54 protein-coding genes and 4 tRNA genes (2 of these 58 only partly in view) are annotated in these 55514 nt (G+C 72.9%); 21 read left to right on the forward strand and 37 right to left on the reverse strand.

The window, feature by feature from the left end:
* The 7 genes from folP to tilS form a co-directional block, all read right to left on the reverse strand.
* Positions 1 to 157: the 5' portion of a dihydropteroate synthase gene (gene folP, locus JSQ78_RS07520; protein WP_211446778.1), read on the reverse strand. It extends 1046 nt beyond the left edge of the window; the window shows 157 of its 1203 coding nt (coding positions 1-157); the start codon lies at positions 155 to 157; the stop codon falls past the left edge of the window.
* 2 nt (positions 158 to 159) lie between these two features.
* Entirely contained in the window at positions 160 to 726 is a 567-nt protein-coding gene (gene folE, locus JSQ78_RS07525; RefSeq protein WP_211446779.1) for a GTP cyclohydrolase I FolE, read from the reverse strand.
* Positions 726 to 2705, reverse strand: coding sequence for an ATP-dependent zinc metalloprotease FtsH (gene ftsH, locus JSQ78_RS07530; protein ID WP_211446780.1), 1980 nt, complete (start codon positions 2703 to 2705; stop codon positions 726 to 728). The genes folE and ftsH overlap by 1 nt, the downstream gene beginning before the upstream one ends.
* Positions 2706 to 2767: 62 nt before the next feature.
* Positions 2768 to 3502 carry a hypothetical protein gene (locus JSQ78_RS07535; protein ID WP_211446781.1) on the reverse strand — a complete coding sequence of 245 codons (735 nt, stop codon included), beginning with the start codon at positions 3500 to 3502 and terminating at the stop codon, positions 2768 to 2770.
* Positions 3503 to 3590: 88 nt separating this feature from the next.
* Entirely contained in the window at positions 3591 to 4148 is a 558-nt protein-coding gene (hpt, locus tag JSQ78_RS07540) for a hypoxanthine phosphoribosyltransferase (protein ID WP_211446782.1), read from the reverse strand.
* Between the two features lie 70 nt (positions 4149 to 4218).
* The gene (locus JSQ78_RS07545) at positions 4219 to 4935 is read right to left on the reverse strand and encodes a hypothetical protein (protein ID WP_211446783.1); all 717 of its coding nucleotides are present in this window, start codon (positions 4933 to 4935) and stop codon (positions 4219 to 4221) included.
* 107 nt (positions 4936 to 5042) lie between these two features.
* Entirely contained in the window at positions 5043 to 6035 is a 993-nt protein-coding gene (tilS, locus tag JSQ78_RS07550) for a tRNA lysidine(34) synthetase TilS (RefSeq protein WP_211446785.1), read from the reverse strand.
* Positions 6036 to 6082: 47 nt separating this feature from the next.
* On the opposite strand from tilS, the gene JSQ78_RS07555 reads away from it, so the two are divergent.
* A complete protein-coding gene (locus JSQ78_RS07555; RefSeq protein ID WP_283245015.1) occupies positions 6083 to 6628 on the forward strand; it encodes an inorganic diphosphatase in 546 nt (181 codons plus the stop codon).
* Between the two features lie 111 nt (positions 6629 to 6739).
* Here JSQ78_RS07555 and JSQ78_RS07560 read toward each other — a convergent pair whose 3' ends face one another.
* Positions 6740 to 8173: a peptidoglycan DD-metalloendopeptidase family protein gene (locus JSQ78_RS07560; RefSeq protein ID WP_211446788.1), complete on the reverse strand. Its 1434-nt coding sequence runs from the start codon at positions 8171 to 8173 to the stop codon at positions 6740 to 6742.
* Positions 8174 to 8395: 222 nt separating this feature from the next.
* Between JSQ78_RS07560 and JSQ78_RS07565 the strand changes: the two genes are divergently transcribed.
* The 3 genes from JSQ78_RS07565 (at position 8396) to JSQ78_RS07575 (ending at position 8737) form a co-directional block, all read left to right on the forward strand.
* Positions 8396 to 8468: transfer RNA gene (locus JSQ78_RS07565), tRNA-Glu, on the forward strand.
* Between the two features lie 41 nt (positions 8469 to 8509).
* Positions 8510 to 8587, forward strand: a tRNA-Asp gene (locus JSQ78_RS07570).
* A gap of 74 nt (positions 8588 to 8661) precedes the next feature.
* Positions 8662 to 8737 (forward strand) — tRNA-Phe (locus tag JSQ78_RS07575).
* 54 nt (positions 8738 to 8791) lie between these two features.
* Here the strand turns inward: JSQ78_RS07575 and JSQ78_RS07580 are convergent.
* Complete coding sequence (locus JSQ78_RS07580; protein WP_211446790.1) at positions 8792 to 9469, reverse strand: NADPH-dependent F420 reductase; 678 nt, start codon at positions 9467 to 9469, stop codon at positions 8792 to 8794.
* Positions 9470 to 9677: 208 nt separating this feature from the next.
* On the opposite strand from JSQ78_RS07580, the gene JSQ78_RS07585 reads away from it, so the two are divergent.
* From JSQ78_RS07585 to JSQ78_RS07595, 3 genes are read left to right on the forward strand one after another with little or no spacing between them, the layout of a single operon-like run.
* Entirely contained in the window at positions 9678 to 10064 is a 387-nt protein-coding gene (locus tag JSQ78_RS07585; protein WP_026373190.1) for a YciI family protein, read from the forward strand.
* A gap of 1 nt (position 10065) precedes the next feature.
* Complete coding sequence (locus JSQ78_RS07590) at positions 10066 to 10452, forward strand: YciI family protein (protein WP_249295526.1); 387 nt, start codon at positions 10066 to 10068, stop codon at positions 10450 to 10452.
* Positions 10449 to 10838, forward strand: a complete 390-nt coding sequence (locus JSQ78_RS07595; protein ID WP_249295529.1) for a sigma factor — start codon at positions 10449 to 10451, stop codon at positions 10836 to 10838. Before JSQ78_RS07590 ends, JSQ78_RS07595 begins: the two co-directional genes overlap by 4 nt.
* Before the next feature lie 13 nt (positions 10839 to 10851).
* On the opposite strand, the gene JSQ78_RS07600 is transcribed toward JSQ78_RS07595, so the two are convergent.
* The 5 genes from JSQ78_RS07600 to JSQ78_RS07620 form a co-directional block, all read right to left on the reverse strand.
* Positions 10852 to 11295: a pyridoxamine 5'-phosphate oxidase family protein gene (locus tag JSQ78_RS07600; RefSeq protein WP_211446792.1), complete on the reverse strand. Its 444-nt coding sequence runs from the start codon at positions 11293 to 11295 to the stop codon at positions 10852 to 10854.
* A 48-nt stretch (positions 11296 to 11343) separates the two neighbouring features.
* The gene (locus JSQ78_RS07605) at positions 11344 to 11982 is read right to left on the reverse strand and encodes a 1-acyl-sn-glycerol-3-phosphate acyltransferase (protein WP_211446793.1); all 639 of its coding nucleotides are present in this window, start codon (positions 11980 to 11982) and stop codon (positions 11344 to 11346) included.
* A complete protein-coding gene (locus tag JSQ78_RS07610; protein WP_249295531.1) occupies positions 11979 to 13064 on the reverse strand; it encodes a fatty acid desaturase family protein in 1086 nt (361 codons plus the stop codon). The genes JSQ78_RS07605 and JSQ78_RS07610 overlap by 4 nt, the downstream gene beginning before the upstream one ends.
* A 224-nt stretch (positions 13065 to 13288) precedes the next feature.
* Entirely contained in the window at positions 13289 to 15478 is a 2190-nt protein-coding gene (locus tag JSQ78_RS07615; RefSeq protein WP_211446795.1) for an acyl-CoA dehydrogenase family protein, read from the reverse strand.
* A gap of 170 nt (positions 15479 to 15648) precedes the next feature.
* The gene (locus tag JSQ78_RS07620) at positions 15649 to 17115 is read right to left on the reverse strand and encodes an amidohydrolase (protein ID WP_211446796.1); all 1467 of its coding nucleotides are present in this window, start codon (positions 17113 to 17115) and stop codon (positions 15649 to 15651) included.
* Positions 17116 to 17307: 192 nt separating this feature from the next.
* On the opposite strand from JSQ78_RS07620, the gene JSQ78_RS07625 reads away from it, so the two are divergent.
* Positions 17308 to 18189 carry a helix-turn-helix domain-containing protein gene (locus JSQ78_RS07625; protein WP_211446797.1) on the forward strand — a complete coding sequence of 294 codons (882 nt, stop codon included), beginning with the start codon at positions 17308 to 17310 and terminating at the stop codon, positions 18187 to 18189.
* Here JSQ78_RS07625 and JSQ78_RS07630 read toward each other — a convergent pair.
* From JSQ78_RS07630 to JSQ78_RS07665, 8 genes are all read right to left on the reverse strand, one after another.
* Positions 18156 to 19172: a hypothetical protein gene (locus JSQ78_RS07630; RefSeq protein ID WP_211446798.1), complete on the reverse strand. Its 1017-nt coding sequence runs from the start codon at positions 19170 to 19172 to the stop codon at positions 18156 to 18158. The two genes, JSQ78_RS07625 and JSQ78_RS07630, sit on opposite strands and share 34 nt — an antisense overlap.
* Positions 19173 to 19319: 147 nt before the next feature.
* Positions 19320 to 21044: a malto-oligosyltrehalose trehalohydrolase gene (gene treZ / locus JSQ78_RS07635; protein ID WP_211446799.1), complete on the reverse strand. Its 1725-nt coding sequence runs from the start codon at positions 21042 to 21044 to the stop codon at positions 19320 to 19322.
* A gap of 68 nt (positions 21045 to 21112) precedes the next feature.
* Positions 21113 to 21688, reverse strand: a complete 576-nt coding sequence (locus JSQ78_RS07640; protein ID WP_211446801.1) for a hypothetical protein — start codon at positions 21686 to 21688, stop codon at positions 21113 to 21115.
* 537 nt (positions 21689 to 22225) lie between these two features.
* Positions 22226 to 24550, reverse strand: a complete 2325-nt coding sequence (treY, locus tag JSQ78_RS07645; protein ID WP_211446803.1) for a malto-oligosyltrehalose synthase — start codon at positions 24548 to 24550, stop codon at positions 22226 to 22228.
* An 8-nt stretch (positions 24551 to 24558) separates the two neighbouring features.
* Positions 24559 to 26802 (reverse strand): glycogen debranching protein GlgX, encoded by a 2244-nt coding sequence (gene glgX / locus JSQ78_RS07650; protein WP_211446805.1) that lies wholly within the window; start codon positions 26800 to 26802, stop codon positions 24559 to 24561.
* 66 nt (positions 26803 to 26868) lie between these two features.
* Complete coding sequence (locus JSQ78_RS07655; RefSeq protein WP_211446807.1) at positions 26869 to 27342, reverse strand: YbaK/EbsC family protein; 474 nt, start codon at positions 27340 to 27342, stop codon at positions 26869 to 26871.
* Positions 27343 to 27361: 19 nt separating this feature from the next.
* Positions 27362 to 28393 carry an ABC transporter permease gene (locus JSQ78_RS07660; RefSeq protein WP_211446808.1) on the reverse strand — a complete coding sequence of 344 codons (1032 nt, stop codon included), beginning with the start codon at positions 28391 to 28393 and terminating at the stop codon, positions 27362 to 27364.
* 71 nt (positions 28394 to 28464) lie between these two features.
* Positions 28465 to 29478, reverse strand: a complete 1014-nt coding sequence (locus tag JSQ78_RS07665; RefSeq protein WP_249295535.1) for an ABC transporter ATP-binding protein — start codon at positions 29476 to 29478, stop codon at positions 28465 to 28467.
* A 146-nt stretch (positions 29479 to 29624) separates the two neighbouring features.
* Here JSQ78_RS07665 and JSQ78_RS07670 point away from each other — a divergent pair, with 146 nt between their 5' ends.
* Both JSQ78_RS07670 and JSQ78_RS07675 read left to right on the forward strand, forming a co-directional pair.
* Positions 29625 to 30566, forward strand: coding sequence for an EamA family transporter (locus JSQ78_RS07670; protein ID WP_211446809.1), 942 nt, complete (start codon positions 29625 to 29627; stop codon positions 30564 to 30566).
* A gap of 43 nt (positions 30567 to 30609) precedes the next feature.
* Positions 30610 to 31119 (forward strand): hypothetical protein, encoded by a 510-nt coding sequence (locus JSQ78_RS07675; RefSeq protein WP_211446810.1) that lies wholly within the window; start codon positions 30610 to 30612, stop codon positions 31117 to 31119.
* Between the two features lie 45 nt (positions 31120 to 31164).
* Here the strand turns inward: JSQ78_RS07675 and JSQ78_RS07680 are convergent.
* The 8 genes from JSQ78_RS07680 to JSQ78_RS07715 all read right to left on the reverse strand — a co-directional run bounded on the left by JSQ78_RS07680 (position 31165) and on the right by JSQ78_RS07715 (position 37611).
* Positions 31165 to 31238 (reverse strand) — tRNA-Gly (locus JSQ78_RS07680).
* 166 nt (positions 31239 to 31404) lie between these two features.
* Positions 31405 to 32889 (reverse strand): cell wall-binding repeat-containing protein, encoded by a 1485-nt coding sequence (locus tag JSQ78_RS07685; protein WP_211446811.1) that lies wholly within the window; start codon positions 32887 to 32889, stop codon positions 31405 to 31407.
* Between the two features lie 178 nt (positions 32890 to 33067).
* Positions 33068 to 33400: a GNAT family N-acetyltransferase gene (locus JSQ78_RS07690; RefSeq protein ID WP_211446812.1), complete on the reverse strand. Its 333-nt coding sequence runs from the start codon at positions 33398 to 33400 to the stop codon at positions 33068 to 33070.
* Positions 33401 to 33439: 39 nt separating this feature from the next.
* Entirely contained in the window at positions 33440 to 34282 is an 843-nt protein-coding gene (locus JSQ78_RS07695) for a TerC family protein (RefSeq protein ID WP_211446813.1), read from the reverse strand.
* 55 nt (positions 34283 to 34337) lie between these two features.
* Positions 34338 to 35387, reverse strand: coding sequence for a lipoate-protein ligase LplAB (gene lplAB, locus JSQ78_RS07700; RefSeq protein ID WP_211446814.1), 1050 nt, complete (start codon positions 35385 to 35387; stop codon positions 34338 to 34340).
* A 9-nt stretch (positions 35388 to 35396) separates the two neighbouring features.
* Positions 35397 to 36422 (reverse strand): alpha/beta hydrolase, encoded by a 1026-nt coding sequence (locus JSQ78_RS07705; RefSeq protein ID WP_211446816.1) that lies wholly within the window; start codon positions 36420 to 36422, stop codon positions 35397 to 35399.
* Between the two features lie 9 nt (positions 36423 to 36431).
* Positions 36432 to 37319, reverse strand: coding sequence for an alpha/beta hydrolase (locus JSQ78_RS07710; RefSeq protein WP_211446818.1), 888 nt, complete (start codon positions 37317 to 37319; stop codon positions 36432 to 36434).
* A 10-nt stretch (positions 37320 to 37329) separates the two neighbouring features.
* Positions 37330 to 37611 carry a hypothetical protein gene (locus tag JSQ78_RS07715; protein WP_211446820.1) on the reverse strand — a complete coding sequence of 94 codons (282 nt, stop codon included), beginning with the start codon at positions 37609 to 37611 and terminating at the stop codon, positions 37330 to 37332.
* Between the two features lie 169 nt (positions 37612 to 37780).
* Between JSQ78_RS07715 and JSQ78_RS07720 the strand changes: the two genes are divergently transcribed.
* The gene (locus JSQ78_RS07720) at positions 37781 to 39457 is read left to right on the forward strand and encodes a thiamine pyrophosphate-dependent enzyme (RefSeq protein ID WP_211450557.1); all 1677 of its coding nucleotides are present in this window, start codon (positions 37781 to 37783) and stop codon (positions 39455 to 39457) included.
* On the opposite strand, the gene JSQ78_RS07725 is transcribed toward JSQ78_RS07720, so the two are convergent.
* Entirely contained in the window at positions 39451 to 39969 is a 519-nt protein-coding gene (locus tag JSQ78_RS07725; RefSeq protein ID WP_211446821.1) for a VanZ family protein, read from the reverse strand. The two genes, JSQ78_RS07720 and JSQ78_RS07725, sit on opposite strands and share 7 nt — an antisense overlap.
* A 107-nt stretch (positions 39970 to 40076) precedes the next feature.
* Here JSQ78_RS07725 and JSQ78_RS07730 point away from each other — a divergent pair, with 107 nt between their 5' ends.
* On the forward strand, positions 40077 to 41393 hold the full coding sequence (locus JSQ78_RS07730; protein WP_211446822.1) for a uracil-xanthine permease family protein: 1317 nt from the start codon (positions 40077 to 40079) through the stop codon (positions 41391 to 41393).
* A 13-nt stretch (positions 41394 to 41406) separates the two neighbouring features.
* Here the strand turns inward: JSQ78_RS07730 and solA are convergent, their stop codons facing one another.
* A complete protein-coding gene (gene solA / locus JSQ78_RS07735) occupies positions 41407 to 42576 on the reverse strand; it encodes an N-methyl-L-tryptophan oxidase (RefSeq protein ID WP_211446823.1) in 1170 nt (389 codons plus the stop codon).
* Between the two features lie 185 nt (positions 42577 to 42761).
* On the opposite strand from solA, the gene JSQ78_RS07740 reads away from it, so the two are divergent.
* The 8 genes from JSQ78_RS07740 to JSQ78_RS07775 all read left to right on the forward strand — a co-directional run bounded on the left by JSQ78_RS07740 (position 42762) and on the right by JSQ78_RS07775 (position 49740).
* On the forward strand, positions 42762 to 43943 hold the full coding sequence (locus JSQ78_RS07740) for an LLM class flavin-dependent oxidoreductase (protein ID WP_211450558.1): 1182 nt from the start codon (positions 42762 to 42764) through the stop codon (positions 43941 to 43943).
* Positions 43940 to 44557, forward strand: coding sequence for a CE1759 family FMN reductase (locus JSQ78_RS07745; protein WP_211446824.1), 618 nt, complete (start codon positions 43940 to 43942; stop codon positions 44555 to 44557). The genes JSQ78_RS07740 and JSQ78_RS07745 overlap by 4 nt, the downstream gene beginning before the upstream one ends.
* Positions 44554 to 45039 carry a MarR family winged helix-turn-helix transcriptional regulator gene (locus tag JSQ78_RS07750; protein ID WP_211446825.1) on the forward strand — a complete coding sequence of 162 codons (486 nt, stop codon included), beginning with the start codon at positions 44554 to 44556 and terminating at the stop codon, positions 45037 to 45039. The genes JSQ78_RS07745 and JSQ78_RS07750 overlap by 4 nt, the downstream gene beginning before the upstream one ends.
* Before the next feature lie 87 nt (positions 45040 to 45126).
* A complete protein-coding gene (locus JSQ78_RS07755) occupies positions 45127 to 46245 on the forward strand; it encodes a phosphotransferase (protein ID WP_211446826.1) in 1119 nt (372 codons plus the stop codon).
* 134 nt (positions 46246 to 46379) lie between these two features.
* A complete protein-coding gene (locus tag JSQ78_RS07760; RefSeq protein ID WP_211446827.1) occupies positions 46380 to 47594 on the forward strand; it encodes a phosphotransferase family protein in 1215 nt (404 codons plus the stop codon).
* 62 nt (positions 47595 to 47656) lie between these two features.
* Positions 47657 to 47986 carry a hypothetical protein gene (locus JSQ78_RS07765; RefSeq protein ID WP_211446828.1) on the forward strand — a complete coding sequence of 110 codons (330 nt, stop codon included), beginning with the start codon at positions 47657 to 47659 and terminating at the stop codon, positions 47984 to 47986.
* A gap of 72 nt (positions 47987 to 48058) precedes the next feature.
* On the forward strand, positions 48059 to 48478 hold the full coding sequence (locus JSQ78_RS07770) for a MarR family winged helix-turn-helix transcriptional regulator (RefSeq protein WP_211446829.1): 420 nt from the start codon (positions 48059 to 48061) through the stop codon (positions 48476 to 48478).
* Positions 48475 to 49740, forward strand: coding sequence for an MFS transporter (locus JSQ78_RS07775; RefSeq protein WP_211446830.1), 1266 nt, complete (start codon positions 48475 to 48477; stop codon positions 49738 to 49740). The genes JSQ78_RS07770 and JSQ78_RS07775 overlap by 4 nt, the downstream gene beginning before the upstream one ends.
* 34 nt (positions 49741 to 49774) lie before the next feature.
* Here the strand turns inward: JSQ78_RS07775 and JSQ78_RS07780 are convergent, their stop codons facing one another.
* The 5 genes from JSQ78_RS07780 to JSQ78_RS07800 all read right to left on the reverse strand — a co-directional run bounded on the left by JSQ78_RS07780 (position 49775) and on the right by JSQ78_RS07800 (position 55055).
* The gene (locus JSQ78_RS07780) at positions 49775 to 50569 is read right to left on the reverse strand and encodes a sulfite exporter TauE/SafE family protein (RefSeq protein WP_249295537.1); all 795 of its coding nucleotides are present in this window, start codon (positions 50567 to 50569) and stop codon (positions 49775 to 49777) included.
* Positions 50570 to 50604: 35 nt separating this feature from the next.
* Positions 50605 to 51435, reverse strand: a complete 831-nt coding sequence (locus tag JSQ78_RS07785; protein ID WP_211446831.1) for a hypothetical protein — start codon at positions 51433 to 51435, stop codon at positions 50605 to 50607.
* A 97-nt stretch (positions 51436 to 51532) separates the two neighbouring features.
* Positions 51533 to 52429 (reverse strand): cytochrome b/b6 domain-containing protein, encoded by an 897-nt coding sequence (locus JSQ78_RS13835; RefSeq protein ID WP_249295538.1) that lies wholly within the window; start codon positions 52427 to 52429, stop codon positions 51533 to 51535.
* Between the two features lie 872 nt (positions 52430 to 53301).
* On the reverse strand, positions 53302 to 54267 hold the full coding sequence (locus JSQ78_RS07795; protein WP_211446833.1) for an electron transfer flavoprotein subunit alpha/FixB family protein: 966 nt from the start codon (positions 54265 to 54267) through the stop codon (positions 53302 to 53304).
* A complete protein-coding gene (locus JSQ78_RS07800; protein WP_211446834.1) occupies positions 54264 to 55055 on the reverse strand; it encodes an electron transfer flavoprotein subunit beta/FixA family protein in 792 nt (263 codons plus the stop codon). Before JSQ78_RS07800 ends, JSQ78_RS07795 begins: the two co-directional genes overlap by 4 nt.
* A 63-nt stretch (positions 55056 to 55118) precedes the next feature.
* Here JSQ78_RS07800 and JSQ78_RS07805 point away from each other — a divergent pair, with 63 nt between their 5' ends.
* A protein-coding gene (locus tag JSQ78_RS07805) for a MarR family winged helix-turn-helix transcriptional regulator (protein ID WP_249295539.1) crosses the window boundary here: on the forward strand, positions 55119 to 55514 show its 5' portion. The gene runs 153 nt beyond the window's last position; 396 of the gene's 549 nt are visible here — the first part of the coding sequence; it begins with the start codon at positions 55119 to 55121; its stop codon lies off the right edge, out of view.

The following is a 55514-nucleotide window of genomic DNA, read 5'->3' on the forward strand; positions in this document are numbered from 1 at the left end:
CGCCGGGCCTGGTCGACTCGCCGCCGATGTCGATGACGTCGGCGCCCTGCGCGCGGAGCCGGCGCGCGTGCGCGATCGCCGCGCCGGGGTCGACGTAGCGGCCGCCGTCGCTGAACGAGTCGGGCGTGACGTTGAGGATGCCCCACACCTCCGTCATCGCTACCTCCGCTCCCCGATGAGGGCCATGATCTCAGCCCGCTCGATCGGCTCGGCGAGCCGGCCGCGGCTCGCGACCGTCACCGTCGACGAGTTGACCTGCCGCGACCCCCGCGCGCCGACGCATCCGTGGACCGCGTCGACGACGACGAGCACCCCCTCGGGCTCGAGGCCCGCGACGAGCGCGTCGGCGATCTCGTCGGTGAGCCGCTCCTGGATCTGCGGCCGCGAGGCGATCGTCTCGACGACGCGCGGGATGCGGCCGAGGCCGACGATGCGGTCGCCGGGCAGGTAGGCGACGTGCGCGATGCCCGTGAACGGCAGCAGGTGGTGCTCGCACATCGAGCGGAACTCGATGTCGCGCAGCAGCACCATCTCGCCCCGCTCGCCCGTCAGGTCTGAGGTGTCGAGGTGCGCCGAGGCATCCTCGCCGACGCCCGCGAAGTACTCGGCGTACGCCTCGGCGACCCGGCGCGGCGTCTCGGCGAGGCCCGGCCTCGCGGGGTCGTCGCCGATCGCCGCGAGCAGCTCGCGCACGGCCGCGGCGACGCGCGCCCGGTCGATGGCCATCAGCCCGCGGGCTCGGTGGCGACGTCGGGCTCGACGACCTCGTCGACGTGCTGCGACACCGGCAGCTCGATCGGCGGTCGATCGCTCACCGGGCGGTCGGGGTGCGAGAGCCACTGCGGCCGCTCCGGCAGCTTCTCGACGTCGTGGAAGATCTCGGCGAGTCGGATGTGGTCGAGCGTCTCGCGCTCGAGCAGCTCGCCCGCGAGCCGGTCGAGCACGTCGCGGTTCTTGTTCAGGACCTGCCACGCCTCGGTGTGCGCCTGCTCGATGAGCGCGCGCACCTCGCGGTCGACGGCCTCCGACAGCGACGGCGAGTAGTCGCGGCCGCCACCCATGTCGCGGCCGAAGAAGGCCTCCGACTGCGCGCTGCCGAGCTTCACGGCGCCGATCGCGGCGGTCATGCCGTACTCGGTCACCATCTTGCGGGCGATGCCGGTCGCCTTCTCGATGTCGTTGCCGGCGCCGGTCGTCGGGTCGTGGAAGACGATCTCCTCGGCGACCCGGCCGCCCATCGCGTAGGTGAGCTGGTCGAGCAGCTCGTTGCGGGTGACGGAGTACTTGTCGTTGACCGGCAGCACCATCGTGTAGCCGAGGGCGCGGCCGCGCGGCAGGATCGTCACCTTCGTGACCGGGTCGGAGTGCCGCATCGCTGCCGCCGCGAGCGCGTGGCCGCCCTCGTGGTAGGCGGTGATGAGCCGCTCCTTGTCGTTCATGACGCGCGTGCGGCGCTGGGGGCCCGCCATCACGCGGTCGACGGCCTCGTCGAGCGCCTCGTCGGTGATCTGCGTGAGGTTGCCGCGCGCGGTGAGCAGCGCCGCCTCGTTGAGCACGTTCGCGAGGTCGGCGCCGGTGAAGCCGGGAGTCTTGCGCGCGAGCACCGACAGGTCGACGCCCTCGGCGATCGGCTTGCCCTTCGCGTGCACCTTCAGGATCGTCTCGCGGCCCTTCATGTCGGGGGCGTCGACGCCGATCTGGCGGTCGAAGCGGCCCGGGCGCAGCAGCGCGGGGTCGAGGATGTCGGGGCGGTTCGTCGCGGCGATGAGGATGACGTTCGTCTTGACGTCGAAGCCGTCCATCTCGACGAGCAGCTGGTTGAGCGTCTGCTCGCGCTCGTCATGCCCGCCGCCCAGGCCCGCGCCGCGCTGGCGGCCGACGGCGTCGATCTCGTCGACGAAGATGATCGCCGGTGCGTTCTCCTTCGCCTGCTCGAAGAGGTCGCGCACGCGGCTCGCGCCGACGCCGACGAACATCTCGACGAAGTCGGAGCCCGAGATCGAGTAGAACGGCACGCCCGCCTCGCCCGCGACGGCTCGCGCGAGGAGCGTCTTGCCGGTGCCGGGAGGGCCGTAGAGCAGCACGCCCTTCGGGATGCGCGCGCCGACCGCCTGGAACTTCGACGGGTCCTGCAGGAACTCCTTGATCTCGCCGAGCTCCTCGACCGCCTCGTCGGCACCCGCGACATCCGCGAACTTCACCTGCGGCATGTCCTTCGAGATGAGCTGGGCCTTCGACTTGCCGAACTGCATCACGCCGCGGTTGCCGCCCGAGAGCCGCGTCATGAAGAAGTAGAAGAGGGCGCCGAGCAGCAGCACCGGCAGCAGGATGCTGAACAGCGACAGCAGCCAGTTGGCCTGCGGCACCTCGTCGATGTAGCCGTTCTCGGGGTTCGCCGCGGTGATCGCGTCGACGAGCTCCTCGCCGCGCGGCTCGACGTAGTAGAACTGCACCCGCTCGCCGTACTCCTCGTGCGGCTCGCTGAGGGTGAGGTCGACGCGCTGCTCGCCGTCGACGATGCGCGCTTGCGCGATGTCGCCGTCGGCGATGAGCTGCATGCCGACGTCGGTCTGCACGGGCCGGTACTGCGGCGTCATGAAGAAGCTGAACGCGATGCCGACGATCAGGAGCGCGAGCACGATCCACGGGATGGGTCCGCGCAAGAACCTCTTGAAGCCCTTGTCCTTGTCCTTCTCAGTCGCCATTCGGACAGGCTATCGCCGCAGTCGGTGCGCCCATCCCGTGTTCGCTGTGGGCGGGCTGGCCGCTATCCCTCGAGCAGCTCGAGCGACATGACGATCGCCCGGAGCGTCGCGTACTCGGGGTCGGCGACGTACTGCTGCGCGGCGTCGAGCGAGGCCACGGCCCACGGCGAGCCGTCGCCCGAGCCGCTCGCGACGACCTCGGAGCCGAAGGACACGATGCCCGCGGACGTCTCGATCGCGTTCACGATCGGGCACTGCGGCCGCTGCGCGGCGTCGGCCGGCAGCAGCCCCATGCTGAAGACCCACTGGTCGCCGAGCTGCAGCGCTGCGGCGCCGTACGCAGCGCCGGCGACGCCGTCGATCGCGACCTCCTGTCGGTCGAGGCCGAGCGTGCGCCACCCGACCGGCGTGCCGGAGCCGTCGACGCACGTGCCGTCGCCCGTGTCGGGGTCCTCGGCGTAGCCGAGCTGCCGCTGCCCCGCGGGGCTGAGGACCTCGAGCCCGCCCGGCGCCTCGGCCACGGTCCACTCGGCCGGGATGCGGAAGGTCGCGCTGCCGCTCGGCACGGGGACCTGCTGCCAACCGGTCGTGTCGACCCCGGCGATCTCGGCCGGCAGCGACGACTCGACCTCTGGCGGCGCCTCGGCCGCGGGCGCCGTCGGCGGCGGCGCGGTGATGCCGGGCGGGATGGAGGGCCCGGCGTCGGGATCCGGCGACGGCGTGCCCGAGCAGCCGACGAGCACGAGCGCCACTCCGAGGAGGGCGAGGGGCGCGAGCGGACGGCGGAGCGGCTTCACGCGACCATCGTCCCAGACGCGCGCGCGAGCGCCGCTGTGAGCGCGCCGCCCTGCGGCGATCGCGCGAGCGCGACCCACGGCATCCGGCCTACTCGCCGGAGTAGACGTGCGGCGCCAGCACCCCGATGCCGCGCAGGTTGCGGTACTTCTCGGCGTAGTCGAGGCCGTAGCCGATGACGAACTCGTTGGGGATGTCGAAGCCGCAGTACTTCACGTCGACCTGCACCTTGAGCGCGTCGGGCTTGCGGAGCATCGTGCAGATCTCGACGGATGCGGCGCCGCGCGACTCGAGGTTGGCGCGCAGCCACGAGAGGGTCAGGCCCGAGTCGATGATGTCCTCGACGATGAGCACGTTGCGGCCGGTGAGGTCGCTGTCGAGGTCCTTCAGGATGCGGACGACGCCCGACGAGACAGTGCCCGAGCCGTAGGACGAGACCGCCATCCAGTCCATCTCGATGTGGCGCCGAAGCGCGCGGGCGAGATCGGCCATCACCATGACCGCGCCGCGCAGCACGCCGACGAGCAGGAGGTCCTTGCCCTCGTAGTCGGCCTCGATCTCGCGCGCGAGCTCCTGGAGCTTCGCGTGGAGCTCCTCCTCGGTGATGAGTGTCTTGGCGAGGTCGGCCTCGACGTGGCTGAAGTCCATCTGCGCTCCTGGCGGTCGGCGTGGGTGAGACAAACCTACCGGCGCGCACCGCTCCTCCGGCCGTCGCGCGTCAGCTCGTCTCGAAGGAGCGCAGGATCTCGATGATGGTCGCGTACTCGTCCGTCTCCATGTAGGCGCGGGCGTCGTCGAGCGAGTCGATCATCCAGAGCGGGTCCTCGCGCGGCATCGAGAAGTGCGTCCCCATGCTGACCGGATGCGCGGACGACATGCCGACGAAGTAGAGCTGGCATCCCGCGCCCTCGGACCGCGTCGTGCTCGTGATGCCGATGCCCATCTCCCATCGCTCGCCGATGGGCACGGCGACGGTCGCGATCACTGCGTCGTCCTCCTGCTCGAAGGGCATCGAAGCGGCAGGCTCGACCGCGAGCACGTCGAACGCGAGCGGCGCCTCGCACGAGCCCCCGATGTCGGGGAACTGCGCCATGCGCAGCAGCTGCTGGCCGTTCGGGGCGGTCAGCGTGGCTGCCTCCCACGGCGGCTCGTCGGGATCCGGGTGCGGCTCGGCGGTCGCCTCGAGCGTCCAGGTCGGCGGGTAGCGGAACGAGACGCTGCCGTCGCTCGAGGCGTGCTCGAGCCAGTCGTCCGTCATGACGAGCGGGTCTGCGCTCGCGCCCGGCTCGGCCGACGGATCTGTCGGGGCACTCGCGGAGGGTGCAGCCGTGAAGGACGGCGCGGGCTCGCTCGGCGCGGGCGCGGCTGCGCCGGCGCAGCCGGTGAGCGCGAGCAGCGCGGCGACGGCGGCGGCGATCGTGACAGCGCGTGTCATGGGGGTCCTCACGGGGTGACGGAAGACATCCTCACCCGTCGTGTCCCACCGTTGCCGTCGGATCGCGCCGAAGAGGTCACGATTCCGCAACGACCGCCGAGGAGTCGTCAAGCGGCGACGAAGACGAGCCTGCGGCCCTCGCGCGAGACGCGGATGCCGGGGAGGTGGATCGGCCCCTGGCCGTGCCAGTCGGTGACGAGGCGCGAGACCTCGAGCGTCTGCTGCCGCGTGAGCGCGGTGTGGAACTCGCTCTGCACCGCGAGCCGGATGATGCGCTGCCGCAGGGCAGGCGGGTTCGCACCGAGGCCGCCGACGTCGAGCGAGAGCCCGCCCTCGGCGTGCTCGACGAGGTCGCCGATCTGCTCCTGCGCGAAGTGCGCGAGCGCCTCGGCGTCCTCCCGCAGCGTGTCTGCCGTGCGGGTGAGGGCGAGCGCCACTCCCCCGCCGAGCACCTCGTCGAGCATCGGCAGCACCCGGTGCCGCACGCGCACGCGCAGGAAGCGCTCGTCGTCGTTGTGCGGGTCGCTCCACGGCTCGAGCCCCTGGTCGCGGCACGCCTGGTGCGTCGTCGCGCGCCGCACCTGCAGCAGCGGCCGCCGCAGGAAGCCGATGCGCGGGTGCATGCCCCACAGGCTCTCGGGACCAGAGCCGCGCGCGAGGCCGATGAGCACCGTCTCGGCCTGGTCGTCGAGCGTGTGCCCGAGGAGGACTGCGGATGCGCCGGTGTCCTTCCGCGCCTTGAGGAGCGCCGCGTAGCGGGCCTGACGGGCGGCCGCCTCAGGGCTCCCGTCGGGCGCGACCTGCACGGGCACGACGCGCACCGGGTCGAGGCCGAGCGCTCGCCCCTGCTCGGCCGCGCGCTCGGCGATCTCGGCGCTGCCCGCCTGCAGCTGGTGGTCGACGACGACGGCGCCGGCGCGCAGGCCGGCGCGCTGCGCCTCGAAGGCCGTCGCCCCGGCGAGCGCGAGCGAGTCGGCGCCGCCCGAGAGTGCGACGAGCACGAGGGCGCCCTCAGGAAGGTCGGCGAGGGCCTCGCGCACCGCCCGACGCACGTCGGCGACGGCAGGCGTCAGCCGCGGTCGACGGTCGCTTTCGGGCATGAAGTAACCTTATGCCGATTCCTCACCCCCACGAGAAGGAGCCGCTCTTGGCCGCCTACGACGTCGTCATCGAGATCCCGAAGGGGAGCCGCAACAAGTACGAGGTCGATCACGAGACGGGCCGCGTCTACCTCGACCGGGTGCTGTTCACGACCTTCGTCTACCCGACCGACTACGGCTTCTTCGAGGGCACGCTCGGCCTCGACGGCGACCCGGTCGACGCGCTCGTGCTGCTCGAGTACCCGGTGCCGCCGGGCGTCTTCGTGCGCGTGCGCCCCGTCGGCCAGCTCAACATGGAGGACGACGGCGGCATCGACACGAAGGTCATCTGCGTGCTCGAGAAGGACCCGCGCTGGGCGCACATCCAGGACATCGCCGACGTGCCGCAGCAGATCCGCGACGAGATCGAGCACTTCTTCCTGCACTACAAGGACCTCGAGCCCGGCAAGTGGGCGAAGCTCGGCGACTGGGAGGGCGCGGAGGCCGCCGAGGCGACCGTGCAGGCCGGCCTCGCCGCCTTCGACGCCGAGCACGGCGACCAGAGCGGCGAGGGCGTCGAGAAGCCCGAGGGCGGCCGCGACGTCACCGACTGACACCGATCGACCGAAGAGGGGCGCACCGCGAGGTGCGCCCCTCTTCGCGTCTGCACGCTCCGATGGCTGAGCCGCTCCGCGCCCGCAGGGCGCTGAGCGTGTCGAAGCCCGTCAGCGCAGGTAGACGCCCCGCGCGTTGAGGAACGGCTCCGGGTTCACGAGCCCGCCGTTCACGCGCACCTGGAAGTGCAGGTGGCATCCGGTCACGTGGCCGGTGCGGCCCTCGTAGCCGACGACCTGGCCCCGGCTCACGCGGGCGCCGTAGCCGACGCTCGCGGGCTGCGACATGTGGGCGTACTCGGTCTGGATGCCGCCGCCGTGGTTGATGTAGAGGATGTTCGCGCCGTAGATGTCACGACCGCGGAAGACGACCGTGCCTGCCGCCGCGGCGTAGATGGGTGCCCCGCAGCCCGCAGCGATGTCGATGCCGGCGTGGAGCTTGCGCCCCAGCACGCCGACCGGGTCGTTGCGCCAGCCGTAGGCGGAGGTGAACCGGCCGTACATCGGGGTCTGCCAACCGCTGCTCGCAGGCGGCGCCACGGGCACCGTGCCACCGCCGCCTGAGCCGCCGCTAGAACCGCCGCCGGAGCCTCCGCCCGATCCGCTGGAACCGGCAGCCGCAGCGGCTCGAGCCGCCTCCTCGGCGAGTCGTCTCGCCTCGGCCTCGGCGGCCGCCCGGGCAGCCGCCGCGCGGCGCTCCTCCTCGATGCGACGGAGTCGCTCCTGCTCTGCCAGCCACGCCCGGTGGCGCTGGCCCGCCTGGTAGTCGGCCTCGGTCGCTGCGCGGTTCTCCTCGAGCACCGCGAGCTGCGCCTCGAGCTGCGCCCGGTGCTCCTGCTCTCGGGCAACCGCCGCCTCAGCGGCGACGGCGGCGTCGGCCGCAGCGGCGAAGGCGGCGTCGGCCGCCTCCTTGAGCTCCTGCAGCGCATCGCGGGCGACGACCGCTTGCGCCTGGAGCGCCGACGCGGTGTTGGCGTCCTGCTGGGCCTGCTCGTAGAGCGAGTCGGCCGTGCCGGCGACGCGGTCCATGAGGTCGAGCCGGTAGAGCCAGGTGTCGGCGGAGCCGGGGTTGGCGAAGAGCTCGGCGCTCATGTCGCCCGTGCCGCCCGTGCGGGCGAGCTGCGCGGCGAGCTGGCCCGCGGCGAGCTCCGACTCATCAGCCCGCGCGAACGCGTCGTCGGCCTGCTGCTGCAGCCGCTCGGCGACCGCGACGGCCTCGTCGTACACGCGCTGCGCCTCGATGGCCTCGGCGGCCTTCTGGTCGGCGAAGGCGCGGGCGCTCGCGAGCTCGCTCTCGAGCTGCCCGATGAGCCCGCGGATGTCGGCGATCTGCTGGTTCTTCGCGACCTCATTGCCGCGCGCCTGCTCGACCTCGGCCCACGTCGGGAAGCCGTACTCGTCGACCGCCTCGGCCGACGGCACGACCGGGACGACGAAGCCGACCACGAGAGCCGCGACCGCGACCGTCGTCGCGAACGCTCGGCGGTAGCCGCGCAGATGGGCGCGGCCCCGTGCGACTCGGGCCGACTGGTCGGGCTCGTGCATCTCGCTCCTGCCGCAGCGCAGGGCTGCTGAAGACTCCATCGTGCACCCCGAATGCGCGTGGGCAACGACACAACGGAAGCAACCCTAGCAACTAGCATGTTCGACCTGAAGGTTGGCATTCGACGGATGCGATGAGGCGTGTCGCCCTGGAGCGGCGTCGGTTTGCACGCACCCCGGGTCTCATGTAACGTTTCCCCTCGGTAGTCATGTGCTCCGGCGCATGGCCCCATCGTTTAGCGGCCTAGGACACCGCCCTTTCACGGCGGCAGCACGGGTTCGAATCCCGTTGGGGTCACTCACTCGCGGATTCGTCTGTACGATGGGGACTACCGGAATGGCCCTGTAGCGCAGTTTGGTTAGCGCGCCGCCCTGTCACGGCGGAGGTCGCGGGTTCAAGTCCCGTCAGGGTCGCCATTGCCCTGGCCCTCTCGAGAGAGAGGGCCTTGTGCAAGGGCGGGCGAGAGCCCGCCTCGGCTCCTCGAGAGCCTGGCTCTGTAGCTCAGTTGGTAGAGCGTTCGACTGAAAATCGAAAGGTCACCGGATCGATGCCGGTCGGAGCCACCATCGACAAGCCCCCGCCTCGGCGGGGGCTTCGTCGTTCGGCGGGCAGCGGAGGCGTCAGTCGCCGATGAGCGCCCGGAGCGTCGGCGCGTCCTCGTTCGCTCCGAATGCCGGGAAGCCCGGCTGCAGCCGCAGGCCTGCTGCGAGCGAGTCGAGCACGACCGGATCGAAGCCGAAGTCGTCGACGAGCTGCGCCACGAGCCGCACATCCTCCGGGCTGTCGCCCGCGACGGCGATCGCGCGCCGCTGCGGGCTCCCGGCCGAGCGCGGCCAGTCGGCGAGGTCGTGGTAGCCCATGTGGTTGAACGCCTTCACGACGCGCGACTCGGGCAGGAACTCCTGCACGATGGTGCTCGTCGGCCGCTCGGGGTCGGTGAACTCGTCGCGGAGGCCGTCGGTCTCCCACCAGTAGTTCATGGCGTCGACGACGACCTTGCCGCGCAGCGCCTCGACCGGCAGCCGGTCGTACTGGCCGAGCGGCAGCGCGAGGATCACGAGGTCGGCCTGTGCCGCGGCATCGGCGGCGAGCATGGGCTCGGCGCCCGGCGCCATGTACTCCGCGATGAGGCGGATGCGCTGGGGCGAGCCCGAGGCGGCGATGAGCGTGCGATGCCCCGCGGCGAGCGAGAGGCGCGCGAGCACCGTACCGATCTTGCCGACCCCGAGGATGCCGATGGTGAGCGTCTCGCGCGGTCGCTCGGCGTCGGCGATGCTCGATGCGACCGTGTGCGTCATGCGGGTGCTCTCCTCGTCGTGCGGATCTCGCGTCGTGTCGACCCGAGTGTGCCAACGCCCCCTGAGGGTTCCCCATTCCGCCCGGACGCGCTCGACGCCTTCCCTGAGCGGCGTCGCCGGCGGATCATGACCGCGGGTGTCGTATCCGGCGCCTCCCGTTCGTAGATCACGTGAGGCGGTCGATGGGGCCGCTCGAGAGGAGACAGTGATGGCGCAGTACTTGATCGCGTTCAACGACGAGTGGGTCCCGGCGCACACCGCCGAGGAGCTGCGTGCGAAGAGCACAGCCTCCGGTGCCGTGATCGCGCAGATGCAGCAGGCAGGCGTCTACGTGTTCGGGGACGGCGGGCTCGACGCATCCACCGTCGTCTGCAGCGTCGAGAGCCGGGACGGCGAGCCCGTCTTCACCGACGGGCCCTACGTCGAGACGAAGGAGCACCTCGGCGGCTTCGCGGTGATCGACGTGCCGGACGACGAGACCGCGCGCTATTGGGCGGGCCGGCTCGCCGTGGCGCTCGACTGGCCGCAGGAGGTGCACCGCTTCCCCTCCGGCATGGCCGAGATCGTGGAGCGGCACGCGCAGGACCGCGACTGAGATGGCGCGCTACCTGCTCTCGGTCTTCGGCCCAGCGGTGCGCGAGCCGTTCGGCGAGTACGGGTCGAGGGAGGCGATGCGGGAGGCGATGGCCGAGACCGGTGCGTTCAACGCGCGGCTCGAGCAGGCGGGCCGCCTCCTCTTCGCCGACGGCCTCGCCGAGGCGACGACCGCGACGACCGTCGACGGCCGTGGCGATCGGCCCATCGTCACCGACGGTCCCTACCTCGAGTCGAAGGAGCACCTCGGTGGCTTCTGGGTCATCGAGGCAGCCCATCTCGACGAGGCGATCGCGATCGCCGCGGAGGGGTCGAGGGCGTGTCGCAACCCCGTCGAGGTGCGCCCGTTCAACTCGGCGGAGTCCGTCCGGGCCGCGCTCGACGCGTGATCGACCAGGCCGGCCTCGCGATCGCCCGCGCCCACCGCTCCGAGTGGTCGCGGGTGGTCGCCGGGCTCGCCCGCCGCTTCGGGGACCTCGACCTCACGGAGGCCGCCGCGGGCGAGGCCTTCCTCGCGGCGGTCGAGCGCTGGCCTCGGGAGGGCGTGCGGCCCAACCCCGGCGGCTGGCTCACGACGACCGCGACCCGGCGCGCGATCGACCGGCTGCGCCGCGATGGGCAGCGGCACGGCAAGCACGAGGCGGCGCTCATGGTCTTCGACGGCTCCCCTCCCGAGCCGACCGGCGCGGTCGCCTACGACCGGGCGCTCGAGCTCACGAGCAATGCCGGCGAGCGTGCCTACCTCGCCCGGCGGCGCGACGAGCTCGACGAGTGATCGCGCGCGCCGGTCAGTCGGTCGAGTCGACGAGCGGCTCCCCAGCCGGGTCGGGCTGACGCCCGCGGTGGAAGCGGCGGCCGCTCACCCGCGAGATCTCGATGCGCACGAACTCGCGCTTCACGCTCGGCACGAGCGAGCGGATCGGCAGCTGCTCGGCCTCCTCGAGCTCCTTGCCCGAGTCGAGCCTGCGCGCCCTGCCGTGCGCGACGACGCTCCACGCCTCGCGCTCGCCGATGTGGTCGATCTCGAAGACCACGTCGTCGGCGAGCAGCACCCCGGCGAGCTTCGTGCCCGGCGCCGTGCGGAACGTCACGTCGCGACCGTCTGCGTGGTAGTTGATCGGGAACACCTCGAGCATGTCGCCGACGCGGAACGCGATGCGCCCGAACTCGAAGGCGCGGAGCAGCTTGAGGCACTCGTCCTCGCTGATCTCGATCATCCCGGCCGTGCTCATGGCCTCATCGTGCCAAAGCCTCGGCGGCCGCGCCAGAGGCGGCGGCGGTCAGCGCTCGCGCTGCGCTCGCTCCGCCCGCAAGCGCGCGGCGAGGCCCGCCTCGTCGGCGAGCCGCGGCTCGGTGCGCAGCTCGGGGCGGACGCCCGCCTTGTCGGCGTAGAAGGCGCGGATGCGGTCCATGTCGGCAGGGACGTCACCCGTGAGCGAGATGGTCGGGCCGAGGCCCGTCGTGCGGGTCGTCGCGTCGACGAAACCCAGCGTGACGGGCAGGCCCGCCTCGAGCGCGATGCGGTAGAAGCCGCTCCGCCACTGCGTCGAGCGGCGGGTGCCGTCGGGCGTGACGACGATCGCGGCGCGCGGGTCGTCGCGCACGAGCGCGATGACGCGGTCGACGAGCCCGGCCGGGTCGTCGCGGTCGACGGGGATGCCGCCGAGGCGGTGCATCACCCAGCCGAGCGGGCCCTGGAACAGCTCTCGCTTGCCGAGCCAGCGCACCGGCAGTCGCGCATCCCACGCGATCGCGAGCATGAGCACGAAGTCGCGGTTGGAGGTGTGGGGGGCGCCGATGAGCAGCCGCGCGCCGTCGACGGGCGGCTGCTCGCGGACGAGCCGCCAAGGGCTGAGCGCCCAGTGCAGCTGCGCGAGCGCGTGGCGGACGGGCTGCCGCTTGGGTGCCCTCCGGTTCATCGCCTCGTCGCCAGCATCGGGCACTCGAACGGGTCGCGGGCGGCGAGGCCCACGCGGTTCAAGTAGCGGATGACGGAGGCGTAGGCGCCGACCATGCTGGTCTCGGTGTAGCTGATGCCGTGCTCGCGGCAGTGGGCGCGCACGATCTCGCTCGCCGCGCGGAGGTGCGGGCGAGCCATGTTGGGGAACAGGTGGTGCTCGACCTGGTAGTTGAGGCCGCCCATGAGCGCGCTCGTGCCCCAGCCGCGGATGTTGCGCGAGGTGCGCACCTGCTTCGTGAAGAAGTCGAGCTTCGCGTCGCGGCTGACGGTCGGCATCCCCTTGTGGTTCGGCGCGAAGGACGCGCCCATGCCGATGCCGAAGACGGCGAGCTGCACGCCGAGGAACGCGAGGGCCATGAGCGGCGGCATGACGAGCAGCAGGAACGTGATGAGCAGGGCGAAGCGGCCGGCGATGAGGCCGAGCTCGAGCCAGCGCCCGACGACCGGACGGCGCTCGAGCAGGGTGATGATCGAGCGCACGTGCAGGTTGGCGCCCTCGAAGGTCAGCAGCGGGAAGAACAGCCAGCCCTGGCGCTGGGTCACCCAGCGCTGGATGCCGCGCGCCTTCTTGGCGTCGCTCGGCAGGAACGAGATCGTGTCGATCTCGATGTCGGGGTCGCGGCCGATCTGATTGGGGTTCGCGTGGTGGCGCGAGTGCTTCGTCATCCACCACTGGTGGCTGATGCCGACGACGCCCGCGGCGAGGATGCGGCCGAGCCGGTCGTTCGCGGGGCCGGACTTCAGCACCTGCCGGTGCGAGGCCTCGTGCGCGATGAACGCGATCTGCGTGAGCACGATGCCGAGGCCAGCCGCGATGAGCAGCTGGAACCACGAGTCGCCCAGCAGCACGGAGCCGACGAGCAGCCCCGCGAGCGCGATGCCGAGACCGGCCATGAGCCACGCGTAGAATCCTACCCGGCGCTCGAGCAGGCCCGCGTCTCGCACGGCCTTCGCGACGACCCGGAAGTCGGCGCGCGCTCCTCGCTCGGAGGGCGGTGTGGTGGCCCGGGGCTCGCCTTGCGAGCTCCTCACGGCGGTCATCGTGGTCATGGTGCCCCTCTCGGGCTCGTCGGCGACTTCCCAGCCGATGCGGGCCTGGCGACCTTCACGATCGCGACCCCGGATGCTCTACAGCGTATGGCGTACGCAATTCCGTAGGCCGCATACGCTCTGTGGATCGCGTCTGCATCCGCAGGCGCGCGCGGCTCGCGACGGCATCGAGGGGACCCGCCCTGCGGCGGATCCCCTCGGTGGACGGCGGCGGCTCAGCGGGTCGCGAGCTCCGCGTCGTGCTCGTCGTCAGCCGCATCCGCCGACGGCGCCGACACCGAGTCGGCCGAGGGCGCCGACATGACGTCGGCCGGCGGCACGGGCGCCGCGCCCGCCGTCGCGATCGGCTGCGCCGACGGGTCGGACGCGCGCCCCCGCTTCTCGGGCACCGGAAGGGTGCCGGCGGCCCGGAGCTGCGCGTAGTGCGCCATCGCCTCGGCCTGGCGCTCGGCCTCGGCGCCGGTCGCGATGTGCGCGCGCAGGTGCTCGTCGCCGAGGCCGAAGGCCGCGGAGAGGTCGAGCGCGTGCGGCCGCAGCTTCTGCAGCAGCACCTCGATCGTCGAGGTCACGGCCTTCGAGCGGGCACCCGAGAGCCGGCCGTTCTCGAGGTGCCACGCGGCATGCTCCTCGATGATCGTGAGCGCGAAGAGGTCGCGCACGTGCGTCATGACCTCCTTGGTCGCCGCGGGCATCCGCTCGACGGCCGCGTCGAGCGCGTCGTACTGCTGCAGCTCGACCCACGCGCGCGCGGCCTCGATGAGCTCGTGCTGCTCGTCGTTGAACGCGGCGGCGGCGCCGGCCTGGTCCTTCGGCGCGTTCCGCAGCCGCCCGGCGATGTCCGCGACCATCTGCTCGACGCGGTCCTCGAGCAGGTCGCGCTGCACGTCGCGGTCGCGGAGCGCGAGCGACGACTTCTTGACGTTGCGGAGGTCGCGCACGTCCTGCGAGAGCGTGCGCAGGCCGACGAACGACGTCGCGCGATCGAAGAGCTGGTCGGCCGCGAAGCGGGCGATGTCGGCCTTCGAGGCGCCCTTGAACTGCTTGGAGAAGTCGCCGAGCAGGCGCTTGCCGACGAGCTGCAGCAGCACCGTGTTGTCGCCCTCGAACGTGACGTAGACGTCGAGGTCGGCGCGCAGCTGCACGATGCGGTTCTCACCGAGGAAGCCCGCGCCGCCGCACGCCTCGCGCGCCTCCTGCAGCGTGTCGAGCGCCTGCCACGTCGAGAGCGCCTTGAGCCCGGCGGCGAGCGTCTCCAGGTCCTCGCGCTCCTCGGGGGTGTCGGTGCGGCCCGAGAAGACGCCGTCGAACTTCGTCAGCAGGATCTCGTGCGCGTACGACTGCGCGTAGGCCTTCGCGAGCCGCGTGAACAGCCGGCGCTGGTGCCGGCGGTAGTCGAGCAGCACCTCCTCCTCGGCGTTGCTCGAGGCGTTGAACTGGCGCCGCTCGGTGCCGTAGCGGATCGCGATCGCAAGCGCAGCCTTCTGCGCGACGACGGCGGCGCCGTCGAGCGAGACGCGGCCCTGCACGAGCGTGCCGAGCATCGTGAAGAAGCGCCGGCCGGGGCTGGCGATCGGGCTCGAGTAGGTGCCGTCGGGCGCGACGTCGCCGTAGCGGTTGAGCAGGTTCGTGCGCGGCACGCGCACGTGCGTGAAGTGGAGGCGGCCGTTGTCGATGCCGTTGAGCCCGCCCTTGTAGCCGTCGTCCTCGCCCCCGACGCCCGGCAGGAATGCACCGTCGTCGTCGCGGAGCGGCACGTAGAACGCGTGCACGCCGTGGTCGACGCCCTTCGTGATGAGCTTCGCGAAGACGACCGCGTGCTTGCCGTGGAGCGCGGCGTTGCCCAGGTAGTCCTTCCACGCACCGCGGAACGGCGTGTGGATGACGAACTCCTCGGAGGCCTCGTCGTAGGTCGCGGTCGTGCCGATCGAGGCGACGTCCGAGCCGTGGCCCGTCTCGGTCATCGCGAAGGCGCCCGGCACGTCGAGGCTGATGATGGCCGGCAGCAGCTCATCGTGGTGGCGCCGCGTGCCGAGGTGCAGCACCGCCGCACCGAACAGCCCGTACTGCACGCCTGACTTGATCTGCAGGCTCGGGTCGGCGAGCACGAGCTCCTCGAACCCGGCGATGTTGCCGCCGTGGTCGTCGGCGCCGCCGAAGCGCTCCGGGAAGGCGGCGTGGACGGCGCCGTCGGCGACCAGCATGTGCATCTGCTCGAGCACGCGCTCGCGGTGGTCGGCCATCGTCAGGTCGTCGACGCGCTGGTAGCGGGGGTCGGCGACCTTGGCTCGCGCGGCGAGGCGGCGCTCGACCCACGTGCCGAGCAGGTCGCGGCCGAGCCAGTCGACGTCGACCCGGCCCTGCGGGCGCGGGCTCGTCGAGCGCTGGCGGTCGGTGCGGTCGGCCATGGTTCCTCCTTCAGGACAGGACGGATGCGTCCTCACGGTAGGCACGACCCTCGAGTCCGCGCGAGGCCGTTGGTCGCGACCGCAATCGCAGCCAGGGACGCCTCACGGCCTGTTGTGCCGGATCCACAACGGTCCAACACATCCGCTGTCTGGGTCCGCAGGGTCCCGAGTCAGCCCATCCCGTCGAAGATCGGCTCGCCCGCGACGAGCGTGAGCGCGACCGGCATGGCGCGCAGCGCCGCGGCGGCCTCGTGCGGGTCGCCGGTCGCGGGGAGCGGCGCACCGAGCACGACGAGGTCGGCGAGCTCGCCCACGGCGATGCGCGTGCGGCTCGATGCGGCGATCGCCTGCTCGAGCGAGAGCGCCTCCTCAGGCTGCCACGGGGCCTCGTCACCGCGCGTGCGGGTGACGGCGGTCGCGATGCCGAGCCAGGGGTCGAGCGGCGTGACGGGAGCGTCGGAGCCGAGCACGACGCGCACGCCCGCGTCGACGAGGGAGCGCAAGCGATAGGCATCGCGCGAGCGGTCCGACCACAGCGAGGCCATGAGCTCGCGGTCGTCGAGCGCGTGCTCCGGCTGCACCGAGGCGACGATGCCGAGCCTCGCCATCCGCGGGATGTCGACGCCCGCGACGAGCTGCGCGTGCTCGATGCGCCCGCCGACGCCCGCGCGCTCGAAGGCGTCGATCGCCGCGGTGACGGCCGCATCGCCGATCGCGTGGACCATGGCATCGAGCCCGAGCTCGGCGGCCCGAGCGAGCAGCCGATCGAGCGCCTCGTCGTCGACGTTGCGCACGCCCCGGCCGAAGTCGCCGCCGTCGACCTTGGCGCTCGAGGTGCCGTACGGATGCGCGGTCCACGCCGTGCGCGTGCCGAGCGAGCCGTCGGAGATCACCTTGAGCCCGCCCACGCGGGCGCGGCCCGCGATGACGTCGCCCGAGCGCAGCCCGCGCTCGGCGGCGAGCTCGAGCTCGCCGGCGTAGATGCCGACGTCGACGCGCGTCGGCGTCGCCCGGCCGGGGCGCAGCCACTGCCCGACGGCGTCGCCGAACTCGAGGTCGACGACCCCGACGACGCCGCGCGCCGCAGCGGCGGCCAGGGCGTCGACGACGTGGCGGTCGAGCGCGTCGGGGTCGAGCATCGCCTGGACGTCGCCGAGCGCGGCGAATGCGGCGTCCTCGCGCAGCAGCGCACCGTCGAGCTCGAGCCCGAGGCGCGCGAGCATCGCGGTGTTCGGCCACGAGCAGTGGACGTCGCTCGAGACGACGAGCGTCGGCACCGAGCCGGTCGCCTCGTCGAGCAGCGCACGGGTCGGGGCGGCGGGCCAGAGGCCGTCGCGCATGCCGACGAGCACGAGCGGGTCGGGGCCCGAGTGGCGCACGACTGCCGCCGTCGCGATCGCGGCGGCCTCCTCGGCCGACTCCGCGGCGAGCACGCTCTGGCGCGTGCGATGCCGCGCCCACTGGCTCATGTGCGTGTGCTCGTCCCACAGCCCGGGGATGACGACCGCGCCCTCGAGGTCTCGGCGCTCCCCCGTCGACGGCGTCGATCCCGCCGGGCTGACGCGCTCGATCTCACCGTCGACGATGTCGATGTCGGTCAGGGAGCCGTCGAGGAGCCGGGCGTTCGCGAGTCGCATGGCTCCATTGTGGGGCCGCGGCCGAGCCCGCCGTGCGCGCCGCGTCAGTGCGCGGGTCGCGGCTCGCGGCGGCGCGCGATGCGCTCGAGATCGGGCTTCCGGCGCGGCGCCTGCTGGCACAGGAGCACGACGACGGTCGCGAGGGATCCGACGGCGCCGATCGCGGCGATGATGGCGAGCCACGTGGGGTCCGTGGCGACGCTGCTGGCCCAGGTCGCCGGCGGGCTCGACCTGCCGATGATGGTCGAGTACGGGCTCGGCTTCGCCGACGAGGCCGACGTGCTCATCCTCACGCGGTACGCGCAGTGCGAGCACGACGGCGAGTGCTCGCTCGAGGTCTCGCGGGTGCTGCAGCGCGCCGTCGAGCGCGGCGGCCGCGTGCTCGCGCTGTGCTCGGGGGCGTTCGTCGCCGCGAAGGCCGGCATCCTCGACGGCCGGCGAGCGACGACGCACTGGCGGCACATCGACGGCCTCGCCGCGCAGTTCCCGCACATCGCGCTCGAGCGCGACGCGCTGTGGGTCGACGACGGACCCGTCACGACGAGCGCCGGCACGGCCGCGGCGATCGTCGCGTCGCTGCACGTCGTGCGCCAGCTGCACGGCGCGCAGGCCGCCGCGGTCATCGCCCGCTCGATGGTCGTGCCGCCGCTGCGCGACGGCGGCCAGTCGCAGTTCGCGGTCGGGCCGGTCGCCGAGCAGCGCGCCGAGACGCTCGCGCAGCTCATCGACTGGATGGTCGCGCACCTCGACGAGGAGCACACCGTCGCCTCACTCGCGCGGCGGGCGAACCTCTCGGAGCGAACGTTCGCGCGCCGGTTCCGCGAGGAGCTCGGCACAACGCCGGCCGCGTGGCTCACGTCGCAGCGCGTGCAGCGCGCGCAAGCGCTGCTCGAGGCGACCGACCTCGGCCTCGACGTCGTCGCGCAGCAGGCGGGGTTCGGCACGGCTGCGCTGCTGCGGCACCACTTCACGCGGCAGCTGCGCGTCTCGCCCTCGGCCTACCGGCGCCGCTTCGCGGTGCCGAAGACGGCCGCCGCGGCTCAGCCGAGCGCGCTCCAGCCCGGCGGCATGTAGCCCTCCGCCTCGAGCACGAACCGGCCGAGCGGCGTCGGCGGGCGCTTCTGGATCTTCGGCACCGACGAGCGCAGCTCCTTGAACGGCTTGCCGTACACCGTCACCTCGCGGCGATCCTCGAACTCGATGCCGGGCCTCGGCATCGGGATCGTCAGCACGCGACCGGTCGCCCACTCCGGCTCCACCGGCATGACGGGCTGCAGCTCGATGACGCGATCCCCGGGGAACATGAAGCCGCCGAAGGCGACGGGGTTGCCGCCGTCCACGGGAGTGAGCCACCGCATCCAGACCCCCGGGTCGAAGTCGGGGAGCGGCTGCGTCGCCGACCGCTCGATCGCTCGCCGCGCACCGAGCTGCCACAGCTCGTACACCCGCTCGGTCGACCCGTCGAAGTCGTAGAGCTGCACCTCGACGAGCGCGTCGACATCGTCGAGCGCGGTCTCGTCGATCGCGAGCCCGTCCGGCATCGCTGCTCGGTACGTCCAGGGATGGAGCGACTTGCCGAAGCGGGTCGCGGGCTCGATCACCAACCCACCGGCGTCGTCGAGCTCGGCGTCGACGAGGAATGCCTCGCCCTGCGGGTCGAGCGCCCAGAGTCCATAGGGATTGACCGGCTGCTCGCCCTCCCGCTCGAGGGGCGGCTCCTGCGGGAGGAAGTCCTGCATGCTGCTCGACACGTAGAGGCCACGCTCCTCGGAGCGCCATTCGTCGTCGCGCGTCGCGTCCGTGCGCACCGTGCCGTCGGGCCGCTCGCGCTCGAGCTCGATCTCGGCGAACCAGCCGTCCTCGTCGACCCCGTCGATGCGCTTGACCGCCGTGCTGTAGACGCCCGCGGGGATCTCGCCCGCGCCCTCGGGCACGCGGAGGTAGGTGCGGCGCTGGCCGATGGGGTGGTGCGAGAGGCGGATCTCGACGATCGGGCCGCGACGCGACTCGAGGTAGCCGACGTGCGGGAAGGAGAGGTCGCCGACGAGCTGGGTCACGCGTCAACGGTAGCCGTCGCGGCCCGCGTCTTGCCCTTCCCTCCGTGCCGATACCGCTGGTCGCAGCTATAGGGCGAGTCGCTCGACTGGACCGCCCATTCGCACGACACGCCCTCTACCTGTCGTGGCGTGCACTTCGACGCGGGGTCAAGCGAGCAGGGCGCCGGAGCCGGGCGGGAGCGTCAGCTCGCCGTCGAGCGCGACGTCGGGGTGGGTCGCGAAGCACAGCTCGGCGCGCTCGACCGCGACCGTCTGCGGCTCGCGACCGACGTTGATGACGATCTCCACAGCATCCGCCATGCCCGCCCGACGCACGAGCCGCAGCACGCGCCGCTCCTCGTCGACCTCGACGCGATTGCGCGCGTAGTGCGGGTCGGTGAGCGCCTCGAGCTCGCGCCGCAGCTGCGCGAGCTGCCGGTAGCCCTCGAGCACGCGGGCGTGGCGCCCGCCCTCGGCCTCCGTCCAGTCGAGCTTCGAGCGCTCGAACGTCGCGGGGTCCTGCGGGTCGGGCACGACGGCCGGGTCCCAGCCCATCTGCTCGAACTCCTCGAGCCGCCCCTCGGCGGTCGCCTTGCCGAGCTCGGGCTCGGGGTGCGACGTGAAGAACTGGAACGGCGTCGACGCCGCCCACTCCTCGCCCATGAAGAGCATCGGCGTGAACGGGCCCGCGTAGAGCAGCAGCGCCGCGCACAGCAGCTGCGACTCGTCGAGCACCTCGGTGATGCGATCGCCGCGAGCGCGGTTGCCGATCTGGTCGTGGTTCTGCGCCGCGACGACGAGCCGCCACGACATCGAGCGCTCGACGTCGATCGGATGCCCGTGGTCACGGCCGCGGAACGACGAGTAGGTGCCGTCGTGGAAGAAGCCGCGCTCGAGCGCCTTGCCGAGCGCCGCGAGCGGCTCGAAGTCGGCGTAGTAGCCCGCCGTCTCGCCCGTGAGGGCGACGTGCACGCCGTGGTGGAAGTCATCCGACCACTGCCCGTCGAGCCCGTAGCCGCCGCCCTCGCGCGGCGTGATGAGCTTCGGGTCGTTCAGGTCGCTCTCGGCGATGAGCTCGAGCGGCCGACCGAGGTGCGCGGCCAGCGCCGCCGTCTCGATCGCCATCTCCTCGAGGATGTGCGTCTCGGCCTCGTCGTGGAGCGCGTGCACCGCGTCGAGCCGCAGCGCATCCACGTGCATGTCCTCGAACCAGAAGCGCACGTTGTCGAGGATGTAACGGCGCACCGCCGGCTCGGCGAGGTTGACGTGCTCGCCCCACGTCGAGCGGCCCGCGCTCGAGAGGTAGGGCCCGTAGAGCGGCAGGTAGTTGCCCGACGGCCCGAGGTGGTTGTAGACGACGTCCTGCACGACCGCGAGCCCCGCGCCGTGCGCGGCGTCGACGAAGCGCTGGTAGGCGTCGGGGCCGCCGTAGCCCTCGTGCACCGCGAACCAGGCGACGCCGTCGTAGCCCCAGTTGTGCGTGCCGTTGAACGCGTTCATCGGCAGCAGCTCGACGTGCGTGACGCCGATCTCGCGCAAGTGGTCGAGCCGGCCCGCGGCCGCCTCGAGCGTGCCCTCGGGCGTGAACGTGCCGACGTGCAGCTCGTAGATCACACCGCCGGCGATCGGCTTGCCCGTCCATCCCGCGTCCTGCCAGGCGTGGGCGGATGCGTCCCACACGCGGGAGCGCTCGTGGACGCCGCCGGGCTGGCGCATGCTGCGCGGGTCGGGCCGCACGGCGTCGTCGTCGTCGATCTGGAAGCCGTAGTCGCCCGCCGGGGCGAGCGCGTGCCACCAGCCGCCCTCGGCGCTCGTCATCTCGACGGACTCGTCGGCGGCGACGACGCGCATCCGCTCGGCGTTCGGCGCCCAGACCCGGTACTCGTGCAGCATGATCCGAGGCTAGGACGGCCGCGCCGCGCGAGCCTGCCCGTTGCCTGGGAGCCGGCCGGGGCGCCTCGCTACCGCTGCGCGGATCGCGGGCGATACCACTCGTTGGCCGCGGGCAGGAAGAGCAGCACGACGCTGAGGATCGAGATGAGCGAGCCGAAGTTGAGGCCCTGGCCAGAGGAGAGCGACGTGACGATGCCGAGCGCGGCGAGCACCGCGAGCACGATGCGCGCCCAGTTCCGGCCCTTCGTGGCGAACAGCAGCACGATGACCTGCGCGACGACGAGCACGGCCGCCACGGCGATCAGCATCCCGACCGCGCCGAGCATCCCCGCGTCGCCCGCGCCCGCGAACGCGAGCAGGCCGAGCCCGGCGATCCCGATGCCGATGACCCCGAGCGCGACGCCGGCCCACTGGATGCCGAGGCCCCACTTGACGACTGCAGGCATCGGCACGGCCGCGCCGTAGGCGGGCTGGCCGTGCTGCGCACCGTGGCCGTACTCGGCGCCCTGGCCGTACGGCGCGTAGCTCACCGGCTGATCGCCGTAGGGCTGGCTGGACGGCTGACCGCCGTAGGACTGGCCCTGCTGCGGCTGGCCGTAGCGCGGCTGCTGGTGGTCGTCGGGCGCCTGCGCGTCGTGCTGCATGAGGGCAGGCTATGCCTCCCCTGTGCCCGAGCGCATCAGACGCGCGCGCGGCGCGCCGCGGCGGAGGGGCCGAGCACACCCACCAGCAGCCCGACCCCTCCGGCGGCGGCGCGACCGGCTCGGCGTCGCAGTCGATGCGACGCGAACCGAGTCGCGAGCTCCAGCACGCGAGACCCGCCCATCGTAGTAACAGCGTCTGCGAACGCGCCGAGAGCATCTTCATCCTGAGCGGTCACTTCCGCCCGTGACCGGTCACTTCCGCCCGTGAGCGGTCACTTCCGCCCGTGACCGGTCACTTCCGCCCGTGAGCGGTCAGTTCGGTCCGTGCGCGGTCGATGCCGCGCGTCCGAGCCGCCGATCGAGCGTTGCGGCGGACGCTGCGTCGGCACGGCGGCGGGCGGGCGCAACTGACCGCTCGAAGACGGAAGCGACCTCTCGAAGACGGAAGTGACCGCTCGAAGACGGAAGTGACCGCTCGAAGACGGAAGTGACCGCTCGACGACGGAAGTGACCGCTCGAGCGCGCGGACGTGAGCGGTCAGGCGTCGGCGCGCGTGAGGAGCGCGACCGGCAGCGTCGAGAGGAGGTCGGCGAGCCTCGTCTCCCCGCCGCGCAGCTCCTTCGTCGTCAGCAGCTCGCGCCAGCGGCCCTCGGGCAGCTGGATGGTCGTGTCGCCCCAGCCGCCGCGCTCGGCGAGCCCGATCGGCATGCGCGTCGCGACTGCGATCGCCCCGCCGCGGTCGAACGCGATCGCGTGCGCCGCCGCCTCGCCGTGCGGCAGGATCGGCGCGTAGTCCGCGAAGCGCTCGGGGTGATCGCGGCGCAAGCGCAGCGCCTCGCGCACGAGCCGCGTCTTGGCGACCTCGAGGTCCCACCTGCCCGACAGGGGCGAGCGCGCGGACTCGCGCAGCGCATCCATCCGCTCCCAATCGATCGGGCGGCGGTTGTCGGGGTCGACGAGCGACTGCTCGAGCGCCTCGGAGCCCTGGTAGACGTCGGGAAAGCCGGGGATCGTGAGGCTCAGCAGCTTCGCGCTCAGCACGTTCGCGCGGAAGCCCGCGTCGGTCGCCTCGAGGAACGCCTCGACGTCGCGGCTCGCGGGCTCCTGCAGCACCTGCCGCACGAGCTCGGTGAGGTTGGCCTCGAACTCCGCGTCGGGGGCCGTCCAGTGCGTGATGTCGTCGGCCTCGCGCGACGCCTTCTCCATGTAGGCGAGGAGCCGCTCCTCGCTCGCCGGCCACGCGCCGACGATCGCCTGCAGCAGCAGGTTGACGAAGGGCCGGCCCTGCTTGGGCGCGAAGACGAGCAGCTTGTCGAGCAGCGCCTCCCACTCGCCCGGCACCTCGGAGATGGTCGTGATGCGCGCACGCACGTCCTCGCCGCGCTTCGTGTCGTGGGTCGAGAGGGCGTTCATCGCGAGCGGCCACTCCTGCTGGCGCTGCGCCATCGAGGTGTGGAACTCCCCGACATCGACGGAGAAGACCTCGGGAGCGCCGCCCACCTCATTGAGGCTCGTGAGCCTCGAGTAGCGGTAGAACGCGGTGTCCTCGACGCCCTTCGCCATCACCATGCCGCTCGTCTGCTGGAAGCGCAGCGCGGCGGGCTGCTCGGGGTTGCCGAGCACCGGGAGCAGCGCGTCGATCGTGTCGGCGAGGTCGGGCCGGTGCTGCTTGGCGAGCTCGGCCGCGCGGCCGAGGTGGTCGCGCCCCTCGGGCAGGTAGGAGCGGTAGACGGGGAAGCACGCGAGCAGCTCGGCGATCGCGTCGGCGGCGTCGACCGGCGCGCCCCGCTCGCCCCACGCATCCGCCGCGCGCACCTCGCGTTCGAGCCGCAGCACCTCGGCGCGCAGGATGCCGTCGGCGATGCCGCGCTTCGTGCCGTGGATCATCTCGGCCCAGTCGACGCGCTCGCCGCCGCGCAGCCGCGCGTCGAGCGCGTCGAGCGGCTCGGCCGCGGCGGGGTCGGTGAGCACGCGGTCGATGAGCCCGAGCGTGTCGTAGCCGGTCGTGCCGGCGGTCGCCCAGCGCGGCAGCTCCTCCCCCGGCTCGAGGATCTTCTCGACGAGCACGAACGCGCCGCCGGTGAGCCGGTCGAGGTCGTCGAGGTAGCCCGCGGGGTCGCGCAAGCCGTCCGGGTGGTCGACGCGCAGGCCCTGCACGAGCCGCTCGTCGAACCAGCGCGCGATCTCGGCGTGCGTCGCCTCGAAGACCTCGGGCAGCTCGACCCGCACGGCGGCGAGCGTCGAGACGGCGAAGAAGCGACGGTAGTTCAGCTGGTCGTCGCCCTGCTTCCAGTGCCCGAGCCGGTAGTGCTGCCGCTCGAGCACCTCGTGCGGCGTGCCCTCGCCGGTGCCGGGTGCGATCGGCAGCCGCGTGTCCCAGTACCGGAGCGCCTCGCCGCCGTCCTCGATGGCGAGGTGGCCGACGGTGCCGTCCTCCGACCAGTCGTCGTCGCCGACGATCGGCAGCAGCAGCTTGCCGCCGCCCGCGTCCCAGTCGACGTCGAAGTACGGTGCTATCGCGCTCTCGCGCCCCTCTCGCAGCAGCTGCCACCACCACGCGTTGTGCTCGGGCACCGCGACGCCCATGTGGTTCGGCACGATGTCGACGAGCACGCCCATGCCGAGCCTGCGCGCCTCCTGCGCCACCGCATCCAGCCCCTCGGAGCCGCCGCGCGACGCGTCGATCCGCGCGTGCGAGACGACGTCGTAGCCGTGGTTCGAGCCGGGCTCGGCGTCGAGGATCGGCGAGAGGTACACCCAGTCGACCCCGAGGTCGGCGAGCGCCTCGAGCCGGGCGGCCGCGTCGAGGAGCGTGAACTCCTCGCTGATCTGCAGTCGGTACGTGCTCTGCGGCGCGCGCACGGGTCTCCTCAGTCCTGGGGTTCGGATGCGTCGGCGGCGACCGTGGGGATCGCACCGGTCGCGAGACCGTTCGTCGCCGCGATCGAGGCCGCCACCGAGAAGTCCTGCTCGACCGGCGGCCGGTGCTCGCGGAGCACGAGCAGCGCGCGCGGCGCGATGCGGAGCGCGGTGCCGGCATCGACGCGGCCGTCGTGCGGCTCGTGCGCGCCGGTGTCGATGAGCACGTCCCACGCCTCCGAGTACTCGCTCGGCGGCAGCGTGAGCTCGCGCTCCTCGTCGGAGGCGCTGCAGTAGATGAGGAAGTGGTCGTCGACGATCCGCTCGCCGCGCTCGCCGCGGCCGGCGATGCCGTGGCCGTTCAGGTACATGCCGACGGTCTTCTCGCTCGCCGCGGCATCCCAGTCGCCGTCCTCCATCGGGGTGCCGTCGCCGCGCAGCCACACGATGTCGTTGAGCCGCTCGCCGTTGCCCGTGCGCACCGTCGTGCCGGTGAAGAAGCGCTTCCGGCGGAAGGTCGGGTGGTCGTGGCGCAGCTGCGCGATCGCGGCCGTGAACTCGATGAGCGGCTGGTCGATCGCCGACCAGTCGATCCAGCTGAGCTCGGAGTCCTGCGCGTAGGTGTTGTTGTTGCCCTGCTGCGTGCGGCCGAGCTCGTCGCCGTGCAGGATCATCGGCACGCCCTGGCTCAGCAGCAGCGTCGCGAGGAAGTTGCGCTGCTGGCGGGCGCGGATCGCGAGGATCTCGGGGTCGTCGGTCGGCCCCTCGACGCCGTAGTTGTAGGAGCGGTTGTGGCTCTCGCCGTCGTTGCCGTCCTCGCCGTTGGCCTCGTTGTGCTTCTCGTTGTAGCTGACCAGGTCGCGGAGCGTGAAGCCGTCGTGCGCGGTGACGAAGTTGATGGATGCGACGGGCCGGCGACCGGAGTGCTCGTACAGGTCGGCGGAGCCGGCCAGGCGGCTCGCGAACTCCCCGAGCGCGGTCGGCTCCCCGCGCCAGAAGTCGCGCACCTGGTCGCGGTACTTGCCGTTCCACTCCGTCCACTGCGGCGGGAAGTTGCCCACCTGGTAGCCGCCCGGGCCGATGTCCCACGGCTCGGCGATGAGCTTGACCTGGCTGATCACCGGGTCCTGCTGCACGAGCTCGAAGAAGGTCGACAGCCGGTCGACGTCGTAGAACTCGCGCGCGAGCGTGGAGGCGAGGTCGAAGCGGAAGCCGTCGACGTGCATCTCGGTCACCCAGTAGCGCAGGCTGTCCATGATCATCTGCAGCGCGTGCGGGTGGGCGACGTTGAGGCTGTTGCCCGTGCCGGTGTAGTCCATGTAGAACTGCTCGTCGCCCTCGACGAGCCGGTAGTAGGCCTGGTTGTCGATGCCGCGCCACGAGAGCGTCGGGCCCATGTGGTTGCCCTCGGCGGTGTGGTTGTAGACGACGTCGAGGATGACCTCGATGCCGGCGGCGTGCAGCGCCTTCACCATCGCCTTGAACTCCTGCACCTGCTGGCCGCGCTCGCCCGTTCCCGCGTACTCCGCGTGCGGGGCGAAGAAGCTCAGGGTGTTGTAGCCCCAGTAGTTGCGCAGGCCCTTCTCGAGCAGCACCGCGTCGTGCACGAACTGGTGCACGGGCATGAGCTCGATCGCCGTCACGCCGATCTTCTGCAGGTGGGCGATGATCGACGGATGCGCGAGGCCCGCGTAGGTGCCCCGGAGCGCCTCGGGCAGGTCGGGGTGGGTCTGCGTGAGCCCCTTGACGTGCGCCTCGTAGATGACCGTCTCGTTGTAGGGCGTGCGCGGGTAGCGGTCGCCCGTCCAGTCGAAGAACGGGTTGATGACGACGCCCTTGACCATGTGCGGCGCGGAGTCGTCGTCGTTGCGGCTCAGCGGATCGCCGAAGTTGTAGCTGTGGAGCGGCTGGCCCCACTCGATCGTGCCGCTCGTCGCCTTCGCGTAGGGGTCGAGGAGGAGCTTCGCGGGATTGTGCCGCAGCCCCTGCTCGGGCTCGTAGGGGCCGTGCACGCGGTAGCCGTAGCGCTGCCCGGGCTGCACGCTCGGGAGGTAGGCGTGCCAGACGAAGGCGTCGACCTCGGTCAGCTCGACACGGGTCTCGACGTCGTCGTCATCGAAGAGGCACAGCTCGACGCGCTCGGCCGACTCGGTGAAGATGGCGAAGTTCGTGCCGGTGCCGTCGAAGGTCGCACCCAGCGGGTACGGCTCGCCGGGCCAGACCTGGAGCTCAGGGGCGGAAGCGGTGTCAGTCATCGGGCTGAGTGTATGGCGGGCCTCCTGTGGTGGGGCTGGAGGTCCGGCACCGCTGCTCCCACCGCACTAGTCGCCGACGACGCGCTCCTCGCCGCCCGTGATGCGCAGCAGCTCCTCGTAGCTCAGCATGAAGACGGTGTCGGCGGTGCCGGCCGCCGCCGAGAGCTGCTCGTAGTCGGCGAGCGCGACGTCGACGATCGTGCGGATGGGCTCGGGATGCCCGAGCGGGGCGACGCCGCCGATCACCTGCCCGGTCGCGGCCCGCACCTGCTCCGGCGTCGCGCGCTCGATCGGGCCGGCGCCGAGCTGCTCGGCGAGCGCTGCCGTGTCGACGCGGTGGCGACCCGACGTCATGACGAGCAGGGGCGCATCCGCCATCCAGAAGATGAGCGAGTTGGCGATGGCGCCGACGTCGATGCCGAGCGCCGCCGCCGCGGCCTTCGCCGTGTGCGTGCCCTCGGGGAAGCGGATGATCTCGCGGTCGATGCCGAGCGCGGCGAGCTCTCGCCGGATCGCCTCGGCTCTGGGAGGCAGCGTCATGCCCTCATCATCGCGGAGATCAGGCGATGCGGCTGCCGGGTGCGAGCGTGCCGGCCGGTGCCCGCACCGCGGCGATCGCGCCCCACACCGCGAGCGCCGCGAGCGCGAGGTGGATCGCGAGGCCGACGAACCAGCTGGGCACCGTGCGCTCGTAGACCTCCTCGGCCGTCTCGCCCTCCCACGTGCCGTCCGGCAGGATCTCCGGGCACTCCTCCATGACCGGCGGCAGCTGCGCGTAGCGCACGCCGAGCGCGAGATGGCCGAGCAGGTCGTCGGGGTAGCCGCTCGCGTCGAAGTACGGCGGCACAGCGTCGGCGAGGATCACGTAGGGATTCGCGGCGAGCAGCGGCCACACCCGGTCGGGACGCGGCACGGTCGTCTCGAACGTGCGATCGGTGACGCGGCACGTCGTCGCATCGGTCGTCTCGTCCCAGTCCCACTCGACCTCGTGGTAGGTCTCCTGGCTCTGGAAGGCGATCGTCGCGACGCCGAAGCCGATGAGCGTGCCGACGCTGAAGAACGCGACCACGAGGTAGGTGACGACGGTCGAGAGCACGGGGCGGCGGATGAGCCCGGAGAGTCCGACGCCGATCGCCGAGACGACGCCGATCTCGACCACGACGACCGGGATCGCGATCGCGACCGCCTCGATGCGCAGTCCGCCGAGCAGCGCGGAGCCGAGCATGAACGGCGTGCAGACGGCGAGGAAGCCGAGCGACGCGACCCACGCGCCGAGCACCTTGCCGAGCACGAGCTGCGCGGCCGTCACCTGCGTCACCTGCGTCGCGGCGAGCGTGCCGCCGTCGCGGTCGCCGTTGATGGCGTTGCCGCTCAGCGCGGGCGTCACGAGCGAGGTGACGAGCATGACGAGGAAGATCGTGGTCGAGAAGATCGCGCCGCCGAGGTCGCGCTGGTAGCCGGCGAGCGACAGGAACAGCACGACGATGACGCCGCCGACGACGAGTCCGACGACGACGAGCAGCATGTACCATGCGACGCTCCGCACGCGCTGCGCGAGCTCGAGCCGCACGACCACGCCGAGCATGCGCATCCATGCCCCGACCCCCCGGACGGGAGGGGGCGCAGGCGTCGGCGCCTCGGGCGAGGCGGTCGCTGTCTGGCTCATCGGCGGCCTCCCGCGAGTCCGAGGTAGGTGCGCTCGATGTCGCCGACGGCGGGCGCGAAGTGGACGATCGGCACGCCGGCGGCGACGAGGCGCTGCAGCAGGTCGGCGGCGTGCTCCTCCCGGTCGAGCGCGATGAGGGCGACGTCGCCCTCGAGCCGCACGCGGTCGAAGGCGACGCCGATGCTCGCGAGCTGATAGCTGAGCGCGCGCGGGTCGAGCGCGCGCACGCGCCACTCGCGCGCCGCTTGCCGGGCGAGCACGAGCCGCTCGCCGCCGACGACCTCGCCGCGGTCGACGAAGACGGCGTCCTGCGCGATCTCGTCGAGCTCGGAGAGGTCGTGGCTCGAGATGAGCACGGTGCCGCCCGCGGCCGCGAAGCCGCGCAGCAGCTCGCGCAGCTCGAGCCGCGACGTCGGGTCGAGCCCGGCCGCCGGCTCGTCGAGGAGCAGCACGCGCGGATCGTGCACGAGCGCGCGGGCGAGGCCGAGCCGCTGCTGCTGGCCGCGCGAGAGCACGCGGCTCGGCCGGTTCGCGAGCTCCTCGAGCCGCGCTTGCACGATGAGCTCGTCGGCGCGATCCCGCGCGGCGCCCTCCGGCAGCCCGTGCAGGCGCCCGACGGTGACGAGGATCTGCCGCGGCGAGAGCGTGCGCCAGGTGCCGAGCACGTCGGGCATCCATCCCATCACGCGCCGCACGGCGCGCGGGTCGCGCACCGGGTCGGCACCGGCGACGCGGATCGCGCCCGCGTCGGGGGCGAGCAGCGACGCGAGCATGAGCATGAGCGTCGTCTTGCCGGCGCCGTTCGGACCGATGAGCCCCGTGACGCGCCCCGGCTTCGCGTGGAAGGTCATCTCGCGCACCGCGTGCACGCCGCCGAAGCTGCGGCGCAGCCCGTCGACGACGATGCCGTCGGCGGCGAGGTCGACGCCGTCGTCCGGGCGGACCGGGTCGACGAAGACGGGGGTTGCGGGCAGCGGCTCGGGCGCGCCGGGGCTCGCGGGCGCGCTCAAGACAGCCGCCGGCGGCAGGAGGGACGATCCATAGCCACATCCTGGGGCTCGCGCCCGAGCAGCGGAACAGGCTCGCCCGAAGATCATCCTCTGGCGTGACCCGTGCGCGGCCGCTCGGGGCCGCCGCGCCGTCCTACGCTGGAGGGGTGCCTGCCTCCGCCCGCTCCTTCCTGCGCGGCATCCCGACCGGCGGGCTGCTCGTGGGCGTGCTGCTCGTGCTCGGCTCGATCGCGTCGGTGCAGCTCGGCGCGTCGATCGCGAAGACGGTCTTCGACCGCATCGACCCCGCCGCGCTCACGCTGCTGCGGCTCGTCTTCGCGGCGCTCGTCGTCCTCGCCATCGCGCGCCCGCGCATCCGCTCGTGGAACGCCGCGGCGTGGCGATCGATCGTCTTCCTCGGCCTGACGCTCGCGGGCATGAACCTGCTGTTCTACCTCGCGCTGCCGCGCATCCCGATCGCGGTCGCGGTCACGGTCGAGCTGCTCGGCCCGCTCGTGCTCGCGCTCGTGCAGTCGCGGCGAGCGGTCGACTTCGCGTGGGTCGGCGTCGCGGCGCTCGGCGTCGGCGTCATCGGCGTGCAGTCGCTCGGCGGCGACCTCGACCCGGTCGGCGTGCTGCTCGCGCTCGCGGCCGGCGGCTGCTGGGCCGCCTACATCCTCGCCTCGGCGCAGGTCGGGCAGCGCGTGCCGGGCGTCGGCGGGCTCGCGGGCGCGCTCGTCATCGCGGCGGTCGCGGTGCTGCCGTTCGGCCTCCTCGGCGCGATCGACGCGGTCGCCGCCGACCCGAGCGTGCTGATCCCGGCGTTCGGGATCGCGATGCTCTCGAGCGCGATCGCCTACGGGCTCGAGCTGCTCGCGCTGCGCCGCGTGCCGACGCGCGTGTTCGGCATCCTCATGGCGCTCGAGCCCGCGTCGGCCGCGCTGTTCGGCTTCCTCGTCATCGGCGAGCTGCTGACGGGCTGGGACCTGCTCGCGATCGCGCTCGTCATCGTCGCCTCGGCGGGCGTCGCGCTCACCGCCGCGCGCGCGAGGCGCGAGCCGCCGCCGCTCACCGGCCCGAGCGGGATGCAGCTGCCGCCGCTCCCCTGACCCGGTCGGCGACGACGACGGCGCGGCCTGCCACGATGGATGCGTGGACGGGCACGACGACGACGTGGCGCGCTGGGCGCCGCCCGAGCGCCGCGCCGCAGCGGGCGGCGGCCGCGACGGTCGCGCCGAGCCGGCCGCCCCGTCGGCGGCGGCGCCGTGGACGCGCGGAGCCCGCCAGCCTCGGGAGCGCGCCGACGCAACGGGCGCGCCGGGCACGGGACCTGTGCCGCTGCCGGAGCTGCCGTGGGAGCCGCCGCCTGAAGCCCGGCTGCCGCAAGCGCGTGAGCCGCGCATGTGGCCGATCGCGGTGGGCGTCGCGGCGCTCGCCGTGCTCGCGTGCATCCCCCACTGGGTCGCGCCGACGGTCGCCGTCATGGTGGCGCTCGTCGGCATCCCGATCGCGTGGGGCTTCCGCCGCATCTCGCACGGGCGGCGGCGCGTGCAGTACGTCGTGGTCGTGCTGACGCTGCTGCTCACGGTCGCGCTCTCGGTCGTCGCGCCGCTCGCGTGGCTGCGGCTGGGCGTGCTGCAGCCGCTGCAGCTGCCGAGCTGACGCGAGCCCCGACACGACGAAGGCCCGGTCATCGACCGGGCCTCGTGGAGCGGATGACGGGAATCGAACCCGCGCTATCAGCTTGGGAAGCTGAAGTTCTGCCATTGAACTACATCCGCAGCGCCGCTCTCGCGGCGTCTCCCATCGTACGGCACCTCGACCGGTCGCGCATCGGTGGCCGCTCGCATCCCCGACCGGGTGGGTGGTCGAGCGAGGGCGGCAGGGGCTCCCGGCAGCGCCGAACCGGTCGGGCGGGCCTCAGGTCGGCGCGACGGCGCGCACCGGTCAGTCGCAGTGCTCGAGCGTGGCGACTCGCGCGCCGAGCGTCCCCTCGGTGCCGAGCAGCAACACCTCGCTCGGCCGGTAGGTGCTCTCGAGCATCGCGAGCGTGCCGGCCGGCACGCACGTGGGGGTCGAGAGCAGCAGCGGTCCCACCCGGTTCGCGACCGCGACGGCCGCGAGCGCGTCGGCGAAGTCGTAGCCCGAGGCGAGCAGCACCGTCTCCTGCTCGGCGACCGAGCCGCGCCGCGCCGCGAGCGCATTGGTCGCGAAGCGGTCGATGCCCGAGAGCCGCGAGGCTCGGACGCCGGTGACGTCGGCGATCGAGCGCTCGGCGGCGACCGACACCGACGGCGTGCCGCCAACGACGGTGACCGAGACGAGGCTGCGCTCGTCGAGGTAGTCGTGCAGCGCCGGCGCGAGCTCGCCGGGCGGCGTGAGCAGCACCGGCGCGCCGCGCAGGGCAGCGATCGGCGCGGCGCTCAGCGCATCGGCGAAGCGGAGCCCCGAGGCGATGAATGCCTCGGCCGAGCCGGGGAACGCGTCGCGGGCGATCGCCGCGCTCGTCGCGTACCGGTCGGCGCCCGCGACGCGATCGACCTGCGCGAGCGGCATCAGCTCGCGGACGGCTGCCTCGACGCCCGCGGAGATCGCCCCGTAGCCGCCGACGACGACGACCCTCGCGGGAGCGAGCCGGGCGAGCTCCTCGCCGACCGACGGCGGCAGCTGCTCGCGTCGGGTCAGCAGCAGGGCACCACCGGGCTGAGCCGCGGCCGGGGCCGCGCTCAGCGCGTCGGCGAATGCCTCGCCCGAGACGAGGTAGGCGGTCTGCGTGACCGCTGGGTCGTTGCAGCGGCGCGAGAGCAGCACCGCAGACTCGAAGCGGTCGGCGCCCGCGACCCGCGACACCGTCGGTCCGGTCGGGGCGGGCGGCGCGGCCGGCTCGAGGCTCGCCGCACCCTCGGCGCCGATCGCGTCGAGCCACGAGCGCACGTCGACGAACGCGTCGATCGCATCCGCATCCCGGTAGCGCCCGAAGTGCACGGTGCCGTACATCTTCCCGTCGTCGCCGATCGCGATGCCGACGCCCATGACGGTGAAGTCGCGCGTCAGCGCGGCCTCGTGCGGCGGCGACGCGATCCACTGGTCGACGAGGCCGAGGGCGTCGCGATCCCAGCGCGGCGCGATGATCTCGCCCTCGCGAGACGAGCCGCGAGGGAGGTGCGACCCCGGGTCGGGACTGTGGGCGAAGACGCCCGTCTCGGCCATCTCGAGGCTCCACTCGAGCGACCCGTCCGAGATCTCGGGCGAGAACAGCAGCGGCTCGAGGTCCTTCGCCGCGCGGCAGGCGTTGATGCCGTCGAAGACGGCGGCGACGCGCTCGACCTGCGCGGGCACCTCGGGCGGCACGGGCGCCGGCGTCGGGGCGGCGGCGATGACGCCGATGCCTACCATCGCGGCGGTCACGACCGCCAGCAGCTGCTGCTTCATTGGGAGCCCGCGGCCCGTTCGGCCGTCCCCGTCGACGGCGCGCAGGGGCAACGTAACACCGTCCGCACTGTCCCCCAGCGCTCTCGGCGACTCTTGAGCCAAGCCTGCACGAAGACGGCGACGCCCCGCATCGGCTCATCGCGCGATCAATCGCCCGCGCCTCCCGCGCGGCACGCGACTACGGCGCGGAGGGCTTGGAGCGGTGCGCGATCACGTCGGCCTGATCGGGGTGCTTCTCGAGCCAGCGCTGCACGAACGTGCACTGCGGCACGATCCGTCGACCTGCCTCCCGCGCCTCCCCGATCGCGAACGCGGCGAGCGCGCTGCCGACGCCGTGGCCGCCGAACGCCTCCCCGACGACGGTGTGCTGGAGCGTGCGCTCCCCCGTCTCCTCGTCATCGGCGTACGAGAGCACCCCGGCGAGCTGGCTGCCGATGTGCGCCTCGAAGCGCGAGCGGTCGGAGTCGTCGCCGACGACCACGTGGGTGCCTGACGCTGCGGGATCGGTCATGCCGCCCATCCAACCCCGAAGGCGGATGGGCGGCAAGGCTCACGCGGAGCTATCGCGCTGCGGGTGGCTGTGCCCCGTCACCGCGTCGTCGGCGCTGCCGCGCACGGGGGTCGCGTAGGTGCGCACATGGAGCCGCACCGCCTCCTCCTCCTCGGCCTTGCCCTGGCGCTTGCGGCGGCGGGCCGCCGCGAGGTTGAGGCTCTCGACGAGCACCGCGAACACCATCGGGCCGTAGATGAACGCCTTGTCGATGTGGAAGCCGAAGCCCTCGGCGATGAGGAACACGCCGATGAGCAGCAGGAACGACAGCGCGAGCATCTTGACCGTCGGGTGGCGGTTGACGAACTCGAAGATGTAACGAGCGGCGAACAGCAGGATGCCGAACGAGATGACGACCGCGCTGATGATGACGATCATGTTGCTCGTCATGCCGACCGCGGTGATGACCGAGTCGAGCGAGAACACGAGGTCCATCGCGAGGATCTGGGCGAGCACGGCGCCGAAGGTCGCCTTCGCGGCGGTCGAGACGTGCGAGTCCTCCTCGCCCTCGAGCTTGAGGTGGATCTCGTGGATCGCCTTGTAGAGCAGGAACCCGCCGCCGCCGATGAGGATGAGCTCTCGACCCGAGAACCCCATCCCGAAGACGGTGAAGAGGTCGTCGTTGAGGGTGATGATCCAGCCGGCCAGCAGCACGAGGCCGACGCGCATGACCATCGCGAGCGTGAGCCCGAGGGTGCGCGCCTTCGCCTGCTGCGACTCGGGGAGCTTCGCGGCGAGGATCGAGATGAAGATGACGTTGTCGACGCCGAGCACGATCTCGAGCACGAACAGTGTGAGGAAGATCGCGACGAGGTCGGGCGTGAGCTCTAGTGAGAAGTCCATGTCGAGTGGATCGTAGGGCGCGGATCCTGCGAATCCCTCCTCGGGCCCGCCCCGCTCACGGCACCCGGTGGAGCCACTCCTCGGTCGCGAACTTCGAGCGGATGCGCTCCTCGGCCTCGGCGAGCTCGGCCCCGGTGAGCGAGCCCTCGGTGCCGCCGTGGAGCCTCCGGAACGTGCCCTTGAGCGCCTCCTGCACCTCGGCCTTCGCCATGCCGGTCTGCGACTTGAGCGGGTCGACGCGCTTCTTCGCGCTCGTGGTGCCCTTGTCGCTCAGCTTCTCGCGGCCGATGCGCAGCACCTGCGTCATCTTGTCGGCGTCGATGTCGTAGGACATCGTCGCGTGGTGCAGCACCGCGCCGGAGGCGAGCCGCTTCTGGGCTGCGCCGCCGATCTTGCCCTGCGACGAGGTGATGTCGTTGAGCGGCGCGTAGAACGCGTCGATGCCGAGCCCCTTGAGCGCCCCGATGACCCACGCATCCAGGAACGCGTACGAGTCCTGGAAGCTCATGCCCTGCACGAGGTCGCCCGGCACGTAGAGGGAGTAGGTGATTGCGTTGTCGGGCTCGGAGAACATCGCGCCGCCGCCGGTGATGCGGCGGATGACGGGGATGCCGTAGCGCTGCGCGTTCTCGGGGTCGACCTCGTTGCGGTACGACTGGAACGAGCCGAGGTAGACGGCGGGCCCCGCGAGGTTCCAGAAGCGCAGGGTCGGTCCGCGCGAGCCGGCGCCGACGGCCTCGGTGAGCACCTCGTCGAGCGCGACGTGCACGATCGGCAATCGCGGCTCGTCGTCGATGATCGTCCACTCGTAGTCGCTGAACGAGCTCGCGTGCTGCAGCGCGCGCCGGGTCGCGACGCCGACCGACTCGGGCGTGAAGCCGAGCAGCACCGCCTCCTGCGGCAGTGCGCGCTTGATCGCCTCTCCGATCTCGGCGGCGGTCGCGGTGACGGGGAGGCCGTTGACGGCCGCGTCGATCGTGCCGAGCGCGTCGTCGGGCTCGAGGAAGAAGTCGCCCGCGAGGCGGAAGCCGGCGATGCGGCCGTCCTGCTCCTCGAGGTCGACCACCACGAGCTTGCCGCCGGGGACCTTGTACTCGCCGTGCATGGCCCCAGCCTAAGAGGCGGTGGCAGCGACCGCGCGCGGGCGGGCGAGCCGCGGACCGCGCAGCGTCGCGGTCGACCACGCGCGCATGACGCGATGCGCGTCGGCCCGCGGCTGCGGCCACGAGAGGAAGACGTCGTGGATGGCGTCCTCGATCCGCGCGATCGTGACGAGCGATCCGATCCTCGTCGCCGCGCGGGCGATGTCGTCGACCGTGAGCACCGAGTCGGATCTCGTCAGCCCGTCGACCCACCGGAACGGCGGCATCGAGCGCGCCGAGAGCAGCACGAGCGCGGGACAGCCGACGTCGACGCCGGCCCCGATCTGCTGGTGACCGGCGAGGACGGCGTTGAGCCAGCCGGGGTGGATCGCGAACGCCTCGGAGGGACGCCAGCGCTCTCGCCCCTCGGCGGCGGGGAGCGAGCCGATCTCGCGCTGCGCCCGCGCGTAGGTGCTCAGCTCGATCGCGGGCGGAGCGCTGAGCGGCGCGACCCGCGCGTGGGCCCGCAGCAGCGGCGCGATCGCCTGCCGCGCGACCGCACCCGTCTGCAGCTCGAGCCACGGGCTGTTGAGGATGAGCGCAGCGGCGACGCCCGGGTGCCGCGCGGCCCAGAGCGTGAGCGTGAGGCCGCCGGTCGAGTGGCCGAGCAGCACGAGCCGCCGCGAGCGCTCCGCACCGGCATGGCCCATCGCCTCGAGGGCCGCGGCGATGTCGTCGTCGTAGGCGTCGAGCGAGTCGACGTAGCCGGGCGTCTGCCCGTCGCGCAGCGAGCGGCCGTACTTGCGCAGGTCGAGCGCGTAGAAGCGGGCGCCGAGATCGTTCCACGCCCGCGCGAGCCCTGCTTGGAAGAAGTAGTCCGACCAGCCGTGCACGTACAGGACATCGACGTCGGCGAGCGGCGCGAGCATCCGCTGCCCCAGGCTCGGCAGGCTGCGCACTAGCGTCGCGACGACCTCCCCCTCGGCGTCGTCGCCGAGCGGGAGCGTGCGCTGCTCGAACGGGGCGCCGAGCACGTCGGGGATCCACGGCTCGGCCATCGAGCCAGCCTAAGCGCCGGGCGTCTCGACCCGGGGCTCGAACAGGCGCTCGTCGAGCCACGCGGCCAGGTCGTCGAGCACCTTGGCGCGATTGATCTCGTTGAAGATCTCGTGCCGCGCGCCGGGGTAGATCGTCAGCGTCACGTCGTCGAGGCCGCCGCGACGGCGGTAGGCCTCCGCGAGCCGTCGCAGCGACTTCGCGCCGCCGAGCGAGTCGTCGGAGCCGCCCGCGATGAGCAGCGGGATGGGCGGCTGGATGCGCTTCGGCACGCCGTACAGGCGACGCCCGTCGACGACGCCCAAGGATCGGCGCGCGTCGGCGGGGAAGGTGAGCGGGTCGTCGACGAACGCGGTGATGACGGCAGGATCTCGGGAGAGCCACTCGAAGCCGGTCGTGCCGAGGTGGGCGTGGCGCGCGTTGAGGTCGCCGGCATTCATCCAGCCCGGCACGCGATAGGCGGTACCGCTCAGGACCGCCGCATCGACGAGATCGCTGTGGCTGTTGAGCAGGATCTGGGTGGAGAGCGAGCCCCACGAGTGACCCAGGATCGCGATCGGGATCGCGGGGTGCTCTGCCCGCATCCGCTTGAGCGCGTTCACGAGGTCGCCCACGACGGCGCGCACGCCCCCGGGACCGACCCGGCCGAGCTTCGTGAGGTCGCCGCCATGCTGCTCGACGCCCGTCGCGCCGTGCCCGCGCTGGTCGATCGCCCAGACGGCGTAGCCGGCCTGCACGAGGCGTTGTGCGACGTGCTCGTAGCGCAGCGCGTGCTCGCCGAGACCGTGCGCGATGAGCACCGCTCCCTTGGGCTTCCCCGGCTGCCACTTGTAGAGGTGGATCGTGACCCCCTGGAGGTCGACGAACGTCGACTCGTCGCGGAGGGCGGTGATCTGCATGTCGCGGAGTCTACGTCGACTGCTCGGGAGCCGCCGTCAGCGCGGCCGGGTGAGTGTCGGGAGCCGCGAGCGCGCCGCGCACGACGGCCTCGAGCAGCGGCCGCGGGTCGCGCTCGTCGTGATGTGCGATGCGGTGCAGGACGATGCCCTCGCTCGCGGAGCGCAGGCGCTCGTCGCGAGACGCTTCGAGGAAGAGCGCGAGCCGCGCTGCGGGCCGGGAAGCAGCGCTCGTCTTGGCACGGAGCGAAGATGCGGCGATCTTTCGCGCGTTGCGCCCGATCGCGTCGGCCACCGCGGCGCATAGCCTCGGGAGCGGTTCGGCACCTTCGATCCCTCGGCCACGCTCGCCACCCGCGAGCAGCACGGCCCCGTGAGCGCCCGCTCGGCGACCCGTCCGACGCGATGGCGACGCATCCCTCGCACCACTCCTGCCGAAACTTGGAGCACTCTTGACCCAGCTCATGCCCGCGCCGACGCGCCAGGCCGACCCGACGCATCCCCACCCCACGACCGAGACGGCAGGGCACGCGATCGTGCGCGTGCTCGAGGAGCACGGCATCCGGCGCGCATTCGTCGTGCCGGGCGAGAGCTACCTCGAGGTGCTCGACGGCCTGCACGACTCCAGCATCGAGACGGTCGTGTGCCGCCACGAGGGCGGCGCGGCGTACATGGCGGAGGCGGAGGGCAAGCTCGGGCCGCTGCCCGGCATCGCGATGGTGACGCGCGGACCGGGAGCGGCGAACGCGCTCGTCGGCGTGCACACCGCGTGGCAGGACTCGACGCCGATGGTGCTCTTCATCGGCCTGATCCCGCTCGCGCACCGCCACAAGGAGGCGTTCCAGGAGTTCGACGTCGACGGCTGGTTCGCCGCCGGCGCGAAGAGCGTCGTCACGCTCGACGTCGCCGAGCGCGCACAGGAGGTCGTCGCCGACGCGCTGTTCCTCGCGCGCGCGGGGCGCCCCGGGCCGGTCGTGGTCGGGCTGCCGGAGGACGTCATCCGCGAGTCGATCGAGCGCCACCCGCAGCCGCAGCTGCCGGTCGCCGACGGCGGCATGACCGCGCACGACCTCGACGCCTTGCGGGAAGCGCTCGCGAGCGCCGAGAAGCCGCTGTTCGTCACCGGCGGCAGCGATTGGGACGCCGACGCATCCGACCGCCTCACGCGCTGGCTCGAGCGGCACCGCCTGCCCGCGGTCGCCGAGTGGCGCACCGAGGGGATCGTGCCGTTCGGCTCCCCCTCCTACGCCGGCCCGATCGGCTACGGCCGGCCGAAGCCGACGCTCGACGTGCTCGAGGAGTGCGACCTGCTCGTCTTCGTCGGCACGCTCCCCGGCGACGTCGTCACGAACGGCTTCCTCGTGCGGCAGGGCTGGCAGCGGCGGAACTTCCTCGTCTCGATCGACCCGACGCTGCGCGGCCGCTCGGGCGCCGTGAGCCACCACATCCTCGCTCGCCCGAGCGCCTTCGCCCGCGACCTCGAGCGCATCGAGCTCGCTCCCGACGAGCGCCGCGCCGAGTGGACCGCGAGGCTCCGCGACCAGCAGGTCGCCTTCAGCGCGCTCCCGGGCCTCGAGCCCGGCGCGGGCCGCGCCTCGATGGCGACCGTCATGGCGCACCTCGTGCCGCAGCTCGAGCACGACGCGCTCGTCACCTTCGGCGCCGGCGAGCACACGAACTGGGCGCACCGCTACTTCCCCACGCGCGCCTACCCCTCGATGGTGAGCTGCGGCAACGGGTCGATGGGCTACTCGATCCCCTCGGCGGTCGCCGCCTCGCTGCACTTCCCCGAGCGGCAGGTCGTCTCGATCGCGGGCGACGGGGAGTTCCTCATGAACGGGCAGGAGCTCGCGACCGCCGCGCAGGTCGGCGCGACGCCGCTCGTCGTGCTCGTCGACAACCGGGAGTACGGCACCATCCGCACGCACCAGGAGCGCCGCCACCCCGGCCGCGTCTCGGGCACGCAGCTCGAGAACCCCGACTTCGCGATGCTCGCGCGCGCCTACGGCGGGCACGGCATCGCGGTCGAGCGCGACGCCGACGTGCCGGCCGCGGTCGCGGAGGCGGTGCGGCTCTGGCGCGAGGGCGAGCGGTTCGTGCTGCTCCACGTCGTCACGGAGCAGCGCGAGCAGGCCTACTGAGCGGTGCGGATGCGCGGTGTGGCCGGGCGGCCGGCCGCCGGCCGCGCTCGGCGCGCGATCGCGAGGGCCGCGAGCGCGAGCAGGGCGCCGAGCACGCCGCCGACGCCGTTCGCGAGCGCATCGTCGGCCGCGCACGAGCGGCCGAGCGCCGGCGCGAGCGCCTGCACCGCCTCGATCGCGACGGCGAGCGCGACCACGACCGCGGCGCCGAGCGCCGGCTTGCGCGTCGCGACGCCGACGAGCAGCGCGAGCGGCACCGTGAGCACGACGTTCGCGAGCGGCTCCGGCGCCGTGAGCCGAGCCTCGAGCTCGAGCACGCAGCCGGCCTCGAGCTCGCGACCGGTCGGGCTCAGGGTCAGGACGAGGACCGCGAGCGCCGCGAGAGCGGCGAGGATCCACGCCGCGCGCGGTCGGCCCACGAGCAGCGCGCCGATGAGCGGGCACACGAGCACGAGCGCGGCAAGGGCCGCGGGCGCGAGCCACGGGTAGGCGGCGAGGATCGTCGAGAGCACCTCGAGACGGTAGCCGGGATCGCCGCTCGCGCGCGTCGCCCGAGCGGATGACGGCGGACTACGATCCGAGAGGCGGTCGCCGCCGCCCGGACCACCGAAGGAACCGCATGTTCACCTGGCGCCTCCGCGACGCGTCGCGACTCACCGCATCCGACCTCGTGCTCCCCGAGGAGCGGCTCGCCTGGCCACGCACGATCGGCCTCGGCATGCAGCACGTCGTGGCGATGTTCGGCGCGACCTTCCTCGTGCCGATCATCACCGGCTTCCCACCGTCGACGACGCTGCTGTTCTCAGGGCTCGGCACGATGCTGTTCCTCCTCATCACGAAGAACCGGCTCCCGAGCTACCTCGGCTCGTCGTTCGCCTTCCTCGCGCCGATCGGCGCGGCGACCGAGATCGGCGGCCCCGGCTTCGCCCTCTCGGGCGTCATCCTCGTCGGGCTGCTGCTCGCGCTCGTCGGCGTCGTCGTGCACTTCTCGGGCACCCGCTGGATCGGCGCGGTCATGCCGCCGGTCGTCTCGGGCACGATCGTCGCGCTCATCGGCTTCAACCTCGCCCCGGCCGCGCGCGACAACTTCGTGAAGGACCCGCTGCTCGCGGCCATCACGCTGCTCGCGATCGTCGTGACGTCGGTGCTCTTCCGCGGCATGGTCGCGCGCCTCGCCATCCTGCTGGGCGTCGTCCTCGGCTACGTCATCGCGCTGCTGACGGGCCGCGTCGACCCCGACAAGCTCGAGGCGATCGAGGATGCCGCGTGGATCGGGCTCCCGACCTTCACGTCGCCGACCTTCGATCCCGCGCTGCTGCCGGCGATCCTCATGTTCGTGCCGGTCGTGCTGCCGCTCGTGGCCGAGAACCTCGGGCACGTCAAGGGCGTCGGCCAGCTGCTCGACCGCGACCTCGACCCGCTCGCGGGCCGCGCGCTCTTCGCCGATGGCATCGCCACCACCATCGCGGGCACGTTCGGCGGCTCGCCGACGACCACGTACGGCGAGAACATCGGCGTCATGAGCGCGACGCGCGTGTTCTCGACGGCCGCCTACTGGATCGCCGCGATCACCGCGGTGCTGCTGGGCCTGAGCCCCAAGGTGGGCGCCGTCATCTTCGCGACCCCCGACGGCGTGCTCGGCGGTGTCACGACGGCGCTCTACGGCCTCATCGGCATCATCGGCGTGCGCATCTGGGTCGAGAACAAGGTCGACTTCTCGATCCCGCGCAACCAGTTCGCCGCCGGTGTCGGCCTCATCGTGGCGATCGCCGACTTCACGCTCGCCTCGGGGCAGATCTCGTTCGGCGGCATCGTGCTCGGCACGGTCGCGACCCTCGTGATCTACCACCTCATGGCCGCGCTCGAGCGGCTCCGCGGCCGCCCCGAGGCGGCGCGCGACGACCACGCGCCGCCCGCGACGACGACGACCGACTGAGGCCCCGCGCCGCTCAGCCGGCGAGGGCGAAGCGGCGCGGGTCGAGGAAGCCGATGTCGGCGAAGGGTTCCTCGCCGACCGCGAGCTGCGCCGCGAGCTCGCCGAGCGCGGCGGCGTGCTTGAACGAGTGCCCCGAGCAGCCGCCCGCGACGACGACCCGGCCCGTCGCATCCGTCGGCCCGACGAGGAACTGCCCGTCGGGCGTGTGCGCCATGGTGCACGTCGTCGACTCGGCCGGCTCGGGCTCGAGGTCGGGGAAGGTCGCCGCGACGAGCGCCGCGATGCCGTCGGTCTCGCCAGCGTGCACCTCGCGGTCGATCGCGTCGGGATCGTCGGGCGCGAACGGTCCGTCGAACTCGGGCCCGACCTTCGCGAGATCGCCCTCGAGCGCCCCGTGGCCCCAGATCCACTGCCCGGTGCCCGGCGCGGTGCGGATGAAGACCGGCAGTCGGTCGATGGATGCGTCGTGGCCGTCGCTCGCGCGGAACCACGTCATGACCACGCGGTGCGGGACGAGCGGCACCTCGGCCAGCTGCCCGAGCCACGGGCCTGCGGCCACGACGACCCGGCGGGCGCGCACGTCGCCGCCGGCGAGCCGGACCGTCACGCCACCGTCATCCGACTCGATGGCGAGCACCCGCTCGCCCGTGCGGATGCGCGCACCGGCGGCGCGAGCGGCGTCGACGGCCGCGACGATCGCAGCCTCGGGCCGCAGGATCCCCGCCTCCGGGTCCCACAGCCCGATGTCGCCGGGCTCGAGCCGCGCGTGCCCTGGGAGCCTCCGCACGATCTCGTCGGCGGTGAGCCGCTCGACCGGCAGGTCGTGCTCCCGTGCCGCGGCGAGCGTGCCCTCGATGATGCGCGATCCCGGCCGACCGATCATGACCGCGCCGGTCTCGAGCAGCAGCTCCTCCCCGCTCGAGGCCTCGAGCTCGCGCCACAGCTCGCGCGCGCGGCGCGCGATGGGCGTGAGCCCCGGGTGCTCGAGGCACGCGACGCGGAACAGCCGCGAGCGGCCGTGCGAGCCGCCCCACGCGTGGCCCGGCTTGTGCTGGTCGATCCCGACGACGTCGAGGCCGCGAGCGGCGAGCCGCCACGCGGCGCTCGAGCCGATCGCGCCGAGCCCGACGACCGCGACGTCCGCGACCTCCCCGCTGTCCGTGACGTCCCTCTGCGCACCCATGCTCGAACGGTACCGACGCGCCTGGCTGCCCGACGCATCCGCCCGCAACAGGAGGACACGCTCGCGATATCCGACGGATTTGAACGATCGGGGCCGCGGAGGAATACCCTGTCGGCACGACCCGTTGCACTGACTGTTCGATTTTGAAAGACGTGCTCGCGACGGAAGGACACCCCATGAGCAGCATGCAGTTCGGCATCTTCTCGGTGAGCGACATCACCGAGGACCCGACGACCGGTCGCACGCCGACCGAGCACGAACGCATCCGCGCGTGGGTCGCGATGGCGAAGAAGGCCGAGGACGTCGGCCTCGACGTCTTCGCCGCCGGCGAGCACCACAACCCGCCGTTCTTCTCCTCGTCGCCCACGACGATCCTCGGCTACATCGCCGCCCAGACCGAGCGGCTCATCCTCTCGACCGCGACCACGCTCATCACGACGAACGACCCGGTAAAGATCGCCGAGGACTTCGCGATGCTGCAGCACCTCGCCGACGGCCGCGTCGACCTCACCCTCGGCCGCGGCAACACCGGCCCGGTCTACCCCTGGTTCGGCAAGGACATCCGCGACGGCATCGAGCTCGCGATCGAGAACTACGCGCTGCTGCACAAGCTGTGGCGCGAGCCGGTCGTCAACTGGCAGGGCAAGCACCGCACGCCGCTCACCGGCTACACCTCGACGCCCGCGCCGCTCGACGGCGTCGCGCCCTTCGTGTGGCACGGCTCGATCCGCTCGCCGCAGATCGCCGAGCAGGCCGCGTACTACGGCGACGGCTTCTTCCACAACAACATCTTCTGGAACAAGGAGCACACCGAGCGGATGGTGCAGCTCTACCGCTCGCGCTTCGCGCACTACGGCCACGGCGAGCCCGAGCAGGCGATCGTCGGCCTCGGCGGCCAGATCTTCATGAAGCCGACTGAGCGCGAGGCGAAGGAGCGGTTCCGCCCGTTCTTCGACGTCGCGCCGGTCTACGGCCACGGCCCGTCGCTCGAGGAGTTCACCGAGGCGACGCCCCTGACCGTCGGCACGCCCGAGCAGGTCATCGAGAAGACCCTCTCGTTCCGCGACTTCGCGGGCGACTACCAGCGCCAGCTCTTCCTCATCGACCACGCCGGACTCCCCCTCGAGGAGGTGCTCGAGCAGATCGAGATCCTCGGCACCGAGGTCGTGCCGGTGCTGCGGCAGGAGTTCGACCGCGTGCGCCAGCCCGGCGTGCCGGATGCGCCCACGCACGCCGCGCGCGTCGCCGCGGCGCGCGAGGCGGGCACGCAGCTCGGCGAGCAGGGCCGCGCGTGGCAGGAGCAGGGCGCGCGCAGCGACCTCGACACCGGCGCGGCGATCGCGCAGCAGTCGGCGGACGCGCGATGAGCTCGCCCCGGATCGCGGTCGTCTCGGCCGGCCTCGGCGAGCCCTCGAGCACGAAGCTGCTCGCCGACCGGCTGCGCGACGCGACGCTCTCGGCGCTCACCGCGCACGGCCAGACCGCCGAGGCGGTCGACGTCGTGCTGCGGCCGCTCGCGCAGGACATCGCCTCGCACATGCTCACGCACAACCCGTCCGAGGCGCTGAGCGCCGCCATCGAGGAGGTCGTCGACGCGGAGGCGATCATCGCGGTGACGCCGACGTTCAACATGTCCTACTCGGGGCTGTTCAAGTCGTTCTTCGACGTCATCGAGGAGGGGCAGCTCGCCTCGATCCCGACGGCGCTCGGCGCGACGGGCGGCTCGGCCCGCCACTCGATGGTGATGGACACCGCGATGCGGCCGATGTTCGCCTACCTCAAGGCGCAGGTCGTGCCCACCGGCGTCTTCGCGGCGAGCGAGGACTGGGGCACCGCCTCCGGGCTCGACCGCCGCATCGCCCGCGAGGGGCAGGAGCTCGCCGACCTCATGGTGGCGCTCCCGCGCCGCCGCGGCGCCGACCCCTTCGACGTCGAGAGCGAGGCGTTCGTCTCGTTCGAGCAGATGCTGGGGCACGCGTGAGCGCGGCTCGCGGCCGCCCGTCGGCCTCGCAGGCGTGGCGCGAGTACTTCGAGGGCTCGAGCCTGCTCGAGAACGAGCTCGAGCGGCGCCTCAAGGACGCCGCCGACATGGACCTCGGCGAGTTCAACATCCTGCTCGTGCTGCACGAGGCCGAGGGCTCGCGGATGCGCATGGGCGACCTCGCGCGCGCGATCGCGTTCGCGCCCGGCCGGCTGACGTACCGCGTCGCCGCGCTCGAGCGCTCGGGGCTCGTGCGGCGCGAGCAGAGCCCGACCGACCGCCGCGGCACCGAGGCGGTGCTGACGGATGCGGGGCGGCAGCGCCTGCGGAAGGCGCGTCCCCTGCACGCCCGGCACGTCGAGGAGCTCTTCCTCGGCGGCCTCGACGACGAGGCGATCGCGGTGCTGCACCGCGTGTTCGGCCCCTTGCGCTCCAGCCTGCTCGGTCGCGGCGCGGCGGACGCGAGCGACGCGGCCGAGTAGCCGCCGCGAGCGCGCGCCGCGCTTCCCGCCCGGCGCTCGCAGCGCATCCGTACTCCGATCGTCGCGTGCGCCTGCGACGATGGGTGCATGCGTGAGCAGGCGCTGCTGGAGAAGGCGATCGGTCGCACCGGTCGCCTGATCGCCGTCGAGCCCTTCGGGCACGGCAGCATCGCGCGCTTCACGATCGACGACGGCGAGTGGGCCGGCGAGTGGTTCGTCGACACCTCGAGGCTGCCGGTGGCCGCCGAGACGGGCTTCGTCGTCCGCACGGGCGACGGCGCCCCGGTCGCGCGCATCTGGAAGCATCCGCTCGACCCGCGCCTGCCGGCGCTCCGCACGGCCGTCGACCCCGAGCGGCTCGCGCGCATCTCGGCCGCTGCCGGCAGCAGCGGCGCGATCGAGGCGCGCGTGCTCGCCTACCGGCCCGGCCGCCGCGCCGTCGTGCGCATCACGCAGCACGGCGTGCACCTGTTCGTGAAGGTCGTGCGGCCCGCCGAGGCGGAGGACCTCGTGGCGATCCACGAGGCGTGCCGCGCGGTGGGCGTGCCCGCGCCCGAAGTCGTGCACTGGTCGCCGTCGGGGGTCGTCGTCGTGCGCGACGCGATCGGCACGCCCGGCCCCGTCACGGCCGCGACGATGCCGGCCGACGCCGTCGTCGACGCGGTCGACGCGCTGCGCGAGCGGCTGCTGACCGTGCGCACGCGCCGCATCGCGCGCGCCTCGGTCGCGACGCGCATCGACTGGCACATCGCCCGCCTCGGCGACGCGCTCCCCGACCGCGTCGCCGACGTGCGCTCGCTCGCGCCGCTCATCACCGCGAACGCGCGCCGCGTCGGGCCGCCGCAGGTCATCCACGGCGACCTGCACATCGGCCAGCTCTTCTTCCACGGCAGCGCGGTCTCGTCGATCATCGACGTCGACACCGCGGGGCTCGGCGACCCGGCCGACGACTGCGCGGCCTTCGTCGGGCACGCGACCGCGAGCGCCGTGCGCAACGACGTGGCGGGCCGCGCGGCCGACGCGGAGCTGCTGCAGGATCTCGCCGACGCCGCGGAGGAGCGCTGGCTCCACTCCGCCCACACCAGGGCCCTCACCGCGCTGCACCTGCTCGGCCACGGCATCCGCGCCGCCGAGCGCTCGCCCGAGGCGGCGGGCCTGCTGCTCGACCGCGCGCTCGAGGTCACGGGGCTGCGGCCCCGCCGCTGAGCCCGCGCGGCCGCGACTCCCAGCGGGTGCGCTCCCGCCGCCGGGGTGCGGGCATGCCGCCACCCCGGCGGCGGGAGCGCACCCGTCGCCGCGGACTCGGCTCACCGAGCGCGGCGATCTGGTCGAATGGCCGTGTGGACGCAGCGATCGACGGGCCCGCGATGAGCGCCGAGGAGCGCATGCTGCGCGACGCCCTCGGCGAGCAGCTGGAGGGCGAGCTGCGCATCATCAGCCGCGAGCCGTTCGGCGGCGGCGCGCTCACGGGCTTCGAGGAGCGCTCGCCCCAGTCCCGCTACTGGTACGTCGACACCTCCGGGAAGCGCGTCGAGGCCGAGACGGGCTTCGTGCTCGGCGAGCCCGAGCGCCCCGACGCGCGCATCTGGCTCCACCCCGCCGACCCCCGCCTGCCCGCGCTCGCGCCCGCATCCTTCCCCGGCGCCGCCGCGACGCTCATGGGCCGGCTCGGCGTCTCGATCGACCGCCCGCCCGAGCTGCTCGTCTACCGGCCCGGCAAGCGCGCGATGTTCCGGATGCGCGCGGGCGCGCGGGAGACGTACCTCAAGATCGTGCGGCCCACCGCCTCGGGCTCGATCGTCGAGCTGCAGGAGTCGCTGCGCGCCGGCGGCGTGCCCGTGCCGCACATCACCGGCTGGTCGGAGCTCGGCATCGTGCTCACCGAGACCGCGGAGGGACTGCCGCTCACCTCGCGGCTCGCCGAGCTCGAGCCGGAGCGGCTGCTCGACTCGATCGACGCGCTGCGCGAGCGGATCGCCGCGGTCGACGCCGGCCGCGACGCGCGCGCCTCGCTCGGCCTGCGGCACGACTGGTACCTCGGGCGCATCGCCGCCGCGCTGGCGCGGGCGGAGGACGGCCCGGCGGGCGGCCCGTCGGCGGCGCTCCGCGACCACCTCGCCGCCGTGACGGAGGTCGTGACGGGCGCCGACGCATCCGCCCTCGTGGTCGACGAGACCGAGCGGCGCACGATCCACGGCGACCTGCACGTCGGGCAGCTCTTCGTCGAGGCCGACGACGCGAGCGCGGTCGCGAGCGTCATCGACATCGACACCGCGGGGCTCGGCGACCCGGCCGACGATGAGGCGGCGCTCATCGCGCACCTCGTCGCGTCGATCGCGCTCGCGCGGCGCGGCGATGGCCGCGCGGCGGGCTTCCGGCGGCTGCTCGACGCGGCGGCCGTGCGCTGGCTCGCGCCGGGTCGACCGGGCGTGGCACGCGTCGCCCACCGCACGGCCGTGCACGTGCTCGCGCACGCGCTCGCCCCGATCGAGCGCGGCGACCTCGAGACCGCCGAGGTAGAGCTCGCGCTCGGCCGCGAGATCCTGCGGGGGTGAAGATGAGAGACCTCTCATCTGAGCGTCCTCCTGCCCTCACCGGGGCCGTCGAGGCTGGAGGCATGCAGCGGAAGCAGTGGGTGCTCGTCGGCACCGCGGGAGCCTTGACCCTCGCGGGCCTCAGCGTCGGCGCGATGGGGATCGCGAGCGCGATGCAGGTGCAGGATGCGGCCGGCTCGCCGGTCTCGGGCGTCGAGCTGCGCGGCGACCGGGCGAGCACCGGCGCGGGATCGTCCCTCGAGGGGAAGGCTGCCGTGGGCACGATCCTCGCGCCGTCGCCGACGGAGCCTGCCTCGGCGACGGAGGCTCCCGCCCCGGAGCCCGTACCGGCCCCCGCCCCCGTCGCGCCGGCCGACTCGGCGAGCGCCGACTCGGCCGCGTCAAACGGCTGAACTCGCTCCCCCGCGCGCCGATCGGCGCGATCGCGGTCGACCGCTCGGCGGGTCGTTTGGTAGACTAACGAAATGCCGACCACTGCCCTCGCCGACGCCTTCCGGGTCGCTCTCGTGCGCATGGGCAGGCGGATGCGCGCCGAGCGGGTCGACGAGGCGCTCTCGCTCCACCACCTCTCGGCGCTCGGTGCCCTGCAGGTCGTCGAGGAGCCCACCCTCGCGCGCATCGCCGCTTGCGAGGGCGTGAAGCCGCCGAGCATGGTCAAGACGCTCCAGTACCTCGAGTCGCTCGGCTACGTCGAGCGCCGCGACCATCCGAGCGACGGCCGCATGGTGCTCTTCGCCATCAGCGACAAGGGCGAGCAGATGATCGCCGAGACGCGCGAGCGCCGCAACCGGGCGCTCGCCGAGGCGATCGACGCGCTGAGCCCCGAGGATCGCGAGGCGCTCGTCCGCGCGATCCCCATCATCCAGAGGCTCGCAGAACGATGATGTTCCGCTCCTTGCGCCTGTTCAACTACCGCACCTGGTTCACCGGCGCCCTCATCTCGAACATCGGTGCGTGGATGCAGTCCACCGCGCTGTCGTGGACCGTGCTCACGGTGCTCACGAACAACGACGCGACCGCGGTCGGCATCAACATGGCGCTGCAGTTCGGGCCCCAGCTGCTGCTCGTGCCGGTCTCGGGCCTCATCGCCGACAAGTACGACCGGCGCAAGGTGCTGCTCGTGACCCAATCGGCGATGGGCGTGCTCGCGCTCATCCTCGGCATCGTCGTCACCGCGGGCGTCGTCGAGCTGTGGCACGTGCAGCTGTTCGCGCTCGCGTTCGGCATCGTGCAGTCGTTCGACAACCCCGCGCGCCAGGCGTTCGTGTCGCAGATCGTCGGGCAGGACGACATCGCCAACGCGGTCGCCCTCAACTCCGCCTCGTTCCACGGCGCGCGCCTCGTCGGCCCGGCCGTCGCGGGCCTCCTCATCGCGCTCGTCGCGCCCGGCCCGGTGTTCCTCATCAACGCCGTGACGTTCGTCGCGATGATCGTCGCGCTGCTGCGGCTGCGCACGGACGAGCTGCGGCCGAGCCCGCGCGGCGCGAAGGGCCTCGGCGACATCGTCGCGGGCTTCCGCTACGTGAAGAAGCGCGGCGACCTGATGATCGTCTTCACGATGGCGTTCATCCTCGGCACGTTCGGGCTCAACTTCCCCATCTACATCTCGACCATGACGAGCGTCGAGTACGAGGCGCAGGCCGACACCTTCGGCATCCTCTCGAGCGCGATGGCGATCGGCTCGGTCGCGGGCGCGCTGCTCGCCGCCCGTGCGGCGCGGCCGCGATGGACGCTCATCATCGGCGGCCTCGGCCTGTTCGTCTTCGGCTGCCTCGCCGCAGCGGTCGCGCCCCACATCGTGCTGTTCGGGGTCGCGCTCGTCGTCGCCGGCTTCACCGCGCAGCTGTTCATGACGAACGCCAACTCGATGGTGCAGCTCACGAGCGCCCCCGAGATGCGCGGCCGCGTGATGGCGCTCTACGGCGCGGTCTTCATGGGCGGCACCCCGATCGGCGCGCCGATCGTCGGCTGGGTCGCGGATGCGTGGGGTCCCCGCGCGGGCCTGTTCGTCGCCGCGGGCACGTGCCTCGTCGCGTTCGCGGTCGGCGCCGTCTGGTGGATGCGCGTGCGCCGCTCCGACCGCATGAGCCGCACGGGCACGCTCACACTGCCGCCGCCCACCGAGCAGATCGACATCGCGAAGTAGCGCGCTGGAGCTGAGGGAGCCGCTCGCTGCCCGTCTACGCCTTCCGGCTCGACTTCACGGCCTCGATCGCCAGCCGCACGATGAGCACCGCGAGGAAGACGGCGAAGACGATGGATGCGGTGCGCGGGTCGAGCAGGTTGGCGACGGCCGCGCCGAGCGCGGTGGTGACGCAGGCGGAGAGCCCGACGACGAGCGCGGAGCGCAGGTCGACGTTCTTCCGCCGCAGGTTGCCGATCGTGCCCGAGATCGCGGTCGGGATCATCATCGCGAGCGACGTCCCCTTCGCGACGAGGTCGCTCTGGCCGAACACCAGGATGAGCATCGGGACGATGATGATCCCGCCGCCGACGCCGAGGATCCCGGAGAGCACGCCCGTGCAGAAGCCGAGCACGATGAGCCCGATGATCGGCAGCACCGTGAGCTCGAGCTCCGCCTCGCGCGACGGCACGACGAGGAACAGGCTCACCGCGACGGCGGCGAGGAAGACGATGAACGCCCAGCGGATCGCGAGCAGCGGCAGCCGGTGGAGCAGGTGGGCGCCGACCTGCGCGCCGGTCACCGAGCCGATCACCAGGATGAGCGCGACGAGCCAGGCGACCTGCTCGAGCGCCGCGTAGCTCGCGACCCCGACGAGCGCGGCCGGCACGATCGCGGCGAGCGACGTGCCGGCGGCGAGGCGGCGCTCGAAGCCGGCGGCGAGCACGAGCAGCGGCACGATGACGATGCCGCCGCCGATCCCGAACATGCCCGAGAGGAACCCGGCGAAGAGCCCGATCCCGATGAGCGACCACAGCGGGCGACGGCGGGTGGCCTCGAGATCGTCTGTCACCCATCCATCCTGCCGTGACCGGCCGCATCCGTCGTTCAGGTCATGGCGTCGACCTCCAGCCGAGCGGGAGCGCGGAGTGCGTGCGCCATCCACCACCAGGCGAAGATGCTCAGGATGATCGGCACGATGAGCGAGGCGAGCGAGCCGAGCGCGACCCACGGGCCGGCCAGGGCGACGAGCTGGCCGGGGTCGGCGATGCGCTCGAGGAGGCCGGGGTCGATCGCGCCCGGATCGAAGTCGCCCGGGTCGCCGCTCCAGCCCTGCGCGCCCCAGTCGGCGTCGCTCGGGTCGAAGTCGAGGTTCGGCCCGCCGGCGAAGGGGAGGCCGCCGAACGCGGGGCCGATCGTGATCGAGCCGAGGCTGCCGAGCAGGATGTTCGCGGCGGCGGCGGTGCCGAAGCCGGCCCACGTGACGCCGACCGGGCGGTGGACGCCGCCGCGGCGGAGCATGCGGGCGCTGATCCAGAGGCCGACGAGCCAGACGACGATGCCGAGCGGGATCGCGGCGATCACCGCGATGCCGCCCGCGGAGCCGAGCCAGTCGGCGAGCTGCGGCCAGACGCCACCGGTCGCGCTCGGACCGCCCTCGCTGAGGGCGAAGCCGATGCCGAAGATGACGGCGCTGACGATGAACGGGAGCGCGAGGAGGACGATCGCGGCTTGCGAGATGCCGAGGCCGAGCCACGCGATGCCGCCGCCGATGCCGCCGGCGAGGCGGGCGCGGTGGGCGTCGGCCTTGGGCAGCGGCGGGCGCGGGGTGGTCGCCCGCGTCGGGGCGACGGGCGGGACGGAGGGCTGCTGCGCCGTGTGCTGCGTCGGCTGCCCTTGCGGCGCGGCCGGCCAGGGTGCGGGATTGGGGACGCTCATGCCAGCAACGCTAGGCGCGCCCGGGTGACCGGGCCACCCGGCCGCCCCGGGTTCCGCCTGGGGGATGACCCCCGGTGGATCCCGCTCGTCGCGGCGGTCAGCGCGAGGAGACGGTGCCGAAGCGCTGCGCGATCGGCACGAGCAGCGAGGGCCGCGCGGCGAACCACGCCGCGGCGATGACGAGCAGCGAGCCGGCGAAGAACGCGAAGCCGAGCCAGTCGTCGGCCTCGCGCGCCGCGTACATGTGGTTGAGGTTGCGCAGCGCCCCGGTCGTGAGCACGAGCAGCACGTGCGTGACGATGAACACCACGAAGTAGAGCATCACGGGGAAGTGCACGGCGCGCGCCCACTCGACGGGGAAGGCGCGGTCGAGGCCCGCCTTGCCCAGCGGCCACCAGCGGCTCATGCGGATGCCCGTGATGATCGCGAGCGGCGCGGCGACGAACACGGTGGTGAAGTACGCGAGCTGCTGGAGCGCGTTGTAGTTCACCCAGCCGTGCTCGGTGGGCCAGTCGAGCGAGACGTACTGCAGGCCGGCGGAGATCGCGTGCGGGAAGACCTCGAAGCTCGTGGGCACGATGCGCATCCACTGCCCGGTCGCGAGCAGCAGCACGACGAAGACGAGCCCGTTCACGACCCACAGCACGTCGAGGCTCGTGTGGAGCCAGACCGAGAGCGAGGTCTTCTTGCCGCCGCGCTTCGGGGTCCAGTAGGCGTCGGGCTTCCGCTCGTACCGCACCTGCAGGCCCGAGCGGATGATGAGCACGATCAGCAGCGAGTTGAAGAAGTGCGACCAGTTCAGCCACGGCGGCAGGCCGACGGGGGCGCCTTCGGGCAGGTCGTAGGTGCCGGAGTACTGCTGCATGAACGCCGCGACCGGCTCGAGTCCGACGAACCAGCGGGCGATCGCGACGACGATCGTCGCCAGGCCGATGATCGCGAGCGTGACGATGACGGCCGTCGCGAGCCACTGACGCGCGGTGACGGGGCGCATGGACGGCGCGGCGGCGGCCGCAGCCGCAGCCGGCTTGGCAGCGGCCGGTCTCACCGCAGGGGCGGGCTTGACGACCGGCGCGTCAGCCTTCGCTACGACCGGCGCGGGCTCGGGCTCGGCGGCGGGCGCCGAAGCGGCGTTCTCCGCTTCTGCTGCCCGATCGGCCGCCAGGGCAGGTGCCGCCGCGGGCACCTCCACCTCCGCTGGTCGAGTAGCCGCCGCAGGCGGCGTATCGAGACCCGCCGACTCCGTCTCGATACGCGCGCTCTGCGCGCTACTCGACGAACGGGCGGCCGCCGGCGCGGCACTGGCGGGCGGCCACGGCTCGCCGCCGCGCACGCGCGGCAGACCGCGACGGACCGCGCTGCCGCCGTCGTGGGTGGTACCGATCGGTCGCTCGACAGGAGCGGCAGCCGACGATTCGGTACCACCCGACGCGGTCTCCGGAGCGGGGGTGGTACCGATGTGTCGCTCGACGGGGGCAGCAGGCGACGAATCGGTACCACCCAGCTGCTCGGGCTCGCCGGCCGGCTGCTCGATCGGGGCGGCAGCGACCGCCGGAGCGCCGGTGGCGGGCGGCCATGGCTCGCCGCCGGCGAAGCGGGGCAAGCCGCGGCGGATCGAGCCGGCCGGGGCCGGCCGCACGGCAGCCGGAGCGGGAGCGGGAGTCGCAGCCACGGGCTGCTCGACCGGCATCGCGTCGACGACGGTCGCCGCGTCGTCGCGCGGCTGCGGCGGCGGATCGGCCGGGATCGGCGTAGCGGCCGTCGCGCTGGTCGGGAGGTCGGCGGCGACGGCCGACGCCGGCGGCCACGGCTCGCCGCCGGGCACGCGCGGGAGGCCCCGACGCAGCGCCACCGCTTGCTCCATCGTCAGCCCTTCCGCGACTCGAGCGCCGCGGTGAGCTGCGGCACGATCGTGAACAGGTCGCCCACGACGCCGAGGTCGGCGATCTCGAAGATGGGGGCCGACGCATCCCGGTCGATCGCGACGATCGTCTTCGCCGTCTGCATGCCCGCGCGGTGCTGAATCGCGCCCGAGATGCCGACCGCGAGGTAGAGGTCGGGCGAGACCGACGTGCCGGTCTGCCCCACTTGCGCGCTCGGCTCGACGTAGCCGGCGTCGACCGCGGCGCGCGAGGCGCCGACCGCGGCGCCGAGCGCGTCGGCGAGCTGCTCGATGAGCGCGAACTGCTCCTTCGAGCCGAGTCCGCGGCCGCCCGAGACGATGCGCTTCGCCGTGCGCAGGTCGGGCCGGGTCGAGACCTGCGCGATCGGCTCGAAGCGCTCGATCGTCGCGGTGCGACGGCCGGATGCCGTGACCTCGAGCGGCTGGACCTCCGGCGTCACGGCCTCGGCGCGGGCGTCGATCGAGCCGAGCCGCAACGTCGCGATGAGTGGCCCGTAGGTCGCGGCCGACTCGACGCCGTACGCACCGCCGTAGACGGAGTGGCGCACGACGACGCCCTGCTCGTCGCGCGCGACGCCGACGATGTCGGCGGCGATCGGTGCGCGGAGCCGTGCGGCGAGCCGGCCGGCCGCCTCGCGGCCCTCGACGGTCGCCGGCACGAGCGCCAGCTCGGGCTGCACGAGCCGCGCGGCCGCCTCGAAGGCGTCCGCGGCGGGCGCGCCGAGCTCGGGGCCCTCGATGACCGCCGTGTGCACGCGCGCGGCGCCGAACGACGCGGCCTGCTCGGCGAGGCCGGGCAGCGCATCCGCCGGGCCGGTCACGACCGCGATGGGCGTGCCGATCGAGGCGGCGGCGCCGATCGCCTCGGCGGTGCCGGCGATGAGCCCGCCCGCGGGAGCGGCGGGCAGCAGCACGAGGATGGGGTTCACGCGAGCCTCCGCTCGGCCAGGAAGGCCGCGATGCGCTCGCCCGCGTCGCCCTCGTCGGTGATGATGGTGCCCGCGGAGCGGGGTGGCCGCTCGGCGATCGAGGTCATGATCGAGCGCGGCGCCGCCGTCTCGTCGAGCGCCGCGCCGATCTCGTCGAGCGGCAGGTCGTCGAGCGTGAGCTGCTCGACGGGCTTCTTCTTCGCGTTCATGATGCCGCGCAGCGCCGGGAAGCGCGGGTCGGGCAGCGCCTCCGTCACCGAGACGACGGCGGGCAGCGACGCCTGGACGACCATCGTCCCGCCGTCGGTCGCGCGGGTGCCGCGCACCGCATCCGCCGTGATCTCGATCGCCTCGAGGCGGGTGATGCCGGGCGCGTCGAGCAGCTCGGCGAGCATCGCGGCCATCACGCCGCCCGTGCCGTCGGTGGATGCGTCGCCCGCGATGACGAGGTCGAAGCCCGTCTTGCGCAGGGCCGCGGCGAGCACCTCGGCGGTGCGCACGTAGTCGGCGCCCGCGAGCCGCGAGTCTGCGACGTGCACCGCTGACGCCGCGCCCATCGCGAGCGCCTTGCGGAGCGCGGACTGCGACTCGGTCGGCGCCATCGAGAGCACGACGACCTCGGCGTCGCCGGCCTGCTCGGCGTGCTGCAGCGCCGCTTCGAGGGCGCGCTCGCCGATCTCGTCGATGACGGTCTCGCTCGCGGCTCGATCGGCGAGGCCGGTCTCGAGATCGAGCACGCGCTGCCCGTACGTGTCGGGGACGGGCTTCATGAGCACGACGATCTTCATCGAGCGGTTCCCTTCGTGGTGCGGTGCTGAGGCAACGGTACGGTGATCGACGAGGAGGAGCCGATGCCCAGCAGGCCGACGAACAGCAGGCCGATGCCGATGGATCCGATCGCCGAGGCCCGCCGCCAGTGGATCGAGCACGGCTGGACGGATGCCGTCCCGGGCATGACGCTCGTGACCTCGGTGAACCGCGCGCAGCAGCTGCTCGTCGCGCCGGTCGAGGCGTGCTTGCGGCCGTTCTCGCTGTCGTTCGCGCGCTTCGAGGTGCTGCGGCTGCTCGCGTTCACGCGCGACGGGCGGCTGCCCATGAAGTCGGCCGTGAAGCGGCTGCAGGTGCACTCGACGAGCGTGACGAGCACGGTCGACCGGCTCGTGCGCGACGGGCTCGTGACGCGCGAGCAGCACCCGACCGACGGTCGGGCGACGGTGCTGGCGATCACGGATGCGGGGCGCGAGCTC

The sequence above is a fragment of the Agrococcus sp. Marseille-Q4369 genome, from assembly GCF_018308945.1.
GTDB lineage: Bacteria > Actinomycetota > Actinomycetes > Actinomycetales > Microbacteriaceae > Agrococcus.

Coding starts and splice junctions, on each gene's coding strand:
- solA (WP_211446823.1), bottom strand. CDS start 42,576: ATGGGTGCGCAGAGGGACGTCACGGACAGCGGGGAGGTCGCGGACGTC.
- JSQ78_RS07785 (WP_211446831.1), bottom strand. CDS start 51,435: ATGAGCGTCCCCAATCCCGCACCCTGGCCGGCCGCGCCGCAAGGGCAG.
- JSQ78_RS07620 (WP_211446796.1), bottom strand. CDS start 17,115: ATGCGACTCGCGAACGCCCGGCTCCTCGACGGCTCCCTGACCGACATC.
- lplAB (WP_211446814.1), bottom strand. CDS start 35,387: ATGCACGGCGAGTACAAGGTCCCCGGCGGCAAGCTCGTGGTGGTCGAC.
- JSQ78_RS07705 (WP_211446816.1), bottom strand. CDS start 36,422: ATGGCCGAGCCGTGGATCCCCGACGTGCTCGGCGCCCCGTTCGAGCAG.
- JSQ78_RS07770 (WP_211446829.1), top strand. CDS start 48,059: ATGCCGACCACTGCCCTCGCCGACGCCTTCCGGGTCGCTCTCGTGCGC.
- JSQ78_RS07710 (WP_211446818.1), bottom strand. CDS start 37,319: ATGCAGATCACCGCCCTCCGCGACGAGTCGACGTTCGTCGACCTCCAG.
- tilS (WP_211446785.1), bottom strand. CDS start 6,035: ATGCCCGAAAGCGACCGTCGACCGCGGCTGACGCCTGCCGTCGCCGAC.
- JSQ78_RS07600 (WP_211446792.1), bottom strand. CDS start 11,295: ATGAGCACGGCCGGGATGATCGAGATCAGCGAGGACGAGTGCCTCAAG.
- JSQ78_RS07580 (WP_211446790.1), bottom strand. CDS start 9,469: ATGACGCACACGGTCGCATCGAGCATCGCCGACGCCGAGCGACCGCGC.
- JSQ78_RS07660 (WP_211446808.1), bottom strand. CDS start 28,393: ATGCGCATGCTCGGCGTGGTCGTGCGGCTCGAGCTCGCGCAGCGCGTG.
- JSQ78_RS07765 (WP_211446828.1), top strand. CDS start 47,657: ATGCAGCGGAAGCAGTGGGTGCTCGTCGGCACCGCGGGAGCCTTGACC.
- glgX (WP_211446805.1), bottom strand. CDS start 26,802: ATGACTGACACCGCTTCCGCCCCTGAGCTCCAGGTCTGGCCCGGCGAG.
- JSQ78_RS07605 (WP_211446793.1), bottom strand. CDS start 11,982: ATGAACCGGAGGGCACCCAAGCGGCAGCCCGTCCGCCACGCGCTCGCG.
- JSQ78_RS07745 (WP_211446824.1), top strand. CDS start 43,940: ATGAGCTCGCCCCGGATCGCGGTCGTCTCGGCCGGCCTCGGCGAGCCC.
- hpt (WP_211446782.1), bottom strand. CDS start 4,148: ATGGACTTCAGCCACGTCGAGGCCGACCTCGCCAAGACACTCATCACC.
- JSQ78_RS07695 (WP_211446813.1), bottom strand. CDS start 34,282: ATGGACTTCTCACTAGAGCTCACGCCCGACCTCGTCGCGATCTTCCTC.
- folE (WP_211446779.1), bottom strand. CDS start 726: ATGGCCATCGACCGGGCGCGCGTCGCCGCGGCCGTGCGCGAGCTGCTC.
- JSQ78_RS07590 (WP_249295526.1), top strand. CDS start 10,066: ATGGCGCGCTACCTGCTCTCGGTCTTCGGCCCAGCGGTGCGCGAGCCG.
- JSQ78_RS07655 (WP_211446807.1), bottom strand. CDS start 27,342: ATGACGCTGCCTCCCAGAGCCGAGGCGATCCGGCGAGAGCTCGCCGCG.
- JSQ78_RS07720 (WP_211450557.1), top strand. CDS start 37,781: ATGCCCGCGCCGACGCGCCAGGCCGACCCGACGCATCCCCACCCCACG.
- JSQ78_RS07755 (WP_211446826.1), top strand. CDS start 45,127: ATGCGTGAGCAGGCGCTGCTGGAGAAGGCGATCGGTCGCACCGGTCGC.
- JSQ78_RS07730 (WP_211446822.1), top strand. CDS start 40,077: ATGTTCACCTGGCGCCTCCGCGACGCGTCGCGACTCACCGCATCCGAC.
- JSQ78_RS07775 (WP_211446830.1), top strand. CDS start 48,475: ATGATGTTCCGCTCCTTGCGCCTGTTCAACTACCGCACCTGGTTCACC.
- JSQ78_RS07800 (WP_211446834.1), bottom strand. CDS start 55,055: ATGAAGATCGTCGTGCTCATGAAGCCCGTCCCCGACACGTACGGGCAG.
- JSQ78_RS07685 (WP_211446811.1), bottom strand. CDS start 32,889: ATGAAGCAGCAGCTGCTGGCGGTCGTGACCGCCGCGATGGTAGGCATC.
- JSQ78_RS07640 (WP_211446801.1), bottom strand. CDS start 21,688: ATGCAGCACGACGCGCAGGCGCCCGACGACCACCAGCAGCCGCGCTAC.
- JSQ78_RS07610 (WP_249295531.1), bottom strand. CDS start 13,064: ATGACCGCCGTGAGGAGCTCGCAAGGCGAGCCCCGGGCCACCACACCG.
- JSQ78_RS07690 (WP_211446812.1), bottom strand. CDS start 33,400: ATGACCGATCCCGCAGCGTCAGGCACCCACGTGGTCGTCGGCGACGAC.
- JSQ78_RS07740 (WP_211450558.1), top strand. CDS start 42,762: ATGCAGTTCGGCATCTTCTCGGTGAGCGACATCACCGAGGACCCGACG.
- JSQ78_RS07545 (WP_211446783.1), bottom strand. CDS start 4,935: ATGACACGCGCTGTCACGATCGCCGCCGCCGTCGCCGCGCTGCTCGCG.
- treZ (WP_211446799.1), bottom strand. CDS start 21,044: ATGCTGCACGAGTACCGGGTCTGGGCGCCGAACGCCGAGCGGATGCGC.
- JSQ78_RS07615 (WP_211446795.1), bottom strand. CDS start 15,478: ATGGCCGACCGCACCGACCGCCAGCGCTCGACGAGCCCGCGCCCGCAG.
- JSQ78_RS13835 (WP_249295538.1), bottom strand. CDS start 52,429: ATGCGCCCCGTCACCGCGCGTCAGTGGCTCGCGACGGCCGTCATCGTC.
- ftsH (WP_211446780.1), bottom strand. CDS start 2,705: ATGGCGACTGAGAAGGACAAGGACAAGGGCTTCAAGAGGTTCTTGCGC.
- JSQ78_RS07560 (WP_211446788.1), bottom strand. CDS start 8,173: ATGCACGAGCCCGACCAGTCGGCCCGAGTCGCACGGGGCCGCGCCCAT.
- JSQ78_RS07585 (WP_026373190.1), top strand. CDS start 9,678: ATGGCGCAGTACTTGATCGCGTTCAACGACGAGTGGGTCCCGGCGCAC.